Annotated in this window: 58 protein-coding genes and 3 tRNA genes (1 of these 61 running past the window's edge); 32 read left to right on the top strand and 29 right to left on the bottom strand. The window is 58.7% G+C overall.

The genetic code is table 11. The annotated features are described in order from the left end of the window. The 3 genes in view from murJ to CS903_RS07030 are tightly spaced (at most 42 nt apart) and all read left to right on the top strand, a layout consistent with a single transcriptional unit that may run on beyond the window. Positions 1–234: the final stretch of a murein biosynthesis integral membrane protein MurJ gene (gene murJ, locus CS903_RS07040; RefSeq protein ID WP_129587621.1), read on the top strand. The gene continues 2,673 nt to the left of window position 1, outside the view; only the last 234 of its 2,907 coding nucleotides appear in the window; the start codon falls outside the window, past its left edge; its stop codon occupies positions 232–234. Positions 235–251: 17 nt separating this feature from the next. Further along, positions 252–1,184, top strand: coding sequence for a thioredoxin-disulfide reductase (trxB, locus tag CS903_RS07035; RefSeq protein WP_099332843.1), 933 nt, complete (start codon positions 252–254; stop codon positions 1,182–1,184). A 42-nt stretch (positions 1,185–1,226) separates the two neighbouring features. Then, positions 1,227–2,480: an aminotransferase-like domain-containing protein gene (locus tag CS903_RS07030; protein ID WP_099332842.1), complete on the top strand. Its 1,254-nt coding sequence runs from the start codon at positions 1,227–1,229 to the stop codon at positions 2,478–2,480. Between the two features lie 98 nt (positions 2,481–2,578). Here CS903_RS07030 and CS903_RS07025 read toward each other — a convergent pair whose 3' ends face one another. From CS903_RS07025 to rpmH, 8 genes are all read right to left on the bottom strand, one after another. Further along, positions 2,579–3,904 (bottom strand): ParB/RepB/Spo0J family partition protein, encoded by a 1,326-nt coding sequence (locus CS903_RS07025; protein ID WP_099332841.1) that lies wholly within the window; start codon positions 3,902–3,904, stop codon positions 2,579–2,581. Positions 3,905–3,917: 13 nt separating this feature from the next. After that, positions 3,918–4,823: a ParA family protein gene (locus CS903_RS07020; RefSeq protein ID WP_099332902.1), complete on the bottom strand. Its 906-nt coding sequence runs from the start codon at positions 4,821–4,823 to the stop codon at positions 3,918–3,920. A 135-nt stretch (positions 4,824–4,958) separates the two neighbouring features. Continuing rightward, positions 4,959–5,579, bottom strand: a complete 621-nt coding sequence (gene rsmG / locus CS903_RS07015) for a 16S rRNA (guanine(527)-N(7))-methyltransferase RsmG (protein ID WP_099332840.1) — start codon at positions 5,577–5,579, stop codon at positions 4,959–4,961. Then, positions 5,579–6,232 carry a Jag family protein gene (locus tag CS903_RS07010; RefSeq protein WP_099332839.1) on the bottom strand — a complete coding sequence of 218 codons (654 nt, stop codon included), beginning with the start codon at positions 6,230–6,232 and terminating at the stop codon, positions 5,579–5,581. Before CS903_RS07010 ends, rsmG begins: the two co-directional genes overlap by 1 nt. Before the next feature lie 54 nt (positions 6,233–6,286). Continuing rightward, positions 6,287–7,624, bottom strand: a complete 1,338-nt coding sequence (gene yidC, locus CS903_RS07005) for a membrane protein insertase YidC (protein ID WP_099332838.1) — start codon at positions 7,622–7,624, stop codon at positions 6,287–6,289. Between the two features lie 58 nt (positions 7,625–7,682). Beyond that, entirely contained in the window at positions 7,683–7,976 is a 294-nt protein-coding gene (gene yidD, locus CS903_RS07000) for a membrane protein insertion efficiency factor YidD (protein ID WP_099332837.1), read from the bottom strand. After that, the gene (gene rnpA, locus CS903_RS06995) at positions 7,969–8,352 is read right to left on the bottom strand and encodes a ribonuclease P protein component (protein ID WP_099332836.1); all 384 of its coding nucleotides are present in this window, start codon (positions 8,350–8,352) and stop codon (positions 7,969–7,971) included. Before rnpA ends, yidD begins: the two co-directional genes overlap by 8 nt. Positions 8,353–8,381: 29 nt before the next feature. Beyond that, entirely contained in the window at positions 8,382–8,519 is a 138-nt protein-coding gene (gene rpmH / locus CS903_RS06990; RefSeq protein WP_099332901.1) for a 50S ribosomal protein L34, read from the bottom strand. Positions 8,520–8,938: 419 nt separating this feature from the next. On the opposite strand from rpmH, the gene dnaA reads away from it, so the two are divergent. The 10 genes from dnaA (at position 8,939) to CS903_RS06945 (ending at position 20,160) form a co-directional block, all read left to right on the top strand. Continuing rightward, complete coding sequence (gene dnaA / locus CS903_RS06985) at positions 8,939–10,426, top strand: chromosomal replication initiator protein DnaA (protein WP_099332835.1); 1,488 nt, start codon at positions 8,939–8,941, stop codon at positions 10,424–10,426. Between the two features lie 489 nt (positions 10,427–10,915). After that, a complete protein-coding gene (gene dnaN, locus CS903_RS06980) occupies positions 10,916–12,052 on the top strand; it encodes a DNA polymerase III subunit beta (protein ID WP_099332834.1) in 1,137 nt (378 codons plus the stop codon). 20 nt (positions 12,053–12,072) lie between these two features. Beyond that, positions 12,073–13,392 (top strand): DNA replication/repair protein RecF, encoded by a 1,320-nt coding sequence (gene recF, locus CS903_RS06975; RefSeq protein ID WP_099332833.1) that lies wholly within the window; start codon positions 12,073–12,075, stop codon positions 13,390–13,392. Beyond that, a complete protein-coding gene (locus CS903_RS09560; RefSeq protein ID WP_242491787.1) occupies positions 13,385–14,032 on the top strand; it encodes a DciA family protein in 648 nt (215 codons plus the stop codon). Before recF ends, CS903_RS09560 begins: the two co-directional genes overlap by 8 nt. 359 nt (positions 14,033–14,391) lie before the next feature. After that, the gene (gene gyrB / locus CS903_RS06965; protein ID WP_099332899.1) at positions 14,392–16,446 is read left to right on the top strand and encodes a DNA topoisomerase (ATP-hydrolyzing) subunit B; all 2,055 of its coding nucleotides are present in this window, start codon (positions 14,392–14,394) and stop codon (positions 16,444–16,446) included. A 264-nt stretch (positions 16,447–16,710) separates the two neighbouring features. Further along, positions 16,711–19,233, top strand: coding sequence for a DNA gyrase subunit A (gene gyrA / locus CS903_RS06960; RefSeq protein WP_099332898.1), 2,523 nt, complete (start codon positions 16,711–16,713; stop codon positions 19,231–19,233). A gap of 70 nt (positions 19,234–19,303) precedes the next feature. Then, the gene (locus tag CS903_RS06955) at positions 19,304–19,696 is read left to right on the top strand and encodes a DUF3566 domain-containing protein (RefSeq protein ID WP_370737658.1); all 393 of its coding nucleotides are present in this window, start codon (positions 19,304–19,306) and stop codon (positions 19,694–19,696) included. 112 nt (positions 19,697–19,808) lie between these two features. Beyond that, positions 19,809–19,885: transfer RNA gene (locus tag CS903_RS06950), tRNA-Ile, on the top strand. 24 nt (positions 19,886–19,909) lie between these two features. Continuing rightward, entirely contained in the window at positions 19,910–20,041 is a 132-nt protein-coding gene (locus tag CS903_RS09615) for a hypothetical protein (RefSeq protein ID WP_277984878.1), read from the top strand. Positions 20,042–20,087: 46 nt separating this feature from the next. Then, positions 20,088–20,160: transfer RNA gene (locus tag CS903_RS06945), tRNA-Ala, on the top strand. Between the two features lie 45 nt (positions 20,161–20,205). On the opposite strand, the gene CS903_RS06940 is transcribed toward CS903_RS06945, so the two are convergent. From CS903_RS06940 to CS903_RS06925, 4 genes are read right to left on the bottom strand one after another with little or no spacing between them, the layout of a single operon-like run. Continuing rightward, positions 20,206–20,751 carry an SRPBCC family protein gene (locus tag CS903_RS06940; protein ID WP_129587620.1) on the bottom strand — a complete coding sequence of 182 codons (546 nt, stop codon included), beginning with the start codon at positions 20,749–20,751 and terminating at the stop codon, positions 20,206–20,208. 23 nt (positions 20,752–20,774) lie between these two features. Next, a complete protein-coding gene (locus tag CS903_RS06935; protein ID WP_099332830.1) occupies positions 20,775–21,341 on the bottom strand; it encodes an NADPH-dependent FMN reductase in 567 nt (188 codons plus the stop codon). Next, positions 21,338–22,438 (bottom strand): LLM class flavin-dependent oxidoreductase, encoded by a 1,101-nt coding sequence (locus CS903_RS06930; protein WP_207203779.1) that lies wholly within the window; start codon positions 22,436–22,438, stop codon positions 21,338–21,340. Before CS903_RS06930 ends, CS903_RS06935 begins: the two co-directional genes overlap by 4 nt. After that, positions 22,438–22,929, bottom strand: coding sequence for a MarR family winged helix-turn-helix transcriptional regulator (locus CS903_RS06925; RefSeq protein WP_099332829.1), 492 nt, complete (start codon positions 22,927–22,929; stop codon positions 22,438–22,440). Before CS903_RS06925 ends, CS903_RS06930 begins: the two co-directional genes overlap by 1 nt. 237 nt (positions 22,930–23,166) lie before the next feature. Between CS903_RS06925 and CS903_RS06920 the strand changes: the two genes are divergently transcribed. The 5 genes from CS903_RS06920 to CS903_RS06900 all read left to right on the top strand — a co-directional run bounded on the left by CS903_RS06920 (position 23,167) and on the right by CS903_RS06900 (position 29,082). Next, on the top strand, positions 23,167–23,409 hold the full coding sequence (locus tag CS903_RS06920; protein ID WP_099332828.1) for a DUF2871 family protein: 243 nt from the start codon (positions 23,167–23,169) through the stop codon (positions 23,407–23,409). Between the two features lie 29 nt (positions 23,410–23,438). Next, positions 23,439–24,461 (top strand): DUF2804 domain-containing protein, encoded by a 1,023-nt coding sequence (locus CS903_RS06915; protein WP_099332827.1) that lies wholly within the window; start codon positions 23,439–23,441, stop codon positions 24,459–24,461. A 259-nt stretch (positions 24,462–24,720) separates the two neighbouring features. Further along, positions 24,721–26,268 (top strand): glutamine/gamma-aminobutyrate antiporter GadC, encoded by a 1,548-nt coding sequence (gene gadC, locus CS903_RS06910; RefSeq protein WP_099332826.1) that lies wholly within the window; start codon positions 24,721–24,723, stop codon positions 26,266–26,268. Between the two features lie 9 nt (positions 26,269–26,277). After that, positions 26,278–27,579 (top strand): hypothetical protein, encoded by a 1,302-nt coding sequence (locus CS903_RS06905; RefSeq protein ID WP_099332825.1) that lies wholly within the window; start codon positions 26,278–26,280, stop codon positions 27,577–27,579. A gap of 144 nt (positions 27,580–27,723) precedes the next feature. Further along, positions 27,724–29,082, top strand: coding sequence for a hypothetical protein (locus CS903_RS06900; protein ID WP_129587619.1), 1,359 nt, complete (start codon positions 27,724–27,726; stop codon positions 29,080–29,082). On the opposite strand, the gene CS903_RS06895 is transcribed toward CS903_RS06900, so the two are convergent. Next, the gene (locus CS903_RS06895; RefSeq protein WP_099332823.1) at positions 29,079–29,366 is read right to left on the bottom strand and encodes a GNAT family N-acetyltransferase; all 288 of its coding nucleotides are present in this window, start codon (positions 29,364–29,366) and stop codon (positions 29,079–29,081) included. The two genes, CS903_RS06900 and CS903_RS06895, sit on opposite strands and share 4 nt — an antisense overlap. A gap of 22 nt (positions 29,367–29,388) precedes the next feature. Next, positions 29,389–29,919 (bottom strand): YbhB/YbcL family Raf kinase inhibitor-like protein, encoded by a 531-nt coding sequence (locus CS903_RS06890; protein WP_099332822.1) that lies wholly within the window; start codon positions 29,917–29,919, stop codon positions 29,389–29,391. Between the two features lie 171 nt (positions 29,920–30,090). Between CS903_RS06890 and CS903_RS06885 the strand changes: the two genes are divergently transcribed. The 5 genes from CS903_RS06885 (at position 30,091) to CS903_RS06865 (ending at position 35,487) form a co-directional block, all read left to right on the top strand. Beyond that, on the top strand, positions 30,091–30,948 hold the full coding sequence (locus CS903_RS06885) for an SDR family oxidoreductase (protein ID WP_099332821.1): 858 nt from the start codon (positions 30,091–30,093) through the stop codon (positions 30,946–30,948). Positions 30,949–31,080: 132 nt separating this feature from the next. Beyond that, entirely contained in the window at positions 31,081–31,494 is a 414-nt protein-coding gene (locus CS903_RS06880) for a DUF1801 domain-containing protein (protein ID WP_099332820.1), read from the top strand. A gap of 6 nt (positions 31,495–31,500) precedes the next feature. Then, complete coding sequence (locus CS903_RS06875) at positions 31,501–32,265, top strand: NAD(P)H-hydrate epimerase (RefSeq protein ID WP_099332819.1); 765 nt, start codon at positions 31,501–31,503, stop codon at positions 32,263–32,265. A 51-nt stretch (positions 32,266–32,316) separates the two neighbouring features. After that, on the top strand, positions 32,317–33,615 hold the full coding sequence (locus tag CS903_RS06870; protein ID WP_099332818.1) for an MFS transporter: 1,299 nt from the start codon (positions 32,317–32,319) through the stop codon (positions 33,613–33,615). Positions 33,616–33,648: 33 nt separating this feature from the next. Beyond that, positions 33,649–35,487 carry a glycoside hydrolase family 2 TIM barrel-domain containing protein gene (locus tag CS903_RS06865; protein ID WP_099332817.1) on the top strand — a complete coding sequence of 613 codons (1,839 nt, stop codon included), beginning with the start codon at positions 33,649–33,651 and terminating at the stop codon, positions 35,485–35,487. Here the strand turns inward: CS903_RS06865 and CS903_RS06860 are convergent. From CS903_RS06860 to CS903_RS06840, 5 genes are all read right to left on the bottom strand, one after another. Next, complete coding sequence (locus CS903_RS06860) at positions 35,484–36,338, bottom strand: amino acid ABC transporter permease (protein ID WP_099332816.1); 855 nt, start codon at positions 36,336–36,338, stop codon at positions 35,484–35,486. The two genes, CS903_RS06865 and CS903_RS06860, sit on opposite strands and share 4 nt — an antisense overlap. Then, on the bottom strand, positions 36,335–36,976 hold the full coding sequence (locus CS903_RS06855) for an amino acid ABC transporter permease (protein ID WP_099332815.1): 642 nt from the start codon (positions 36,974–36,976) through the stop codon (positions 36,335–36,337). The genes CS903_RS06860 and CS903_RS06855 overlap by 4 nt, the downstream gene beginning before the upstream one ends. Before the next feature lie 24 nt (positions 36,977–37,000). Next, a complete protein-coding gene (locus CS903_RS06850; RefSeq protein ID WP_099332814.1) occupies positions 37,001–37,996 on the bottom strand; it encodes a glutamate ABC transporter substrate-binding protein in 996 nt (331 codons plus the stop codon). 148 nt (positions 37,997–38,144) lie between these two features. After that, entirely contained in the window at positions 38,145–38,876 is a 732-nt protein-coding gene (locus tag CS903_RS06845; protein ID WP_164996707.1) for a gamma-glutamyl-gamma-aminobutyrate hydrolase family protein, read from the bottom strand. 112 nt (positions 38,877–38,988) lie between these two features. Then, on the bottom strand, positions 38,989–39,750 hold the full coding sequence (locus CS903_RS06840) for an amino acid ABC transporter ATP-binding protein (RefSeq protein WP_099332896.1): 762 nt from the start codon (positions 39,748–39,750) through the stop codon (positions 38,989–38,991). A gap of 148 nt (positions 39,751–39,898) precedes the next feature. Here CS903_RS06840 and CS903_RS06835 point away from each other — a divergent pair, with 148 nt between their 5' ends. Further along, a complete protein-coding gene (locus tag CS903_RS06835) occupies positions 39,899–41,326 on the top strand; it encodes an NAD(P)/FAD-dependent oxidoreductase (RefSeq protein ID WP_099332812.1) in 1,428 nt (475 codons plus the stop codon). An 84-nt stretch (positions 41,327–41,410) separates the two neighbouring features. Here the strand turns inward: CS903_RS06835 and CS903_RS06830 are convergent, their stop codons facing one another. Then, a complete protein-coding gene (locus CS903_RS06830; protein ID WP_099332811.1) occupies positions 41,411–41,584 on the bottom strand; it encodes an antitoxin in 174 nt (57 codons plus the stop codon). 102 nt (positions 41,585–41,686) lie between these two features. Beyond that, positions 41,687–42,142 carry a hypothetical protein gene (locus CS903_RS06825; protein ID WP_099332810.1) on the bottom strand — a complete coding sequence of 152 codons (456 nt, stop codon included), beginning with the start codon at positions 42,140–42,142 and terminating at the stop codon, positions 41,687–41,689. A gap of 180 nt (positions 42,143–42,322) precedes the next feature. On the opposite strand from CS903_RS06825, the gene CS903_RS06820 reads away from it, so the two are divergent. The 4 genes from CS903_RS06820 (at position 42,323) to CS903_RS06805 (ending at position 45,500) form a co-directional block, all read left to right on the top strand. After that, positions 42,323–43,399, top strand: coding sequence for an NAD(P)-dependent alcohol dehydrogenase (locus tag CS903_RS06820; protein WP_099332809.1), 1,077 nt, complete (start codon positions 42,323–42,325; stop codon positions 43,397–43,399). A gap of 100 nt (positions 43,400–43,499) precedes the next feature. Next, positions 43,500–43,874, top strand: coding sequence for a rhodanese-like domain-containing protein (locus CS903_RS06815; protein ID WP_207203778.1), 375 nt, complete (start codon positions 43,500–43,502; stop codon positions 43,872–43,874). 95 nt (positions 43,875–43,969) lie between these two features. Continuing rightward, on the top strand, positions 43,970–44,494 hold the full coding sequence (locus CS903_RS06810) for a peptidylprolyl isomerase (RefSeq protein ID WP_099332808.1): 525 nt from the start codon (positions 43,970–43,972) through the stop codon (positions 44,492–44,494). 121 nt (positions 44,495–44,615) lie between these two features. Beyond that, a complete protein-coding gene (locus CS903_RS06805; protein ID WP_099332807.1) occupies positions 44,616–45,500 on the top strand; it encodes a rhomboid family intramembrane serine protease in 885 nt (294 codons plus the stop codon). 124 nt (positions 45,501–45,624) lie between these two features. On the opposite strand, the gene CS903_RS06800 is transcribed toward CS903_RS06805, so the two are convergent. Further along, complete coding sequence (locus CS903_RS06800; protein ID WP_099332806.1) at positions 45,625–45,891, bottom strand: cell division protein CrgA; 267 nt, start codon at positions 45,889–45,891, stop codon at positions 45,625–45,627. A gap of 136 nt (positions 45,892–46,027) precedes the next feature. On the opposite strand from CS903_RS06800, the gene CS903_RS06795 reads away from it, so the two are divergent. From CS903_RS06795 to CS903_RS09390, 3 genes are read left to right on the top strand one after another with little or no spacing between them, the layout of a single operon-like run. After that, positions 46,028–46,759, top strand: coding sequence for a DUF881 domain-containing protein (locus CS903_RS06795; protein WP_099332805.1), 732 nt, complete (start codon positions 46,028–46,030; stop codon positions 46,757–46,759). Position 46,760: 1 nt separating this feature from the next. Further along, positions 46,761–47,588 carry a class E sortase gene (locus CS903_RS06790; RefSeq protein WP_242491786.1) on the top strand — a complete coding sequence of 276 codons (828 nt, stop codon included), beginning with the start codon at positions 46,761–46,763 and terminating at the stop codon, positions 47,586–47,588. Between the two features lie 10 nt (positions 47,589–47,598). Beyond that, positions 47,599–47,751, top strand: a complete 153-nt coding sequence (locus CS903_RS09390; RefSeq protein WP_164996706.1) for a hypothetical protein — start codon at positions 47,599–47,601, stop codon at positions 47,749–47,751. Positions 47,752–47,773: 22 nt separating this feature from the next. On the opposite strand, the gene pknB is transcribed toward CS903_RS09390, so the two are convergent. The 7 genes from pknB to CS903_RS06755 are packed head-to-tail and all read right to left on the bottom strand — an operon-like array spanning position 47,774 to position 56,282. Further along, entirely contained in the window at positions 47,774–49,627 is a 1,854-nt protein-coding gene (pknB, locus tag CS903_RS06785) for a Stk1 family PASTA domain-containing Ser/Thr kinase (protein WP_099332804.1), read from the bottom strand. Beyond that, positions 49,600–50,934: a serine/threonine-protein kinase gene (locus tag CS903_RS06780; protein ID WP_099332803.1), complete on the bottom strand. Its 1,335-nt coding sequence runs from the start codon at positions 50,932–50,934 to the stop codon at positions 49,600–49,602. The genes pknB and CS903_RS06780 overlap by 28 nt, the downstream gene beginning before the upstream one ends. Beyond that, positions 50,931–52,382: a peptidoglycan D,D-transpeptidase FtsI family protein gene (locus CS903_RS06775; protein WP_099332802.1), complete on the bottom strand. Its 1,452-nt coding sequence runs from the start codon at positions 52,380–52,382 to the stop codon at positions 50,931–50,933. The genes CS903_RS06780 and CS903_RS06775 overlap by 4 nt, the downstream gene beginning before the upstream one ends. Continuing rightward, a complete protein-coding gene (locus tag CS903_RS06770; protein WP_099332893.1) occupies positions 52,379–53,794 on the bottom strand; it encodes an FtsW/RodA/SpoVE family cell cycle protein in 1,416 nt (471 codons plus the stop codon). The genes CS903_RS06775 and CS903_RS06770 overlap by 4 nt, the downstream gene beginning before the upstream one ends. Beyond that, the gene (locus CS903_RS06765) at positions 53,794–55,080 is read right to left on the bottom strand and encodes a PP2C family protein-serine/threonine phosphatase (protein WP_099332801.1); all 1,287 of its coding nucleotides are present in this window, start codon (positions 55,078–55,080) and stop codon (positions 53,794–53,796) included. Before CS903_RS06765 ends, CS903_RS06770 begins: the two co-directional genes overlap by 1 nt. Next, positions 55,080–55,565, bottom strand: coding sequence for an FHA domain-containing protein FhaB/FipA (locus tag CS903_RS06760; protein WP_099332800.1), 486 nt, complete (start codon positions 55,563–55,565; stop codon positions 55,080–55,082). The genes CS903_RS06765 and CS903_RS06760 overlap by 1 nt, the downstream gene beginning before the upstream one ends. A gap of 6 nt (positions 55,566–55,571) precedes the next feature. After that, complete coding sequence (locus CS903_RS06755; RefSeq protein WP_099332799.1) at positions 55,572–56,282, bottom strand: FHA domain-containing protein; 711 nt, start codon at positions 56,280–56,282, stop codon at positions 55,572–55,574. A gap of 246 nt (positions 56,283–56,528) precedes the next feature. Between CS903_RS06755 and CS903_RS06750 the strand changes: the two genes are divergently transcribed. After that, a tRNA-Leu gene (locus CS903_RS06750) sits at positions 56,529–56,612 on the top strand. Positions 56,613–56,843: the final 231 nt, after the last annotated feature.

Genomic DNA, 56,843 nt, shown 5'->3' with positions numbered 1-56,843 from the left:
TCTGAGGTGAGCCTTGATGTGAACGGGGCGGGCGGAGAGATTATCGTGCTTAATGCCAGCGCTGGAAACCCACGTGACGGTGAGGTCCTAGCAACGGGAACAGCCAATGGTAACACTGTAATTAAACTTGCCCAGCCAACGGAAGTTTCAGCACTTGGTATCAAGTTCAACTCGCTTCCAGTTGATGATGAAGGTATGAACCGGGCGAAGATCTCGCGTATCGCGGTTGGTTAGAAGATTAGGTAAAAGGTATGTCTAAGACAGTTGAAGATCTCGTCGTTTTGGGTTCGGGGCCAGCCGGGTACACCGCGGCAATCTATGCTGCGCGCGCCGGGTTGAACCCACTTGTTGTTGCCGGGGCAATCGACGCGGGTGGCGCCCTGATGACCACTACGGATGTAGAGAACTTTCCGGGCTTCCCCGAGGGGGTGCAGGGCCCGGATCTGATGGCCAAGATGCAGGCCCAGGCAGAGAAGTTTGGAGCCCGCGTCGAGTTTGATGATGCCAGTGCCGTTGACTTCTCCGGGGAAACCTTCAAGATCACCCTTTACGACCGCGTCGTCGAGGCTAAGTCCGTCATCATCTCCACGGGTTCGGCCTACCGTCACATGAATGTTCCCGGGGAAGACCTGCTTAGTGGGCGCGGGGTTTCCTACTGTGCTACCTGCGATGGCTTTTTCTTTAAAGGTAAGGAACTTGCCGTGGTTGGTGGCGGTGACTCCGCCATGGAAGAGGCGCTGTTCCTCACCCGATTCGCCGCAAAAGTCACGATCGTTCACCGCCGGGATGAGCTTCGTGCCTCCAAGGTAATGGCAGACCGCGCTATGGCCAATGACAAGATTGAGTTCGCCTGGGACTCCGTGGTTACCGAGGTTCTTGGTAAAGACGGCGTTGAAGGGCTCGCTCTGAAGAACACGAAGACTGGTGAGGTCTCTGAACTACCAGTTCAAGGAGTGTTCGTCGCCATCGGACATGATCCACGCTCTGACCTATTCAAGGGCCAGCTCGACCTCACCCCTGGTGGTTACATAGTCGTGGATGAACCCGGAACACTGACGTCACGCCCCGGTATCTTTGCAGCGGGTGACGTTGTTGATGATACATACCGTCAGGCCATCACGGCTGCGGGCACAGGATGCCGCGCGGCACTTGATGCACAGCGTTACCTAGAGGGTTTAGAGTAACGATTGCCTTAAGCGTGAAACGATCCGATTAGCGGGGAACTAATGACCGACTCCAATGACCAATCAAAAGAAGCCCTCACCACCGACTGGTCAGCGTTGCTTTCAAAAGATGGTCAGAACTTGCAGGAGTCTGAGATTAGGGCCCTCTTCTCGGTCGTGTCACAACCAGAGATTGTTTCGCTGGCGGGAGGTATGCCCAACCTGCGTGACCTTCCCCTCACGACAATCGGTGAAATGACCGGAAAACTCATTGAGACCGACGGGATGCGCGCACTTCAGTACGGTAACGGGCACGGTTGGGACCCGTTGCGTGCGCAAATCCTTGAAGTGATGAGTAAAGAAGGGATCCAGGGGGATCCTTCCCTCATCCAGATCACCACTGGTTCGCAGCAAGCTCTACAGCTGGTTGCTGAGATTCTGGTTGACCCGGGCGATGTCATTCTTGCTGAGTCGCCTTCTTACGTCGGCGCATTAGGGGTGTTCCACTCACGTCGTGCCGAAGTCGTGCACATCGAAATGGATAGGGAAGGGCTGCGCCCAGATGCACTTCGTGAAGCAGTTCGAGAGCAGCGAGCAGCCGGTAAGAACATCAAGTTTCTTTACACCATCCCTAACTATCACAACCCCGGGGGTATCTCACTAGCTGACGCCCGTCGTCCTGAAATTATCGATATCTGCAGGTCAGAAGGTATTTTGATCGTTGAAGATAACCCCTACGGTCTTCTTGGATTCGACAGGGAACCGGCTTCGGCCCTGCAGACCTATTGGCCCGAGGGCGTCGTTTACCTCGGCAGCTTCTCAAAAATCTTCGCACCCGGTTACCGTATTGGCTGGGCACTGATGCCCTCTGGACTTTACGAAAAGATGGTTCTGGCCGCTGAGTCTGCCATGTTGAGTCCATCGATGATGGGCCAGATGTCGATAAGTAAGTACCTGGAAGACTTTGACTGGTATGCCCAGGTACGGGAGTTTGCCGGGATGTATCGCGGTCGTTGGGAAGCGATGCGGGATGCTTTGGAAGCTGAGATGCCAGAGGGATGTGAGTGGACCACACCGGATGGTGGTTTCTACACCTGGGTGACCCTTCCTGAAGGAGTTGACTCAAAGGCTATGCTTCCCCGCGCAGTCGAAGGGCAGGTTGCCTACGTGCCTGGAACTGCATTCTTTGCGGATGATCGTGGCCGTGAACAGCTGCGCCTTTCCTTCTGCTACCCGGATGAGGACACCATTCGCGAGGGGGTCCGCCGCCTAGCCAAAGTGATTCGAAGTGAACTAGGTCTTCCCCAGACTCCTTAAGAGTTGCCCCAAAGGCAATCTGAGACAAAGTGCCGACCCTTTCAAGTTTGAAGGGGTCGGCACTTTTGTCACAGGATGTCGCGGAAAGGGCTCTCGAGTCACTGATCCGTGGTCAAGAGTCCAAGTTCGACCGCGATCCGGTCCAGATCTGCCTGATCAGCAAACTCAATAACCAATCGACCCTTCTTGGCCCCTGTTATCACCTTGACAGAAGTTTCTAGACGGAATGCAGCGGCATCGGCAACTCTTTGCGCCTCAATGCTGGGAACCGGAGCAGTTCTCTTTACGCGCGTTGCAGCCTCAGGTCTACCAAACTTCACTAGTTCTTCAGTAGCACGGACAGAGAGTCCCTCGCGGACAATCTTCTCAGCAAGTTGGACCATCTCGGCTTGTGAGGCAAGCCCAAGAATGGCCCGCGCATGACCAGCGCTTAATACTCCGGCGGCAACCATTCGCTGTACCGAACCAGGCAGTCTGAGAAGGCGAAGGGTGTTAGCAACCTGTGGTCTGGACTTGGAGACCTTGGACGCAAGCTGCTCTTGGGTATATCCGAAATCATCCATGAGCTGCGAGTATGCTGCGGCTTCTTCCAAAACATTCAGCTGAACTCGGTGAATGTTTTCTATCAGCGCTTCACGAAGCAGTTCGTCTTCACCCGTCGAACGAACTATCACGGGAACGGAATCCAGCTCAGCTTTCTGAGCAGCACGCCACCGTCTTTCACCCATAATTAGCTCATAACGCGCCTCGGGCTGCTCTTTTAACGCTTGCTCTAGACGCTCAGCTTGGCCTGGTTCCCGGAGGCTCTCTTCTGTAATACGCCGAACCACGATGGGCTGCAGGATACCGACTTCAAGAATCGACTGAGAGAGTTCCAGAATTTCGTTCTCATCAAATACCTGACGTGGCTGTTTGAGGTTGGGAATGATCCATCCTGGATCGATGTGCCCGAAAGTCGTTCCTGGAACCACCACCAAATCGGAATCTTGTGGCAGAGGTGTCGGTTCCACAGTTGTCGATGTTTCACGTGAAACATCGACGCTGTTCCTCGGGTTTAAGTCTTCAACTTCGAACCCAGCCGCTTCGGCGCTAGCGTCTAGTGTTTCACGTGAAACATTTTGACCACCACGCCCCACAACTCTACTGCTCCCACCGGAACCCTTGCGGCCCTTGGCGCTGGGGCTTGACCCCATTTTGCCCCGGGGAGAAAGCAGGTCCCGAGCTGAACCACCACGCTTTACGGCTGCCTTACCCGTCGAACCGGTGAGATCGGGGAAAAGAACGTCTAGCGGTTTGGAGTCAGTTGGTTCAGAAGGTTCTGTATCTGGAATCAGCGCGCCCAGACCCTGACCAAGACCGCTGCGCCCCCTAGCCGGTCGGCGGGTCCTCGCCCGCTGAACCGGATCCCTAAGTTCTTCGGACATTTAGCTAACCCCTCTATTTCAGTGCGTCTGCAAGCTCTATGGCCACTTTACGGTAGGCAACTGCACCGGTACCACGTTCGTCATAGGTGATGACTGTTTCGTTATACGAAGGCGCCTCCGAAATCCGCACGGATCGAGGAATTTCGGTCTCAAATACCCGGTTCGGGAAATGACTACGGACTTCGCTGGTAACTTCCGTACTAAGCCTGGTTCGGCCATCCACCATTGTCATGAGAATGAATGGTGCGTTGAGCTTTGGGTTGAGGTCCGTGCGTATTCTACCAATGGTGTTCAGAAGCAACGAGAGCCCCTCTAGTGCATAGTACTCGGCTTGAACTGGGACAATCATCCCGGTAGCAGCCACAAATGCATTGAGTGTAAGCAAACCAAGCGATGGGGGACAGTCGATGAGGATGAGGTCGGGCTTGATGTCCCGAGCCGTCTCATCTTCAAAAAAGTCCTCTAGTGCATAGCGAAGAAGGAACGGCCGATCGGGTTCGTCAACCAGTTCAACCTCTGCCCCAGCAAGGTCAATGGTGGCGGGACAGACCAGGATGCCGTCAACCTGTTCACAGGGTACGAGTGCATCTTTGATCTCGACCTCTCCTAGAAGCACCTCGTATGTGGACGGGGTCCCCACTGCGTGGGGAATACCCAATGCAGTTGAAGCGTTACCCTGGGGGTCAGAATCAACCAGGAGAACCTTGAGGCCACCCTTTGCTAACGCCGCCGCGAGGTTCACCGCAGTAGTGGTTTTGCCAACCCCACCTTTCTGATTGGCGACAACCAGGATCGGAGTTCCAGAGGGCTTGGGCAGCACGACATTGGTAAGTTTCTCAAAGTCCGAGTAGTTCCGGGCCAGACGATCTGCGATAGGTGAGTCCCCACCAACAAACTGCTTCACAAGTTCACCTTTCATTGCCGCCAGCATAGTTCGCCCTTCCGACACCTCGAAGACAACTCGTCGAGTGACTTTTGGACCCTACCTACAGTCCGGTCGAACCTTGCCTGCTCTCAGAATCAATCGAGGACAAACATGCAGGTCAGAGCATGTTTAAACAGTACGTCGACACTCAACCACGTAGGTGATCTCACCATCCATGACAGAGACGACCTCATGAAGCTCGGCAGTTAGGTGACGCCGCTTCAACTCGTCCTTCGCCTCAATAATTTCTTCCCCGGCACGCCGGCCCTTCAGGGCCAACAGACGACCACCCGGGGCGACCATCTTGGAGGTCAATCGAAGAAGCTTGGGCAAAGCAGCAACGGCCCTTGCGGTAACAACATCCGCGCGCAGCTTACGACCGATGTTTTCGGCACGGTCACGTACGATCTGCACGTTGTCCAAGCCAATGGTTTCAGAGGCTTCAAAAAGCCACTCACAGCGACGCTCCATGGGTTCGACCAAGATGACGTCAAGATCAGGGCGGGCGGCCGCGACAACCAGTCCCGGCAGTCCGGCACCCGACCCAACATCAATCAATGACCCCCTTGAGGGAAGGAAGGGAAGCAGAGCGGCCGAGTTGACGATGTGTCGCGACCAGATCCGTTCGGCTTCCTTGGGGCCGATTAGACCCCGCTTCTCCCCCTCTTCAGCCAGGAGGTTCGCAAAGGCTTCAACCGCAGAAGCTCCTGTACCAAAAAGGCTCAGAGTGAGGTCATTTGGGGACTCCATTAGTCTTCAACAGCCATCTCTGCTGCAGCGAGGTCACCCTCAAGACCCGATCCTCCCACGACGCTCCCGCTTTCAGCCAGGGCTTCCGCGGTCTCGTGGTCAACCTCAGAACCTTCCTCTACAAGTTCGTGCTGAGAGGGAACCTCTTCAGCAGCATCCCGATGATCGGGCATAAAAATCACCACACTTCGTTCAGGTTCGCTGCCGGCGGACTCTGATGCCAATCCTGCAGCTGCTACTACGTCGTGGCAAACTTTACGCTCAAACGGGTTCATTGGCTCCAGCTGAACAGGTTCTCCAGTTTCTTCGACTTCGGCGACAGCTTTCGTTGCGATGCTCTGAAGTTCTGCACGGCGGCGAGCACGATAGCCTGCAACATCCAGCATCAACCGAGAACGCTCACCCATGGAACTCTGCACTGCCAGACGGGTGAGTTCTTGAAGAGCCTCAAGCACCTCACCGTCCTCGCCAACCAGCCGGTTCAGTTTCGAGTTGGGATCCTCGCTGATGATAGACACCGAGGGACGGTCATTCTCGACATCAATCTCGATATCGCCATCAAGGTCCATGATGTCGAGAATTTCTTCGAGGTAGTCTGCCGCTACCTCACCCTCTTCTTCCAGGTGCTTCAGACGCTCAGCACTGTTTGCCATATCGTTCCTCCATTAGAACTGCTTGTTGAAGTAGGTTTGCCTAGCCGTGTGGGGCTAGGACTTCTTGCCTTGGTTGCGGCTTTCCTTGCGACGCTGTTGGCGACGCCGTTCGATTTCTTCGGGGGTCAGACCACCCTTGCTCGACGAGGACGCAGACTTCTTGGCGTTTCGCTGGGCACGCTTCTCCGCAGCCTCTCGCTCCACTCGCTCGCGTTCAGCGATACGCATCCGCTGTTCGCGCGACAGCTTCTTGGGACGGTTCTTACGAGCGGCCTCAACCTGCTCCTTTGAAGCCTTGGCAATAACCAACTGCTTCATCCAGATCTCATCTGGGATGGACTTCCATGGTTCTAGGGCGAGAGTTCGGTAGACCCCGAGCTTCTCAGAGATCGTCCAGTCATCCGGGAACTTACGGTAAATATGCTGGCGCCCAGCGTGCTTTTCGACTGAAGCAAGAGTTTCTGACTGAAGGGACGCAATGGCCTCTTCGTCGCCATCAAGGGCTGCGTACTGCTTCTCATACGATTCGAAAGTCGGGGCAGCCCACTTCTGAAAGTGTGCTTCACGGTGAGACAGAAGGTCTTCGAACGCAGGTGAACCGGGGTTTGGCATGGTGCGGTTAACCCAGACCTGCTGGAAGAAACCAAAGGTTGTTGTCGTCACCATGTAGACAAGCAGACCCATCTGGAAGATGAAACCGGTGAAGACGAACATCAGCGGCATGATGTACATCATCGTCTTCTGGCTGCGAACCATGGGGTTGTTGGGGTCGGGGTTCGGCGCCATGTTCTTCTTCATCGAAAGACGCATGGTGAGGAACTGCATGCCCACAAGGAAGGCAATGAGAACGATGAAGACGGCCTTGTGGCCAATGCCCGGAGTCGTCGAAAGTGTCTGGGAAAGTCCCACACCAAAAACAGTTGAGTCAACGACATCTGAAGCCAGGGCAGCATTCAGTGGGCCGAGGGCGTCATATCCGTAGGTGCCGTCCATGATCTGACTGACCGAGTAGAAAACGCGGTAGAGCGCAAACAGAATCGGCATCTGAACCAGAAGGGGCAGACAGGAGGCGTAGGGAGAAGCGCCGTGCTTCTTGTACAGCGCCATGGTCTCTTCGCTTTGGCGCTGGCGAGAGACCGAGTCCTTCTTACCCTTGTACTTTGCAGTGATTTTCTGCATTTCGGGCTGAAGCACCTGCATCGAGCGCATGGACTTCGTCTGCTTGATGTACAGGGGGAGTATCGCGAACCGAACCAGGACGGTCAGGATAACGATCGAGAGAACCCACCCGATACCAGGTCCTTCGGGAATACCGATGAACGTGAGCGCTCGATAGATGGAAACCCAGATCCAGGCGAACGCCACAATAATCGGGTGAAGGATTGAATCCACTTGGGACTCCTTACATCATGCAGTCGAATGTTCTAGTTATCAGGTGTGAAGAAGCCGGCTAGCCCTCTTCGATGTCGTGGCCTGCCCAGTCATCCGGGGGGATCCACTCTGGTCCTCGCCACGATCCTTTAGGAGGTATGTGGTTGACACCGCCGCGGCTCCAGGGGTTACAGCGCATGATTCTGGCGGTGGCCAAAAGGAAGCCTTTGATGGCACCGTGGGTATGCAGTGCTTCCACTGCATACTGTGAACAGCTGGGGTAGTAACGGCAACGCGGAGCAATGTGCGGAGAGATGAAACGTTGATAGAGCCTGATTGGTGCCAACAACACGGCAACCAGTGGGTTACTCATGGTTCACCGGTGCCTCAACGGCCCTCGGGCGCCGACTCTTCTTAAGTGCCAGAGCGAGAAGCCGGTCGAGATTTCGGCCTAGCTCCTCGCTGGACACATTGTCTGCACCGCCCAGGGCACGCACCACCACAGTTGATCCACGTGGAAGTGGACTTAGTCGTGATTGCACCAGAGGCCGAAGACGCCGCTTGATTCGATTACGTGCGCTCGAGCGGGGAACCTGCCGCTTACCAACGATGATTCCGGCCCTGGTCGGGCGATCATCACTAACTGGCAGAACGGATACAACCAGGACATTATTGCCGGATTTACTTCCCTTTCTAAGGGTGGTGGCAAATCCTTCCTGTCTGGTCAGTCGGTTCTCCGCGCGAAGCACCTCATCACCTACAAGCGGTGACCCAAGGATCAGACAGAGATCTTTGCGCGACCCTTGCGGCGGCGTGCCGACAAAATGGATCGGCCAGCTCGCGTACGCATGCGCAGGCGGAAGCCGTGCACCTTGTGCCGACGACGGTTGTTCGGCTGGAAAGTACGCTTCGTCATCTTCATTACTCCTAGGAAGGACAGCACTGCGCTGCCAGGTCAAGCACCGCTCAGCAAACGCAAAACGGCACATTTATGCCAAAACAGATTACGACGAACCCCTTGCCCTGGTCAATAAACCCCGCCGTGAGCGCCGTTGTACTTACAACAGTCCACAGGTGTGGAAATCCCCGTGGATACATCGGTGTATTTATCCCCAGCCCCGTGTGGAACAGGTCCCTCGAATTACAGAGAATTAGGCTTGAGATGGCCCGAGACCCGCTAAATCACAAGGATGTAAGACCCTCCAAACTTATCCACAATTTTCTCCACAATCGTGTAAAACTAGATCGGTGGCTAGGCTGGGGAGAACATTCCATCGCTCTCCGGTGTGCAATGTCACTGGCATTTTTTGGAGAATTCAAGGAAAGGCGCTGTTTATGGAGGGTTCTTCGCTCACAGCTGCCTGGGAGCGGGTCGTCGCCCAGGTCAACCCAGATGAGCTAGGACCTGCTCACGCTGCGTTCTTACAGATGGTGAAGCCACTTGGCGACATTGAGGGGACGATCCTCCTTGCTGTGCCCAACGACTTCACTAAGTCCTACATCGAGAACCGGATGTCGACACGGCTCACCGATGCTCTTGCTGAGACTCTGGGCAAAACGGTGCGCATCGCCGTCACCGTGGATGAGTCTCTGGAACCGGATCCCGAACCGGATCCCGCAGTCACGCCGGAAAATGCCTCAAATCCTGTTCCAGGACACGATTCCTGGTCGGTTTCAGAGTTTGAGAAGGTCGATCAAGCCGCCTACCAGCCCGGAGATCCCGTCTCGGACAGCTCTCGACGCCACCTGCTCAACATGCCGACCCAGAGAATCGCCCTCAATCCCAAGTATCTGTTCGATACCTTCGTGATCGGCAGTTCCAACAGATTTGCTCATGCAGCTGCCCTGGCGGTTGCCGAAGCTCCCGGGCGCGCTTACAACCCCCTTTTTATCTACGGTGACTCGGGGCTCGGAAAAACCCACCTTCTCCATGCCATCGGCCACTACGCTCTGTCTCTCTATCCCCACCTGAAGGTCACCTATGTGAACTCCGAAGAGTTCCTGAACGACTTCATCAGTGCAATTGGTGAGGGAGGGCGAGATGCATTTAAGAAACGCTACCGACAGAGCGACATTCTTCTGATCGATGACATCCAGTTCATCCAGGGCAAGAAAGAGACTGTTGAAGAGTTTTTCCATACCTTCAACGCCCTCAACGATGCTGGCAAGCAGATCGTCATAACCTCGGACCTCCCTCCGAAAGCCCTCGGAGGCTTTGAAGAACGTCTAAGAAGTCGTTTTGCCTCGGGCCTTACAACCGATGTGCAGCCCCCGGACCTTGAAACACGAATCGCCATCCTGCAGATGAAGGCCGCAGCCGAGAGAATCAGCGTCCACCCTGAGGTACTGGAGTATATTGCCTCGAGGATTTCGGCCAACATACGCGAACTTGAGGGCTCCCTACTGCGGGTAACTGCCTTCGCTAATCTGACCAACCAGGAGATTGACCTTCAGTTGGCGCAGATGGTTCTGAAGGATCTTCTCAATGACCCCGAGGATATTGACATCACGGCAGCCCTGATCATGGGCCAAACCGCTTCCTACTTCGACGTCACGATCGAGCAGCTGTGCAGTTCCGACCGCTCCCGTCCAATGGTCGAAGCTCGACAGATCGCCATGTATCTGTGCCGGGAGCTCACCGATCTCTCACTTCCCAAGATCGGCGAGGCTTTCGGCGGACGCGATCACACAACAGTCATGCACGCCAACAAAAAGATCACCGGACTGATGGCTGAGCGACGAGAAACCTATAACCATGTGAGTGAAATCACCAACCGGGTCAAGAAGCAGGCACGGGGCAGTGATGAGCCTCGAAGGCGCTAGTCAGGGGCTCTCTCTCCCAGTCTTCAATTCACAGCTAACACGCTTGTAGTTCCCAGCAACGGCCAGCCGAATCTCCCGGCTGTGAATTGAATACTCCGGTTTCTCCCCAATTCCTGTAATTCCTCGTGGATAACTACAAGAAAATTGGGCACAGTCATAGCTTGGTCGCTAGGAGAGTCCACATCAGCCCCTCACTGTCCACGAACCTGTGAACAATTGATCCCCAGCTGATTTCGTTGCACAGAGTGCGAAAAGTAGGGATGTCCACAGTTTCAACAGCTGCTACCACTACTACTAAAGCTATAAGTACAAGATCTCTGTGGGCCCGCAGTAGAGATTTTCCTGTCATTTGGGGGGACGCTTCTCCGGGTCTGAAAAAGCGGGTACTTTGGACAAGAACCTGTAGTTACAAGACCGGCGAATGTCGTCTCTCTTACGGGTACAGTTAAGGACCCGCGCCAGACTTTCGTGCAGTTCAATGGAGGAATAGTGAAGTTCAAGCTCTCCCGTGATGCCTTCTCGGATGCAGTTTCGTGGACATCGCGTGCTGTGCAGCAACGTCCAACCATCCCGATTCTCTCTGCCGTGAGGCTGTCAGCAGGTGAGGGCGAGGTTGAGTTCTCATCATTTGACTACGAAGTCTCCGCTCGCTCCCGGGTTGAAGCGCAGGTGATCGAGCCGGGTGAAGCTCTTGTCTCAGGTCGACTCATCTCTGAGATTGCCAAGGCACTGCCCAACCAGGATGTCGTCATCACCCTGAATGGACCACAGGTTGACGTAGAGTGCGGGCGGGCCAAGTTTGGCCTCGGAACCATGGCTCTTGAGGACTACCCGGAACTTCCCGTTCTCCCGGAACTGGCCGGCACTGCCGATGCTCATGCCCTGTCTCAGGCAATCACGCAGGTGGCAATTGCTACTTCACGCGATGACACCCTTCCTCTGCTCACCGGTGTGAGAGTTGAAATTGATGGGGACCGGATTACCCTCCTCGCTACCGACCGCTACCGGCTAGCCCAGCGAGAACTGCGCTGGTCACCCGTCTCGTCTAGCTTCAACTCGCAGATGCTGGTCAAAGCCCGAGTGCTCCAGGACGTGGCACGCAACCTCGGTGGGGGCGGAACCATTGACATCTCGATTTCGCAGGCATCTGCAACAGATCGCGCCTCAATCATTGGATTCTCTACGGGGGACCGTCAGGCCACGTCTTCGCTGATGGATGGTGACTACCCACCCGTTCGCAAACTTTTCCCAGAGGTAACTCCCCTGGAGTATGTCTGCAACCGGGTTGAACTTCTTGAAGCCGTGAAGCGCGTGGGGCTGGTTGTGGAACGTAAAACTCCGGTTCGCCTAGTGTTCGAGGACGGTTTCCTCACCCTGGATGCCGGACAGAAGGAAGCTGCTCAAGCACAGGAATCGGTTGTTCTTTCCACCTCTGCAGAACCACTTCGAACGGCATTTAACCCCGGCTACCTGCAGGACGGCCTGTCTGCTCTGGACACCGAGTTCGTTCGCTTCGGTTTCACCGATGCCAACAAGGCTGCCGTAGTCATGGGGCAGGCTGAAGAAAACGGTGAAGCCGACGCAATGTTCAAGTACTTGCTGATGCCCGTTCGTTTCGGGGCATAGGCTGACCGAAACCAACCGAGGTGTATGTTTCCCACCTGGCGCTCAACGACTACCGTTCCTACCGGGAACAGGTCGTTGAGCTTCCAGCCTCAGTTGTGGTCCTGGTCGGGCAGAACGGCCGTGGTAAAACCAACCTGGTTGAAGCCCTGGCATACCTGTCAACCTTCTCTTCACACAGGGTTTCGTCCTCTTCAGCTCTGGTTCGCGTAGCGAAAGAGGGCGAAGAACAGCCGGGTGGGGCCGTGGTTCGAGCCCGGGTTCAAGAGGCCGGGCGATCCAGCCTTCTTGAACTTGAGATTGCACGGGGAAGGGCCAATCGAGGACGGCTCAATAAGTCGAATGTTGCTCCTCGGGAGCTCCTGGGACGACTGCGAACCGTAGTTTTCGCGCCGGAGGACCTCGAACTTCTCAGGGGGGACCCTTCAACTCGGAGGCGCTTCCTCGACGAGATCGTCACGAAGCTGCGCCCCCATTTTCTTGGAGTCCGCCAGGATTTCGATCGGGTTCTGCGTCAGCGCGGAGCCACCCTTAAGCAGTTGGGACGTTCGGGAAGGGGCCTGTCACCCGAGGATGAGTCCATTCTTGAGGTGTGGGACAGACAGCTTGCAGAGCTGTCTGCAACCATCGTTGTTCACCGCCAAGCGGTAGTTGCCGCACTGCAACCCCTGGTGACCGAGGCCTACAACGAGATCACCACGGGGGACCGGCATGCCAGGATCTCCTACCGCTCGCACCTGGCGGGTCGGGGCAGTGGGGTCGGCAGCACGACGGGGGAAGAGGAGGACCAGAATTCTTCTGGTGGAACAGAAAATCCCCTCTCCGCTGGGATTGAGGTAGTCGGGGGGCGTATCGAGGGCGATGCTGAAGCTCAGATTGCTGCCCTCACCGAGGATTACGTGTTTGCACTTCGGCAGATTCGTGACAAGGAACTGCGCCGGGGAGTGAATCTCGAGGGGGCCCATCGTGATGATCTTTTAGTGATTCTTGATGGTCTTCCGGTCAAGGGCTATGCCAGCCACGGTGAACTCTGGTCGTCCGCACTGATGCTCCGCCTGGCAGAACTGCAGCTCTTGCGACTTGACGATGACTACCCGGTGTTGATTCTGGATGATGTCTTTGCAGAGCTGGATACCAGCCGCCGACGCGGCCTGCTCGAACAGATGGCGAAGGTCGAACAGGTCATTGTCACCGTGGCCGTTGAGGGCGATATTCCGGATAACCTTAGCGCTCACAAGATTCGAGTCTTCCGCGATGAAGAGGGTTTCAGTCAGACTGAGGTCATCACTGAAAGCGCCGGGGACACAGAGGTAGGCGAAGAGGGGGTAGAGGGGCGTGAGTGATCAGGATGACGAGCTACGGCGCGCTGAGACCGCCAAGAGTTTCTATAGAAAGCAACGCGCTCAAGTCTTTGAAAAGGGCAACTTCACGTCGCCCTCGGTCCAAAAGTCAGCGGGTGGAGTCGCCGATTTCGGCAAGACACCGAACCCCAAATCGAATCAGACTCAGGGACCGGGCAATGAGGACGTCACCGAGGAGGAGTTTCCCGGGACCTCAAGTGCCAAGAAAAAATGGACGCCGCCCCCCGGGACGTATCGTTCGAAGACCGGCCCTGGAAGATCACGTTGGGATCCTCAGCTTCTGGGTGACGTCCTAGGCATGGAGTCCAAGAAACGTGGGTGGACTTCCACCCTCTCGGTAGCCTCCGTCACCGCCGACTGGGAGGAGATCGTTGGACCGCAGGTGGCGGCTCACTGTCCCATTGAGAGTTTTGAGGGCGGAACACTGATTGCACGGGCCGATTCCACAGCGTGGGCCCAGCAACTGCAACTGCTGTTGCCTCATATTCACAGGCGCATCGATGAGCGAGTCGGCGCGGGGGTTGTGGATAAGGTCATCGTCCGAGGACCTCAGGCGCCATCATGGACCAGGGGAAAGCGAACCTACCGCGGGGGTCGGGGCCCCCGAGACACCTATGGATAACCTAGGCACCCGCAGGCTCCATTTGAACGGCTAAATTTCACCAGGTAGTGCAAAATGACGCTGTTTTTGCGCTGTAGCGCCGTTTAACCCTGCTCCGCGTGGGGGATACCACGACAAGGGGTTGAACCGGTAGAACCGCGTTCTTGGTAAGATTAGTAAGGATTGTGGGAGCACTGCTACCCACGGACTGAATGATTGGCTTCGGCCGAAATCAAATCAGCAAAAACGGAACACCAGTTCTTCGAAGGCGGGGCCTCCAATGCTCCAACACGAAGATCATACCCGGCTCCGGCCGGAACTAGGCGTCGGTAAAGACGCAGGTAGGGGAGTAGTACGTGAGCGACTCCGCGAAAGATGAAGTGGACCAGAACGAAAACAGTGTTCGTCCTCAACCCAATGGGAATGAGTACGGCGAAGCCAACATCACCGTTCTTGAAGGTCTCGAGGCGGTTCGTAAACGACCCGGCATGTACATCGGCTCGACGGGTGAACGCGGTTTGCACCACCTGGTTTACGAGGTTGTGGATAACTCTGTTGATGAGGCCCTGGCGGGATACTGTGATCACATTGAGATCACCATTCTCGAGGACGGTGGAGTCCGGGTAAGCGATAACGGCCGTGGCATCCCCGTCGGACTGCACCCCACCGAGGGGCTTCCGACCGTTGAGGTCGTCATGACGATCCTGCACGCCGGCGGTAAGTTCGGCGGCGGTGGCTACGCGGTTTCCGGCGGTCTGCACGGTGTGGGTATCTCAGTCGTCAACGCCCTGTCGCGTCGCGTCAACACGGAGGTTCGTCGTGAAGGCAAGCGCTGGGCCATCGGCTTCGCCAACGGCGGCAAGACGGTTCAGCAACTCGAAGAGGTCGGTGACACCGACGAAACCGGTACCACCCAGACCTTCTGGCCCGACCCTGAGATTTTCGAAACTGTTGAGTTTAACTTTGAGACACTTCGTGGTCGCTTCCAGCAGATGGCCTTCCTCAACAAGGGACTGCGAATCACACTGGTGGACCAGAGGGTAGCTGAGGCCGTTCCGGGGGATGAGATTACGGGAGAGACAATCTCCGGCGATATCCCAGAGTCCGTTGACCCCTCCTCTGAGGATAAGTTCCGCAGGGTTTCCTACTGCTACCAGCGCGGATTGCCGGACTACGTTGAGTACCTCGATACCACCAAGAGGTTCACACCTCTGCACACCGACATCATCGATCTTGATGCTGAGAATGATGCGGGCACCATGTCCCTGGAACTTGCGATGCGCTGGACTTCCTCTTACCAGGAGACGCTCTACACCTACGCGAACACCATCAACACCTCTGAGGGGGGTGCTCACGAAGAGGGCTTCCGCGCGGCGCTGACGACCATCGTCAACAAGTACGGCCGGGATAAGGGGATTCTCAAGGATAAGGATGAGAACCTTTCGGGTGACGACGTTCGTGAGGGTTTGACGGCGGTTCTTTCCGTCAAGCTCACGGAACCCCAGTTTGAGGGGCAGACCAAGACCAAGCTTGGAAACACCGAGGCCAGGACATTTGTCCAGCAGCAGACCTACGCCCTGATGGGGGACTGGTTCGACGCGCACCCGGGCGAAGCCAAGATCATCATCTCCAAGGCGCAGTCGGCTCAGCAGGCTCGGATTGCCGCGAGGAAGGCCCGTGAGGCCACCCGTCGCAAGTCCGTCCTCGACGCCGTTTCACTTCCGTCGAAGCTGCATGACTGCTCATCGCGCGATCCCCTGATCTCCGAACTGTTCATCGTGGAGGGCGACTCCGCAGGTGGATCAGCCGTCATGGGGCGGGATCCGAACCGGCAGGCCATCCTTCCGCTGCGAGGCAAGATCCTCAACGTCGAGAAGGCATCCTTTGACCGGGCCCTCAGTTCAGATACCATCCAGGCTCTGATTGGCGCCCTCGGCACCGGCATCGGTGAAGAGTTTGATGCTGAGAAACTGCGCTACTGGAAGATCATCATGATGGCGGATGCCGACGTTGACGGTCAGCACATTGCCACCCTTTTGATGACGTTCTTCTTCCGCTACATGAAGCCACTGGTTGAGGCCGGACACCTCTACTTGGCCACCCCTCCGCTCTACCGCCTCAAGTGGACGAACGCCGCGCACCAGTATGTCTACTCGGATGCCGAACGTGACCGCATGCTTGAAATCGGCCTCGAAAAGGGTTGGCGCCTGCCCAAGCAGGGCGGTCTGCAGCGCTACAAGGGCCTTGGCGAGATGGACTACTCGGAGCTGTGGGAGACCACCATGGATCCGGACGGACGCCTGCTCAAGCGGGTTGAAGTTGGCGAGGCCGCCGCGGCTGACGAGATCTTTACGGTCCTGATGGGTGATGACGTGGAGTCCCGACGTAACTTCATCCAGCGCAACGCCGCCGACGTCCGCTTCATTGACGTTTAACGGGAAAAGAGGAACACAACAGTGACTGAGAAGAATTTTCCCGATGACAACGAGACTCGCGACAACGGTGATGTGAACGTGAATGACGACAACTTCGAACCAGAAGAGATTGCTGAGGCCGTAGCTGACGCCACCGAGGACGCCCTCGAACAGGCAGAAGTTGCAGGTACCGTCATCACCCCTGGCGAGGAAAACCAACAGGGTGATGAAGAGGACGAGAACGGCGATACCGGTCATATTGACGCGGTTGAACTTGAGTCCGAAATGCAGCGTTCCTACCTGGACTACGCCATGTCGGTCATCGTTGGTCGAGCTCTGCCAGACGTGAGGGACGGCCTCAAGCCGGTCCACCGACGCATCATCTACACCATGTACGACGGTGGTTACCGTCCCACCGCAGGCTTCTACAAGTGCATGCGTGTCGTAGGTGACGTCATGGCTCACTTTCACCCGCACGGCGACTCCTCGGTTTACGACGCCCTAGCCCGCATGGTGCAGCCCTGGTCGCTGCGCTACCCGCTGGTAACCGGACAGGGTAACTTCGGTTCCCCCGGAAACCTGGGCCCGGCGGCTCCCCGTTACACCGAGTGCAAGATGGCACCGCTCTCCATGGAGCTGGTCCGCGATATTGACGAAAACACCGTTGATTTCCAAGACAACTACGACGGACGGAACCAGGAGCCCGTGGTCCTTCCGGCCCGTTACCCGAACCTGCTTGTTAACGGTTCCGAGGGTATTGCGGTTGGTATGGCAACCAGGATTCCACCCCATAACCTCCGCGAGGTTGTCTCTGGCATCCAGTGGTACCTGGAGAACCCAGATGCGACCCGCGAAGAGCTGCTTGAGGCACTGCTTGGCTTCATCAAGGGCCCGGACTTCCCCTCAGGAGCAACGATCCTGGGCCGCAAGGGCATCGAGGATGCCTACCGCACCGGCCGTGGCTCCATCGTCCAGCGCGCCATCGTTGACGTTGAAGAGATTCACGGTCGCACCTGCCTGGTCATCAAGGCCCTGCCCTACCAGGTCAATCCCGACACCCTGTCCATCAAGATTGCCGAGCTGACCCGTAACGGAGAGATCCAGGGCATCTCAGATATCCGTGACGAGACCTCGGGGCACAACGGCCAGCGCCTGATCATCGTCCTCAAGCGTGACGCGATCCCCAACGTCGTCCTCAACAACCTCTACAAGCGCACCTCACTTCAAGAATCCTTCCCGGCCAACATGCTGGCTCTGGTTGATGGGGTACCGAGGACGCTGTCAATTGACGGCTTCGTCCACTACTGGGTCAAGCACCAGATCGATGTCATCGTGCGCCGCACCCAGTTCCGCCTGGCGAAGGCTCGTGAACGCCTCCATATCCTTGAGGCCTACCTCAAGGCTCTGGACCTGTTGGATGAGGTCATCGCCCTCATCCGTCGCAGCCCCACGGTTGATGAAGCACGCCAGGGTCTGATGTCGCTACTCGAGGTCGACCAGGTGCAGGCCGACGCGATTCTCTCTTTGCAGCTGCGTCGCCTGGCTGCCATGGAACGCCAGAAGATCATGGACGAGCACGCCGAGATCGCTGCTCGTGTCGAAGAACTGTTGGGCATTCTGGAAAGCCCAGTTCGTCAGCGCGAGATTATCGGTGAAGAACTGGCTGAACTCAACGACAAGTACGGCGATGATCGCGTAACCAAGATCGTTCCCTACGGACCGGAGATCTCGATTGAGGCCCTCGTTCCGCAGGAAGATGTCGTCGTCACAATCACGCGAGAGGGCTTTGCAAAGCGCACCAAGCTCGACCAGTACCGGGCGCAGAAGCGCGGCGGTAAGGGTGTGCGGGGAACTTCCCTGCGCACGGATGACGCGATTGCCCACTTCTTTGTCACCAATACCCACGACTGGCTGCTGTTCTTCACGAACAAGGGCCAGGTCTACCGGGTCAAGGCCTATGAGATACCCGAGGGCGGTAGAGACGCCAAGGGGCAGCACGTTGCCAACCAGCTGGCCTTCCGTCCCGGTGAGTCGATCGCCCAGGTCATGGCCATCACCACCTACGAGGATGCCGATTACCTCGTCCTCGCCACCCGTGACGGTCTGGTGAAGAAGACGAAGCTGTCGGCCTACAACTCTCCGCGTCAGGCCGGTGTCATCGCGATCAACCTTCGTGAGGACGAAGACGGTGATTCAGACGAGCTGGTCTCGGCACAGATCGCCAACGCCACGGATGACCTCATTCTTGCGACCCGCAACGGCATGTCACTGCGTTTTGAGGCTTCCGATGAGGCGCTGCGCCCCATGGGTCGTACCACCTCGGGCGTCCGCGGCATTCGCATGCGAGAGGGCGACGAGCTGCTCAGCATGGAGGTCGTCAAGGAGGGGGCCGACCTCATGGTTGTTACCGAGGGCGGTTACGCGAAGCGTACCCCGCTCTCCGAGTACCGGTCGCAGGGGCGTGGTGGCCTCGGTATCAAGGTGGCTGACCTGCGTAAGGACAGGGGTGACCTGGTGGGCGCCCTCGTCACCACGGCTGATGAGGAACTGCTGGCGATTACTGAGGGCGGCAAGATCATCCGCGTCAATGTTTCGGATGTTCGCCCCACCGGACGTAACACCGTCGGCGTCATCCTTTCTCGTCCCGACGAAGAAGACCGAGTAATTGCTATTACGAGGAACACGGAGTCGCAGGTGGATGAGGAAGAGTCTCAGGTAGGCTCGGAAGAGGCCGAAGAGGCCACTGAGGTAATCACCTCACCTGAGGAAGCCGACGCTGTGAGCAGCGAGGAGAACGCGAATGAGTGATCAGACGCAGGGCAGCTACGAAGCACCCACTCACGCCGGGTATAAAGACGACACGGAGAACCGTGATGAGGTGTACGAGCACCACGACTCCCACTATGTTGATGAGCCCCGCAGCGTTGAACTGACGATTGCCAAGATTGATGCCTGGCCGGTCCTGAAGGTCTCTTTCCTTCTATCGATCGCCCTCGGCATCGCCTCGGTTGTCGCAACGGTTGTGGTCTGGTTCGTCCTCGACGGAATGAACGTCTTTGGATCTGTTGAGGACTTCCTCATCGACCTTGGGGCCGATCGCTTCCTCACCCTGCTTGAGTACGTCCGACTTCCCCGCGTCATTTCGTACGCCACCATCATTGGCGTAGCGAACATCGTCATCTTCACGGCGATTGCCACGCTGGTTTCCTTGCTCTACAACCTGGTTGCAACTTTGGTCGGTGGCATCAGGGTCTCTCTGATGGATGAGTAAGCCAGACTGTTCCTAACCACAGGGCCCCTGAACGGTGATGTAAATCGCGCCATTCGGGGGCCTCATGGTTTGGCTATTTATTGCTCAGCAGGTAATCTTTCTCTTTGTTGAGGGGCCTATAGCTCAGTTGGTTAGAGCGCAGTCCTGATAAGACTGAGGTCGATGGTTCGAGTCCATCTAGGCCCACCATCAACAGGGCCGGAAGGTGTAGGAATGAAGTTCCTTGGACGCGCAGCACTTAGTGTTGTAGTTCTCGGGGTCGCAGTTCTTGCTACTTCGATGGTCATGGATATGATGGACAACGATCGCTTCTGGCACAGCGTCAAGCCCGGTAACGGGAAATGACCGCAAGAGGCAGGATGAACTAGGGAAACCTAAGGATTCCAACGTAGGGGCCGTGGCGCAATTGGTAGCGCATCTGCTTTGCAAGCAGAGGGTTAGGGGTTCGAGTCCCCTCGGCTCCACGACACAGGCCCCGGCATCGTTGAGATGCCGGGGTTCTTTGCTTGCTACCCCTCCACGATCTCGACGAGGACGTCCAAGAAGGTTTGCGTGCCGGCGATGGTGGCCAACTGCTCTTCCTCGGTGAAGCCCGGGGTTTCCTGCGAGACCCGCAGGTGTGTTCCCGTGGCCGTGGTAGTCAGGTCATATGCCAGCTGGCTGGCGTTGTCCTCAGGCGGCTGATCCGTGATCGTCATCAGCAGATGAAACGGAGGATCGACCTCGAGGAACTTCCCAGCCCAGTCAATCGTGTCTCCATCGGGCAGCACCATGGTCGCAACCCACTTCTTGCCCACCTCTGCGTGATAGTCGAGGCGGTCGAATGGAACCTCTACCTCACCGCCACCAAACCAGCGCGCAAACATCTCCGAACGTGTCAGAGCTTCAAACACCAGGGCCGGTGGTGCAGCGATCTCGCGGTCGATCTCAATGCCGTTCTCGGTGATACCTGTCATTGCAGTTCCCCCCACGATCTGCCCGGGATCCAGGGACCGACGATCCTCGGATGAACCCAGGATCTCCTGATCGTAATCCATGGGTTCTGAGGAAGACACACCCACCGGTTTTGAAAGGGACTTTAGAACGCGTACTGCGCCTCTCGTTCCTGCCTCATCAGCGCGTAGGTGTTGGTCAGGGTCACGGTGTCCTCAAGGAGGCGGTCGATACGCATGGTGACGTCGTCGCTGATGATCTGACCGCGGTGAATAGCGGACCCCTCAGCAAAGACGTAACTCTGCACCACCTGGGCCTTCATGTAGGTGAGGATGGGGCGCAGCTGCTGCTCAGCCACCAGGAAGTGCTTGTCGGTTCCGGCGGTGACGATGATTCCGACCACCTTGTCTTCGAGGGCGCTGACGGGCAGCAGGTCGAAGACATTCTTCAGGGCGCCTGGGATGGAAGCCTGGAAGATCGGGGTACCGACGATGATTGCATCGGCCTCCATGAGGGCGGTGGCGATGTCGCGGGTATCGCCCTCGTACTCTAGGTAGTTGCGTCCGTCTGAGAACTGGACGTCCAGTTCGGCGAGGTCGAGGAGTTGCGTTTCGACCTCGGGATAGTTCATCGCGAGGACGTCCATGGCGTGGGTCATGGCGGTCTTGGTGGAGGTCCCCACCCTGGATCCAGATAGTCCTACGATCTTCACGGCTGGGTCACCTCGTTCTGGTTCTTGGCCCGGGTGTACTTTTTGACGACGGGGATGATTTCTTCGCCGATAACTTCGATGTTGCGCATGACGTTCTTGAAGGGGATGCCACCGAAGTCCATCTGCCCCATGAAGCGCTGGTGACCGAACTGTTCGTGCTGGTAGAGGATCTTATCGATAACCTCCTGCACGCTGCCGATGTTCTGCACGTTGTGGGGGTGGGTGCCCTGGGCGAACATCTGCTTCGGCATGCCGCGACCGTTGGTCCGGATCATGCCCTCATTGATGTGAGGGTAGGTTTCCTGCAGCGCCTTCTGGGAGGTCTCAGCCACGTAGAGGAAGCCTGCGGTGGCCACGGGGAAGTCCGCGGGGTCATAACCGCTGCGCGCCAAGGAGTCACGGTAAACATCGATGGTGTACTTGAAGCTAGAGACGGGTCCGCCGAGCTGCGCCAGAACCATCGGAGCCCCAGCCATACCAGCCTTGATTGCGCTGGCAGGGGGTCCACCAACAGCGCGCCAGATCGGCATCTGTCCGTCCACGGGGCGGGGGAGTACCTCAGCATTGTGCAGGGGAGGGCGGAACTGACCCTGCCAGTTCACCACTTCTTCACGGTTGATTTGCCGAAGGAGGTCGAACTTCTCCTCAAACAGCTCCTCGTAGTCTCGCACGTCGTAACCGAGCAGATCGAAGAGGCCGATGCGGGAGGCGCGTCCCGCGATGATCTCGGCGCGGCCATCCGAAAGCAGATCCAGGGTTGCGAAGTTCTCGTAGATACGCACGGGATCGGAAGTCGAGGCGATAGTCGAGGACGAACCAATCTTGATGGTGCTGGTCGCCTCCGCAATTGCCCCGAGGATGACAGCGTGTGCCTGGGAGGCAAAGAACTCCTGGTGGCTTTCACCCACGCTAAAGAAGTCGAACCCGGCCTGCTCTGCAAGCTTGCTGTACTCCACGAACTCACGGATTCGTTCGCGGGCGCTAACCCGTTCACCCGTCGAGGGGTTCGGCAGGTGATCACCCAGGGTATACATGCCGAACTCAAGTCCCGCACCGGGGTCGATGCGGTTTTGCACCATCATGCTCTCTTGATTCATTAGCTCATCTCCGTAGTCAGGCACGGTTCGTTAGTGGTGGAGGCGATTCCCTCAGTAGGGGCGCACCTGTCAAGAATGTTTGTGTGCAGCTTTGCCATCAGGGTTTCCAGCTGCTGTAGTTCGCTCTCGTTGAGGACGTCCTCGAACATCGATACCTGCAGCGCCACCTGCTTCGGATAAACCTCGCGAAGCTTCTGCATTCCGAGGTCCGTGAGGGAGATGTACTTGGTTTTCCACTGCTGGGTACGGGCGATCAGGCCGTCTTCTTCAAGCCGGGTCAGCATTCGCGACACCCCACCACCGCTCAGTGTCAGGCGACCGGCGAGGTCGGTCTGAGTCACGGGCTGGGCGACCTCGATGTGGGTGAGTGCCTCAAACTGGGCCACAGTCAGGTCGAAACGCGTCAGGTAGGCGTTCGAAATACAGTTGCTGCGGTGTACGAAGCGAGACAGGTACAGCCAGGTCTGCAGTGCCACCTGGTCCTTCGGCATACTCACCCCTCAAAATCCATCACTTGACTAAGCAAACGAGCATCACTTTAGGGAGCAAGTGACTCTTTGGTCAATCCCTGCAGAGGTGACGGTGTTCGCACAGCCTCCGCTTTGGGGCTCCTGTCCCATAGGGTCGAAGCATTGTCAGAAGGCCGTTACCCCCAGGGGTAAGAGCTCAGAGACACTTGCTGGATACCGACCTCCGGCGAACCGTCGCACCAATCTTGAAAGTGAAGCTTGAAGAAGAAACTGTTCAACTGGTTCTTCTGGCTCTACAACGTCGGTGTCGTCCTCACCTCGGCAATGCTCAGCGTTCACGGCTCCATGACGGTAGCCGGCGTTGAATCGAACAAGATGATCTCGGGCATCGCAGGTCTTGGTCACATCATCCTCACCGCGGGACTCACCGTCTTCTTCGTTGTGCTTGGAAAGGCCGTCAACCGTCAGGTTGCTGCTAAGTCCGATGTCGAAGCCGCCTAAGTATCCCCGTTTTGGGGAACAATGACCCCATGACTACCAACGCTTTTCCTGTCGAACCAGAGATCACGGCCCCCGTCGCCCTCGTCAAGAACAACCGCCTCAATCCAGAGGCCGTGGGCTGGATGCGTCAACCGCTTCTTGATACCTCCGGGATTGACGGTCGCCGGACCTGGGGACGGAACAAGCGCTGGGAGTACTGGAACGTCATTACACCGACCCACATCTTGGCACTGACTGCATCGTCGATCGACTATGCGGGGGTGCACGAGTTGTGGGTATTTGATAGGCGCACCGAGCAGAGTTGGCACGTCTCCCGCTCAGATATTCTGCGCCCGATTGAGCTGCCGAAGTCGCTGGAGGACGAGGCGCTCAGGGTTGAGAGTGGTCCCCTGGCTGTGGCGATCGAACCGATTCCAGGCGGTACGCGCCTGCGGGCCCGTATCCCCGGGGCGGCCTTTGACGTGGTGGCAGAGCTGCCGCCAGGCCACGAACGCCTCGGGGTGGTGGTCCCCTGGTCGAAGAAGCGTTTCCAGTACACAGTGAAGGACATCGCCCGTCCTGCTTCGGGATGGGTGGAGACGGACGGGCAGCGCTTCCCTGTTCCAGCGGGGGAGTCCTGGGCGACTCTTGACCATGGTCGAGGACGGTGGCCGCACAGGATCCAGTGGAACTGGGGCGCGGCTTCCGGGTACGTCGAGTTCGAGGGGGCGACGCACGTCCTCGGAATCCAGATGGGGGACCGCTGGACCGATGGAACCGGCATGACGGAGAACTCTCTCTACTTCGACGGACGCCTGACGAAAGTCGGTTCCCTGACCTGGGACTACGACATCGAAAACTGGCGGAAGCCCTGGCATATCCACGGCCCGCGGGTTGATGTTACCTTTATGCCCTTCTACAACAAACAGGCGAGGACGGACCTCAAGGTCGTTTCCAATCGCACCGATCAGTGTTTTGGCATCTATGGCGGAACGGTTGATATCGAGGGCGTGGGCCCCGTCGAATTTGATGGCCTGGTTGGTTGGGCTGAAGAAGTGCACAACCGCTGGTAGGGACCGGCCTTTGACCTCCCTGTCCGTTCGGTTAGTCCATGTTGCGGACAAAACCGCGGACGTCTGATAAGTAACAGTGTTCTCACCTCGGGGTTTGTAGATAAATGCTAGATTTTACCGGGTTGGAATTTTCCCCGACCCGGGCTGACACGCTGCTGAAGTGTTTCAGCCTGCCCGAAAATGCATTCGCTGCGGCTACGTCATGGCCGAAGGTGAGAGTTTTGTGGGCACCACGTAAATGAGAGTAGAAAGGCTGCCGATGACATCGACTTCTACGAAGCCATCCACCCCGCCCCCAGCTTCCTCCACCCAGAAGTCAAACGCAACGATTGGGTTGTGGGGTCTTGTATTCCTGAACGTTACGGCGATCATCTCGCTGAACAACCTGCCATCAGAGGCGGAGTACGGCCTGTCCGCCGTCTTCTACTACCTCTTCGCAGCGGTCTTTTTCCTTGTTCCCGTGGCCCTGGTAGCAGCCGAGTTGGCGACTGGTTGGCCGGAACGAGGCGGAGTCTTCCGCTGGGTTGGTGAGGCATTCAAGGGGCGCTTCGGCTTCATGGCGATGTTCCTCGCCTGGGTTGAGGTCTGTGTCTTCCTGCCGACCGCTCTGACATTCGGTGCCGTCGCCCTCGCCAACATCAACCCCAACCACACCGAGGCAATGAGCCTGGCGAACAACAAGTTCTTCATCCTCGCCGTTGTCCTGCTGGTCTACTGGGGTGCTCTCTTTGTTGCACTGCTCGGTTCCCAGGGCATCCAGAAGATGGCCAAGTGGGGCGGTATCATCGGTGTCTTCGTTCCCATGGCCATCCTCATCATCTTCGGCAGTGCCTACATCATCGGTGGCAACAAGGCTGAGATGAAGCTGGGTTGGGATGAACTGATTCCTGACTTCTCAAACTTCTCCAACATTGTCCTGGCGGCCTCGGTCTTCCTGATGTTTGCCGGTATGGAAATGAACGCGGTCCACATCAAGGAAGTTAAGAACTCTGAGAAGACCTACCCCAAGGCCATCTTCCTCTCGGCCATCTTGGTCGTCGCCATCTTCGTTATCGGCACCCTGCTGATCGCCTGGGTCGTTCCCGCCAAGGACATCTCGCTGACGACCGCGATTTTGACCACCTACTTCGACATCTTCGCCTGGGCGCACGTGCCGTGGCTGGGATCGATCATTGCGATCATGCTGGCCGTTGGCGTCCTCGTCAACGTCACCACCTGGGTTGCCGGTCCCTCAACCGGTATGTTCGCGGTCGCCAAGGCCGGCTACCTGCCCAAGTTCTTCCACAAGACCAACAAGCACGGTCAACCCGTGGTTATCCTGCTGGTTCAGTCCGGCCTGGTCTCACTACTGGCGATCCTCTTCGTCACGCTGCCTTCGGTTGAGTCGGCCTACCAGATCCTCAACCAGCTGGCCAACATCCTCTACCTGACGGTGTACATGCTGATGTTCGCCTCTGCTATCCACCTGCGCTACAAGGAACCGGAAGCACCCCGACCGTTCCGCCTGGGTAAGAAGGGCAACGGCCTCATGTGGGTTGTGGCGGGCTTCGGCTTCGCGGCCTCGCTGACTGCCTACGCCTTCTCCTTCATCCCCCCGGACCAGATTTCCGTCGGCAGCCCGGTGCTGTACGTGGGTATCCTCGTCGTCCTCGTTGTGGTCTTCTACGCTCTACCAAACATCATCTACCAGCTGCGTAAGCCGTCCTGGATCACCCCGGATGATGATTTTGCGCCCTTTGACTGGCAGCTCAAAGAGCAGGGTTCCGCGGCTCCTGCTAAGGTTCCCGCCACCACCTCAGACAAGTAGGAGGACGAGTTGACAAAGTACAACAGGGTTCGTTTCGCAGGTTTCGCCATTCCGACCACGCCCTCCAGCATCGTCGGAATCGGGGACGTAGATGGCCCGGGAGCCGTGGCGGGGACCTACCCGGCGCTTGCGGACCCGACAGCCGACATTGCTGCGCGTCTCGACGTCATGGCATCTGCCGTTGATGCGGCTTTTGCCAAGATTTCGGAAAAGAAAGAGGACGATGTCCTCAACATCTTCGTGGCGCCGGAGTTCTACTGGCACAGCGACATTGGCCCGTACGTGTTCGGTGAGGGCGAGGACGACCCGGCCGACACGATTCTCGGCCAGCTCCAGGAGCGCTTCCCCACCGAGAAGTACCCCAACACCATGTTCATCTTCGGGACGGTGATTTCAGCCCAGGTTGATGATCTTGAAGTGATTCTCAACGACCCTTCGGTCGTCGAGCGCAACAAGGTGGTCCGGGCTCTGAGTGAGGGATGGATAAACTCGGTCGGTGCCATTCAGGGCGCCCTGTTCGACATGCTGGTCAACTTCGTCAAGCTGGGGCACTCCTACCCGCAGGTTGAGGTGCGCAACCGCGCCCTCATCATCGGTTCGGAACTGCTGCAGGGTGTCACCGGTTCCCTGTCGACCACGACCGCCACCACCGAGAAGTACTACGCATCAAACGAGGACTTCCTGCTGTGGGACGTCACCGGGAAGCCGGTTATCACCGAGCAGATCGTGGCCTACCCGGCCATCGACCTCTCGGGAGGTGACCTCAAGCAGAAGCCCGAAGATTCGAAGGCCATTTTCCGCGTCGAGGGTGGGCCTGTGGTCGGCGTTGAAATCTGCCTTGATCACTCGGATCATCGCCTGCGTCGCTCCTCGCAGCTTTCGCCGTGGCCGACGGCTGGGGAGGGCGTGCAACTGCACCTCATCCCCTCCTGCGGCATGCAGTTACACCCGGCTTCTGTGGCTGCGGTTGCCGGTGGACTGGCATTCAACACGGATGGCCTGTACGCCCTCAGCAACGAGGACAGCGGAGAGGTCGTCAAGGCTGAGGTTGGCGGTGTCGCTTCGGTCCACGTTGACTACGTTGATGGCACCAACACCACCTACGGTGCCCACACCCAGCTCTCACGGATCGTCTCGGGACCGAAGGGGGCGGACTCAGCGCGGGCCGGGGCCAAGAACGCTACCTTCGAGATCCCCGAGGTCGATGTGACGGTACTTCCCGTTGCTCACACGGCTGAAGTTGAGTCGGTGTTCGCTGGTGGACCGGGTGCGGTGCATATCTACGGACTGGATGAACCGCTGGCGATTTAGGACATCTTTGCGATGAGTCTGAAAGATCCTTATTAGGCTGTGGGGTGGTTGAGTTTTCAACCACCCCACAGGCATCTATCTCGAAGATGCGGTGCTGAACGTACGCCACCCAGCAGTGTGGTGGCGAGGGGGGAAAGGGAGTCCTTGGGTCAAGTAGCAATAGTTATCGGCTTTGTGTTGGTGATCTTCACGCTGATCGATACCTTCTTCACGGTCATGAACTACAACCAGCGCGGGGTGTTGGTGAACCCCGCCATCGCCCTCGAGTGGCGTTTTATCCACTGGCTGGTGCGACCGCTCAACCGGAGGCTGCGGGTGGGGATCTACCGCGCACTGACCGGCGTGATTCTGCTGTCGGGCATCGCCATCTGGGTCACAGGGATTCTGCTGGGCTTCGCCTTGATCTACTTCGGGGCTATGCAAATGGGGCACCTGCACGCCGGACCTGGCTCTCCCGGGGGATTTGTCGGCGCCATGTACTTCAGCATCGCCCAGTTCGCAACGGTCGGGGCGATCGGGATGACACCGGATGCGACTCTGGTCAGCATTCTTTCGGTTTCAGAGACGCTGATCAGCGTCCTGCTGCTGTCACTGGTGATCACCTACCTGGTTAACATCTTCAACGCCATTGAGGCGTTGAGGACGCTGTGCGCCTGCTTCCCCAGCCGCTATGACTACGTCACCGCCCCCCTGGCCACCCTTGCCCCCTACCTGCCGCGTGAGGACAAGGTGAGCCTCGAGACCCACCTGGCTGCCACCCGCGAGGCAATGAACGCCTACTTTGACTGCATCGCCTCAGACCACTCTTCGATCTACTTCTACAGCGGCAAAGACCGCTTCTCGATGCCGTTCGCGGTCTTCAACATCGCGGGGACCCTCGAGGGGTTGAAATCAGGGCTCCCGTTGAACCACCCGGCCTCAAAGCTGCCTGAACTGGAACGCCTCCTTGATTCCTTTGAGAGCTGCCGGGGCCAGGTCTACGAGCTGTTCCGCTGGCCGGAGCCAGAGGGCGCCAAGCCGGTTGATAGCGACACGTTCGTTGCCAGGGCAGAGAAGGCCGCCGCGCTCGACGGTGACCTCGCTGTCGGTCCGATCCCGAACGCTGGTTTCGACCACCAGGCCCCGCTGCCGGCCCGGCTGGAGCAGAACCTCAACCTGAAGCGCCAGTGGGAGGAGGACCATACCGAGATGTTCGAGAGTGCAGACCAGTACATCAGCCGCTTTGTGAAGCTACGCCTGGTAGCTCTGCGCATGAGCGAGATAGAGCCGACCAACGACTGGCAGAACGAGTACCAGGCCTACGTGGACTGGCTTTCTTTCGCCCCTGTAGCCGATGACTTCATCCGCCGGACCTCGCATTTGTTTGACTACAACCCCACCTACAACCTCGGTGAGGACGCCGCTAACTCGCCCATTAGCCTCTATGGCTGGCAGGCCGAGGATCCGGTTCCACCGGCCGTTGCGGCGCAGAAGGCCCAGTCGTCCTCGGCGAAGAAGTCCTAGGCCAGCAGGTCCCGGTAGTCCGGGTGCTTGTTGACCCAGGCCGCGACGAACGGGCACTGCGGGCGGATCTTCGTATCCCCGGATTCACGGGCCATCTCGAAGGCGAACTGAGCTAACGCACTCCCGATGCCCCGTCCCTCGTGTTCGGGGTCGACCCGGGTCTCAACCAGGATCATCGTGTCGCGATCCATCCGGTAGGTGAGTTCGCCAACCACCTCGTTTCCGAGTTGGGCAGCAAACCGGTGTGCGTGAGGTTCAAAAGTAACTCGCACTTGCTCGTTCATTTTCGCTCTGTTTCCCTTCGGTTTAGCGCTGGTAGGTGCCAACGAGAACGCCACGTGCAATCGTGTGACCCAAAATGGTGAAGGCAGCTCGCGTCGGAGTGGCGCTACTGTCGAGGCCGAGGTCGTCGATATCGAGGGCATGGACTGCAAAGTAGTAGCGGTGGGCCCGGTCGCCCCGCGGTGGCATAGGACCGGTATACGAGAGACCCCCGCCGTCGTTGCCGAGGTGGAATGCTCCGGGGGGAAGGAGGTCGTCCCTGCTTCCGGCCCCGGGGAGGAGCTCCGTGACGGTGGGATCGAGGTTGACAACGGTCCAGTGCCAAAACCCGGCCGGAGTTGGGGCGTCTGGGTCAAAGCAGCTGATGAGAAAGCTACGGGTTTCAGGTGGGAAACCTGACCAACTCAGCCCGGGAGAGAGGTGTTCGCCCTCACCACTGTGACGAATGGGGATGGGTCCGTGGTCGGAAAAGTCGATTGAGGTGACTGGAAATGATGGGACCCGGGGAAGCATGTCATACGGGTCGGGGGCGATGGGTCGGGCGGCCAGATCCATGATGTTCCTCCTGAACTCTCAAGGCCCCTATGGGACTTACGTCTCAGTCTAAACAGGTTGCAAAAATACACGTGCGGTTTGCTGTGGGCCGTTACCATCGAACATGTGGGGCGTGGAAACAGTGTTTCCATTCTCGTCCCAGACAATCAAGATAAAGACAAAGGAGTCATCGTGGGAGTCTACGTTGTAACAGGTGCGGCATCCGGTATGGGTCGTGCGGCTGCTGAACAGCTGCGCTGGGAAGGCCACCGGGTCATCGGAATTGACCTGCACAGCACGGATGTCATCGCCGACCTCTCCTCCGAAGAGGGTCGTCGTCACGCGGTCGAAGAAACCCTGCGCCAGGCGGGAACCCGCCTTGACGGAGCCGTCCTCGCCGCAGGACTGGGTCCGCTCCCGGGCCGTGAGGAAATCATCGCCAAGGTCAACTACCTGGGCGTAGTGGAGATTCTGGAAGGCTTGCATGACCTACTGGCTGCGGCTGGCAATGCCAAGGTGGTTATCTTCTCCTCTAACTCAACCACCACCATTCCGGGAATTCCTGAGGATCTGATCAAGGCATTCCAGGCTCGCGATATCGAAAAGGTTCTTGAGATTGGTGCCTCTTACGGTGATGTGGCATTCCCGAACTTCATGTACGCGGGTTCTAAGGTGGCCATCACCCACTGGATGCGAACCATCGGTGTCACTGAGGACTGGGCCGGAAAGGGGATCCGAGTCAACGCACTCGCCCCGGGTGCAGTTCGTACGCCGCTAATTGAGAAGCAGCTGGCAGATCCGGCCTTGGCCCCGGCAATCAAGTCCTTCCCGATCCCGGTTCGCGAGTTTGGTAAGCCGGAAGAGGTTGCCAAGTGGGTCATCTTCATGCTCTCGCCCGCCGCTAACTTCCTCTGTGGCTCAGTCATCTTCCTCGACGGTGGTACCGACGCTTACTTCCGCGCCGATGACTGGCCCAAACCGATGACGATGGAGCAGTACCCGGACTACCAGGCCAAGATGGCAGCCTTCGCGGGCACCGTCAAGGACTAGACGCTCCTCCTGGGTATCAACTGACACTGCAGGGCATAGGTCTGAAAAGGCGTGCCCTGCAGTGTTGTTTTGTCGGAGCTTTGGTTTAGCGTTGGAGGGAGAAGGTAACCGGGAGACTAAAAGGGGGTCTTAATGCCAGCGAAACAGCCAGCCATGTCTCCGTCTGATCTACCGGTCGAACCAGTTCTAGATCGGGCGACAGGGCCGCGTCGACTCGAGGTGGATCAGCTGATGGCACTTCACGAAGCTGTTACGGGGCAGCCCCCAGTGGTGTGGGCGGGCCGAATCATCGGGTTCGGAACACATCATTACCGTTACGACAGTGGCCACAGTGGAACAGCGCCCCTGTTGGCATTCGCGCCGGGACCAACCCGCCATACGATCTACCTAGTGGGTGACTACGCACAGAAGTGGCCTGAACTACTCGGGCAATTGGGTCCCCACCAGGTGGGTAAGGCCTGCCTCTACATCTCCAGGCTCTCCAACGTGGACCAGGGTGTGCTGCGTCAGCTCCTAGAACTTTCACTCGCAGAGGTAGAGGAATAGGACGTGATGGCAACAGAACTGGTTCCGGTTTACACAGCTGCCCAGGTGATAGCAGCGGAAAAACCGCTGCTTGCGGCATGGGAGCCGCTGATGGCTCGTGCCGCCCACGGTCTTGCGCGGTTCGTCCTCGACAATCTTCCGGGACATCCGGCTGAGGTGCGGGTTCTTGTGCTGGTTGGCAGTGGTAACAACGGGGGCGATGCACTCTATGCTGCCGCCCACCTCGCAGAAGCGGGGGTGAAGGTCGACGTCCTTCCAGTGTCATCTTCCTATCACCTTGCGGGGATGGACTCTGCGCTTGCGGCCACAGCCCGCAGGGTGAACCGAGCTGATTTGGCCGACCTTTTGCGTGGGGAGGTCGTCGAGGGGGACCCGGAGGAACCGGCGGGCTACGACCTCATCATCGACGGCATCGTGGGAACGGGAACCAGCGCAGACCCGACGCTTCGTGGACCTGCCGCAGAGGTGGTCGAAGAAATTTGGGAGTACCTGGATCAGGTCCCCGTCTGGCCCGAGGTGATTGCGGTGGATCTGCCCAGCGGGCTAGACCCGGACACCGGGCAGGCCTCGGGAACCGTCCTCGCTGCCGATGTCACCGTTACTTTCGGTGGGGTAAAGTCGGGTCTGGTCGCACCGGAAGCCCTGTGGTTAGTGGGAGAGATTGTCCTGGTCGACATTGGACTTCAGGAAGAGCTGGATAAGGTCGGCGAGGTAGCGATCGATGAGGTGGCCATGATTATCGACGAAACGGACTGGCCGCCGGCTTCCTAGGCGGTGCGCCTAGGCTGAAGTGACCCATCCTCAATCTCAACTCGGAGAACCATGAGCACCCTTGAGCGACTTCAACCCCGATTCATGACAGCTGTCGTCATCCTGGGGCTGACGGGACAGCTGGCCTGGACGGTAGAGAACATGTACTTGAACGTGTTCGTGTACCAGACCATTACGGACTCACCGCATGTCATCGCAACAATGGTGGCGGCCTCGGCACTGGTGGCGGCAATTACAACACTGTTCATCGGGGCGTTCTCTGACCGGACGGGAACCAGGCGCCCCTTCATCGCCATTGGCTACGTCCTCTGGGGGATCCTCACCGCATCGTTTGGCTTTGTGCAGGGCGGTGAGGGGGTTGCCAAGGCAATGACCGGGGCCGTGGTGGCAATCGTGATCCTGGACTGCGTCATGTCCTTCTTTGGGGCGGCAGCTAACGACGCAGCATTCTCCGCCTGGGTGACGGACAAGACCGATCCGGGGAACCGCGGTCGTGTGGATGCTGTTCTGCAGATCATGCCGCTGGTAGCGATGCTGATCGTTTTTGGGGCACTCGATGGCCTGACCCAGGATGGGAACTGGAAGCTGTTCTTTGGCCTCGTTGGCGCAGTCACGGTGGCAGTAGGGGTGCTGTCGTGGTTCCTCACCCCCGATGCGCCGACCATCAAAAAGAGCGAAGAACCCTACTTCGCTTCGGTTGTCTACGGCTTGCGTCCCTCGACTGTCCGCAGAAACCCCCGCCTCTATGTTTTGCTGCTGGCCTGGGCGATTATCGGAACCTCCACGCAGGTGTTTCTGCCCTACATCATCATTTACATGCAGTTTCGCCTGCGCCTAGAGACCTATCCGATCATCCTGGCAGTGGTGATTATCGTGGCTTCCACCCTGTCGATCCTTGGGGGTCGCCTAATTGATCGCTTTGGCAAGATCGCCTCTATCCTTCCGGCTACCACCGTCATGATCACCGGCTACCTGGTGATGTTTTGGGCGAGGACGATGGGACCGGTGATTGTCGGCGGCATCCTGGTCTTTAGTGGCATGATGCTGGCGACCGCGGCCATTGCGGCATCTGTTCGCGATGCCACCCCTCCCCGCCATGTCGGGATGGTGCAGGGTTTACGCATGATCGCCATGGTGCTGATCCCCATGTGGATCGGCCCGTTTGTGGGGGCCTCGGTGATCAGCGGGGCGAACGAAACCTATGTGGACCTGGGTGTCACCAAGCAGGTGCCGACCCCGTGGATCTTTGCGGCGGCAGCGGTGATCGCTGTTCTGGTGGTCATACCCGTGTGGTGGCTGGGACGCCTTGGAGTTGATCACCCCTCCGAAGTCAGCGCTCCGGTACAGTAGTCAGTCCCGATGAACCCTTCAAGGAGAACACCGATGCTGACCCCCTGGGGTGAGGTCCTCGACGCCAGCAACCCGCTTCCCGACTATCCGCGTCCCCAGTTGGTTCGGAAGGGGTGGAGTAGCCTCAACGGCCCCTGGGACTATGCTATTCAGCCCCTCAGGGAAGAGCGGGACAATCCCCTGGCTGTGGATGACCCAGCTGATCCACCCGGCGTGTGGGATGGAAAGATTACCGTTCCCTTCTCACCGGAGATGCCCCTGTCGGGTGTCAACCGTACCCTGCAGCCTTCTGAGACTCTGTGGTACTCCCGCTCCTTCTCCGTCGAACCCTCGTCCGGTGAGCGCGTCCTCCTCCACTTCGGTGCGATTGATCAAAGCTGCAGGGTGGCGGTCGACGGGGTCGAGGTAGGGGGAAACGTCGGGGGCTACCTACCGTTTACCCTGGACATTACCGATGCCCTGGTTCCCGGTTCTTTCCACAGCCTGGTGGTTGCGGTTCGCGATGTCACCAACTCCTCCTACCTGAGTGTTGGGAAGCAGTCTTTGAACCGGGGAGGCATTTGGTACTCACCGCAGTCGGGCATCTGGCAGACGGTGTGGCTTGAGGTGGTCCCTGAGCAGCACATTTGGAAGCTCCGCTACACACCTTCGCTCGACTCGGTTGAGGTGACGGTTACAGCCACGCCCTCTTCCTCCTTCGATGAAACAGTTGAGTGTGCGACGGTCGAGATCGGCTCGCCCGGCCTTTTCGAAGAGCGGGATCCTTCCGACTGGGCAGCGGTTCAATCCGTCATCATCAGCCAGGAGCTTCCCGTAAACGAACCGGTGAGGGTTCAGGTGCCCGAACCGAAACAGTGGTCGCCTGAAACTCCGTACCTCTACCCGGTGCGAATCACCCTGGGCAGCGACGTGGTGACATCTTACTTCGCGCTGCGAACCGTCGGGGTTGGTGAGAGGGCGGACGGCCAACCCGCCCTTCTGCTCAACGGGAAGCCACACTTCGCCCGCGGCCTGCTCGACCAGGGTTACTGGCCCGACGGCGGCTACACGCCGGCCAGTGATGAAGCGCTGATTTACGACATTCAGTTAGCCAAGTCTGCCGGTTACAACATGCTGCGCAAACACATCAAGATCGAACCGCTGCGCTGGTATCACCACTGTGACAGGCTGGGAATGCTGGTGTGGCAGGACGCCGTTAACGGGGGGCGCCCTCCTCGCAAGATCCTGCTGAACAGCCGGGTAGTTATCCCCTTCTGGATACGGGATCGCCCCGGAGCCGTCCTCGGACGTCAAGACCCGGAGGGGCTGTCAATGTTCGCCAGCGAACTGGCTGACATGATCGACACCCTCCACTCGGTTCCCTCCGTGGTGATGTGGGTGCCATTCAATGAGGGGTGGGGACAGTTTGATGCGGCACTGGTGGCGCAGATGGTCCGGGAACTCGATCCCACCCGAACGATAGACCACGCCTCCGGCTGGTTTGACCAGGGGGCGGGTGACCTGAACAGCACCCACGTCTACCTGCGTCCGCCCACCAGGGTGGGCCTAACCAAACCGCGGGGGGACAGGCGCGTCCTCGCCCTGACCGAGTACGGGGGCCTGGGCCTACCCATCCCGAATCACCAGTGGAACGAATCCACCTTCGGCTACCTTAACTACAAGAGTCCGGAGGCGCTTGCGGAGGCGTTTAGGAAGCTTCACGCCGAGCAGCTTCCTAAAGTGGTGGCACGTGGGCTCGGAGCCACGGTCTACACGCAACTTTCGGATGTTGAGGATGAGGTCAACGGCCTGGTCACCTACGACAGGAAGGTCGTGAAGATTCCGCTGGAACTTGTTCGGGACCTGAACCGGGGCCTGGGGGCAGCAGACTAAGCCTCCGGGGTCTGTCCGACTCGGTTGAACGAAGAGGTAGGGCGATAACCTGAGAGGTAGCGGCGTTGTTGCTGTCGGCTCCAGACATCAGCCGTCCTCGTGATGGCCAGGTTGACGAGGACGAAAACGACGGTCACCACCAGGTAGGTCTGAATCAGATCCCCGGTGTTTGAGACAATCACTTTCGCGCTGTACTGGAGTTCGCTGTAAGACACGGCGTACCCGAGGGTGGTGTCCTTGATGAGGATGGCAACCTGAGCCAGTAGCGATGGCATAACCAGGCGGATAGCCTGCGGGAAAATGACATAGCGCATGGTTTGCAAGCGAGTCAGGCCGATAGCTTCTGCGGCTTCGGTTTGGCCCTTGGGTAGGGCCAGAATGCCGGCCCGGAAGACCTCGGCGATGGTGGCTCCCGAGCACAGGCCAATTGGGATCACCAGTTTCCAGTACAGATCGGGGTTGATCTGGTACTTCGGCAGCGCGATGAAGAAGATGTAGATCAGAAGCAGCAGGGGAATGGAGCGGAAGAACTCGATGATTCCCGTTCCAACCCAACGGATCCACCGGGTTTTTGACAGTCGCATGAGGGCGAGGAGCACGCCGAGTGGCAGTGCAATCAGAGCTGATCCTGCGGCGGCAAGCAGGGTGTTGCCGAGGCCCTTGAGGAGGTAGCGGATGATAGGCCACTGCGTAAAGGTGTCCCACTTGTGGGCGGCCAGCTGTCCGTTGCTGCCAAACAGGTAGATGGCGTAGGCAAAGAAGGCCACAATCGCAGCCGAAGAGATGATGGTGGCTATGCGAATCCGGGCTGCCGCCTTGGGGCCGGGGGCATCGAAGAGGGTGGTGCTCACCGTAGGACCCTCAACTTTCGCTCAAGGCGGTCGCCAACCGCGCCGGCTCCCAGCGAGACCACCAGGTAGATGATGGCCGCAACCATGAAGGTGGTTAGTCCCAGGGCTTCACGAGTGTTGATGTAGGTGACCGTTGCTGTCAGGTCCATAACGCCGACAGTTCCCGCCAGGGATGAGGAAAGGAAAATACCGATGAACGTGGTGACCAGCGGCTGAACCATGGAGCGGAATGCCTGGGGAAGTACGACGAACCGAATGGTCTTGCCGAAGGTGAGGCCGAGGGAGCGCGCTGCCTCAATCTGTCCCGCGGGAACCGAGTTGATGCCCGCCCTCAGGGACTCGCAAATGAAAGCCCCGCCGACCAGGGCCATGGCGATGATGACGGAGTTGGTGTAACTCCAGAGCAACCCGATTTCAGGGAGGGCATAGACAACGATGATGATCAGGCTGAGCAGGGGGACATTACGGAAGACATCGACGTAGACCAGCCCGATCGCACGCAGGGGAGCGACCGGGCTGATCCGGAAGATGGCCATGATGGTCCCGACAAGGAGCGCGAAGAGGAAACCCAGTGCTGTTAGCTGCAGGGTGACCAGAAACCCTTCGAGGAAGAGGTCGCGATACTGCCAGAGAACCATGTTGAACCCGTTCGTTGCTTGGGTTTAGTTCCCAGCAGAACCGATGGCCGGTGCCACTGGTTCGGTGGTCACGCCGGTCATCTCACCAATCGTTGCGTGCCACAGGGCGAGCCAGGTTCCGTCGGAGAAGATCTTCTCGAGGAACTCATCGATGAATGCCTGACCGTCGGTATCGGTCTGGATGCCGATGCCATAGAGGTCCTCATCACCAAACGGTTCTCCTACAATCGTCAGCTCGGGGTTCTGGAGCACGGCGTTCAGCAGAAGGGTCTGGTCAATGACGTAGGCGTCCGCGCGGCCCTGCTTCAGAGCCTCCACAGCTTGGGCGTGGTCGGGAAGTGCCAGGATCTCGGCGTCTGGGATGAACTCTTCGATGGTGGGAACACCGGTTGAACCGGCCTGGGTGACCACGGTTTTACCTGCCAGCGACTCTAGTCCGCTGATATCCGCATTGTCCTTCTTGATGAGGATGGCTGAGGCCGAAGAGTAGTAGGGACCCGCGAAGTCGATGCGCTCCAGGCGCTCTGGGGTTACGGAGTAGGTGGCGATGACGACGTCAACCGAGCCGTTCACCAGAAGTTCTTCACGGGTGTCAACGGAGACCTGCGTCAAGGTGGTCTTCGTGGCGTCACCAAAAATGTAGTTGGCCAGAAGCTGGGACATGCCGGCATCGAAGCCTATGACCTTGCCGGTGGCGGGATCAAGCTTTGAGAACAGTTCCGATGTTTCGGTTCCGCCGACCTTAAGGACCCCGGACTCTTTCACCCTGGTGGCCCACTCAGAGGCTGCAATGGTGGCTTCGTCAGCAACGGGACCGAGGTTGACGATTTCGTCGTAGACGGTGTTTCCGCTTTCAAATGACCCGGAAGGCTCTGCCACCGAGCCGCTCTGACCCCCGGATGCACCGGATTCGGCAGAGTTCGTTCCGCTGGAGCAGGCCGACAGTGCCAGTGCAGCGGTGGCAGCCACTGCGGCCATGGCAGCGTAGCGTCCCTTGCGTCTTGTAGTGGTGGTGCTCATTTTTTATCTCCTTCGATTCCTTCGGCTAGGAAACCTTAGAACGGGTGAGGTCGCAAGTTTTAATGGGACAGCGAAACTAATAGGGGTCCCAGGATGGTGAGCGAACGGTTTTATAGGACCCTACGGCCTGCAGGGCGAGTAGGACCAGTCAGGCCGCGACGGACTGGGTGCGAAGGGAACACATTCGCGCTAGGAAACAGTCCAGCATAGCTGGATCGGCATCGGGGTCTTCCGGGTGCCACTGCACGCCGACAATAGGTGCATACAGGTGCTCGATGGCCTCTACAGTCCCGTCGTCAGCGCGTGCCACAACAACCAGTTCGTGGCCGAGAATATCGACGGCCTGGTGGTGGGCGCTGTGGATCATGGTCCTTATGCCATCAGTTGGGAAGGGTCCGGAACGGCAGCAGCCAAGGACCTGGGCCAGCTGAGAGCCAGCGGCGATGTTGACGGTGTGACGGGCAAACTCAAAGTCATCCATCAGGCTGTCTGAACTGTGGCCAGGCTGCCCGCTAATGTCCTGCGTCAGTGTGCCCTTTTGGGCGACGTTTAGAGCCTGCATACCCCGACAGATACCCAGGGTTGGCGTGTGGGTCGCAACTGCCTCACGAATAAGGGCCAACTGAGCCGCATCGCTCCGTGGAAAATGAGGGGTTGCGTTCGGGTAGTCAACCTCGCCCTCGTAAAAATCAGGGGAAATATCCGGTCCACCCATGATGACCAGCGCATCGGCCTCGGATAGTTTCAAAAGCGCCTGGTCGACGGTGTCTTCCTCACCCCAGGTAACCTCGATGTTCCAGTACCCCTTCGCCCTCGACACGATTGATCCGAGGAGGCGCTCAGTCAGCTCACTTTCGCGCTTATCATCCGACCGGCGCAAGGCTACGCCGGATATGAGAAGCGTTGGCCGCTGGTCTGAGGTATCCATGAAACAGCAAGCTACCACCAACCCATTTTGAAAGGGAAGAGGTCCAAATGACGATCCCGGTCGGCTAGTGGGGGAGAATCCTCGAGAGGAACTCTCGGGCTCTTTCTGACTGGGGGTTGTCGAAGAACTCGTTAGGGGGAGCCTCCTCGACGATCTTTCCGTCGGACATGAAGACAATGGAGTCCCCGGCTTTTCGCGCAAAACCCATCTCATGGGTGACGACAACCATCGTCATTCCGTGGGCCGCCAATCCCTCCATAACGTCGATAACCTCGGTGATCATCTCGGGGTCGAGGGCGGACGTGGGCTCGTCAAACAGCATCACTTTGGGGTTCATGGCCAGGGCGCGCGCAATGGCTGCCCGCTGCTGCTGGCCGCCGGAAAGCTGGGCGGGAAGCTTGGTGGCCTGATCGGCCAGGCCAACCCGGGAGAGGAGGTCCATCGCCTCGGCTTCAGCCTTGTCCTTCTTCATTCCCTTCACCTTGATGGGTCCCAGGGTGACATTGTCGAGGACAGTCATGTGAGAGAACAGATTGAAGGATTGGAACACCATTCCTACCTCGGAACGGAGGTTAGCGAGTTCTTTGCCTTCTTCCGGGAGGACCTCGCCGTCAATGAGGATCTCTCCGGAAGTGATGGGCTCAAGCCTGTTGATGGTCCGGCACAGGGTTGACTTTCCGGAGCCTGACGGGCCGATAACGACAACGACTTCACCGGGATTGACCGTGAGTGAAACATCGTCGAGGGCCATAAAGTCGCCGTAGTGCTTGGTGACGTTCCTGACTTCCACGACAGGGTTTACCGTCGGTGAGTTCTCTGTGCTCATTGAGACCATGCGCCTCTCGGGGGTTTTACGGAGGGGTCCTCCAGCGGAAGTGAGTCTTCTGCCGGAAGGTGACCCATAGGAATCACGTCGTTGAATCAGTAGCCTAGCTTTTGAGTTCGCAGGTAGCGACACAAGTTTAGGAGGGGTTGTGGCCAAGCACCGTGTTGTGATCATAGGTTCGGGATTCGGAGGGTTGTTCTCCGCGCGATATCTGGCTAAGTCAGACGTTCAGGTGACGCTGATTTCCAAGGTCAGCCACCACCTTTTCCAACCCCTGTTGTACCAGGTTGCAACCGGTATCCTCTCCCAGGGTGAGATTGCGCCAGCAACGAGAGAGATCCTGAAACGGCAGCGAAATGCCCAGGTCAACCTGGGTACCGTCGAGGATATCGATCCTGACAAGAAGGTCGTGTACTGGCGAAACTACGGGCGGCAGAAAGTGACCCCCTACGACACCTTGATTATCGCCGCTGGCGTGGGTCAGTCGTATTTTGGGAACGATCATTTCTCAACCTTTGCCCCGGGAATGAAAACGATCGATGATGCCCTTGAGCTTCGTGCTCGGATTTTTGCTGCCTTTGAGCAGGCCGAGGTTGAGGAGGATCCCGAGAAGGTCAAGCAACTGTTGACTTTCGTTGTAGTTGGGGCGGGCCCGACCGGCGTGGAAATGGCAGGTCAGATCCGGGAGCTGGCGGTTCACACCCTGAAGCGCGAGTTCCGCAACATCAACCCCAGTGACACCCGTGTCCTCCTGGTTGAGGGCGGTCCGCAGCCCCTTCCGACGTTCGGTAAGGAACTGGGGCAGAAGACCGTTGAAGCCCTGGACCAGCTGGGGGTGGAGTTCCGGGGCAACACCCTTGTGGTCGACATCGATGCAGACTCTGTGACGATGAAGAACAAGGTGGGCAACACCGAGGTTCTACCCAGTACCTGCAAGGTGTGGGCAGCAGGCGTGCAGGGGCCAGCCCTGGCAAAGGTCCTGGCTGAACGTACGGGGGTGGAACTGGATCGGGTCGGCCGCGTTAGGGTCAAGCCGGACCTGACTGTTGAGGGATACCGGGACATTTTCGTTATCGGCGACATGATGAGCATTGAAGGTGTTCCCGGTGTAGCCCAGGGGGCAATCCAGGCTGCCAGGTTCACCACCGACGTGGTCAAGGCGCGGCTTGCTGGCATCTCCCCACGCCGCACAACGTTCGGCTACCGGGACCGAGGTTCGATGGCGACGATTGCCCGGTCGGAAGCGGTTGCCAGTGTCGGGGACGTCCAGATGGACGGTTTCCCGGCCTGGGTGGCTTGGCTGGGGCTGCACATCTTCTACATCACGGGGTTCAAGTCGCGGGTGTCGACTCTGTTCCACTGGGGTGTCTCTTTTGCCTCCCAGGCCCGGGCCGAACGTACGACCACCAACCAGCAGCTCGTCGGACGACTTGCTATCGCCGAACTGGGGCGTGGTGGTTCGACGCGACTGATCGAGGGCGATACCCCGCAGGAGGTCTTCGCAGATGCGCAGACTGACCTTGAACGTCAGATCGAAGACGGTATCGCAGAGGGGATTAGGCGTGAGGGCGCCTAGCCGGAGACGATAGAAGTGCCCCACCCTGGTTCATTCCAATGGTGGGGCACTTCCTGTTAAGACCTGTGGTTGTGAAGCCGGCTCTTACTCTGTGCCGATCTTCTTATCCGCTGCTTCACGAGCTGCGTCAACCTTCTCGTCAAACTTTCCGCCGGTGACCTTCTTAGCTACATCGGCGGCCTTATCGAGGAGGTCATCGGACTTCTTCTCGTCCTTCAAGAAGCCTTCGACCTTGTTCTTGATTTCATCGAGCCCCATATGCTCCCCTTCCTTTCGGTTGTGTGACGTCAATCACTGTAGCGAACCGAGAGGCTGAGGAACAGGGTTTTAGTGAAATCAGCTTCTCTTCAGGGAAGTTGCTTACTTATCTTCCGCGGGGCCCTCAGAAAGGGCTTCTTCGATGGCCTCGACAATGGCTTCATCCAACTCAGCGTCAACGTCTTCGACCACGATGCCCTCGGGACCCTCTTCATCCTTGAGGTCAACCCAGTACTCTTCGGCCCAGGGGTCTTCTACCGGACGTGAGCGACGCCAGAGAAGGTAGGCGACACCACCTGCACCGGCCGCTGCCAGGGTCCAGCCAAAGGCACGGCGCGGGCAGTGCTTCTTCTTGCCCTTCGCATGCTCCTCAAGTGAGGTCAGGGCGGCTTCACCGTGTGCCTCGAGGTCGCTGAGCTTGCTCTTGGTGACCTCTATGGTCTTCTGTGCTGCGGGGACACCCACCTCAATCGCCTTTTCAGTGAGGGTCCCTGCGACCTCAGACGCAGCAGAAATGACCTCGGAAGCCCTGTCCTTGAGCTCTTCAATATCGCGCATAGTTGCCTCGCTTCTATAGACCTTGTTTACCAACCTCTAAATTAGTCTGCCCTACCACCCAGCGCTACCGGAATGGGCCTATCCCGGGGAAATAGACCCTATTGGGAGCGTTCACACCGCGGTAACATGGCGTTGCAAGACCTGATTCAGCGCTGCGCTAAAAACAACAAAGGAGTTGCAATGCCCCAGGTACGCGCATTCGCCTGCGATGACACATCTTCCCAGTTCCACCCCCATACCGTAGAGATTCGAGAGCCCGGGCCCACAGAGGTTTTCTTTGACGTGAAGTACGCCGGCATTTGCCATTCGGATATCCACACCGCCCGGGGTGAGTGGGGTCCGGCCAAGTACCCGCTTGTTCCAGGCCATGAGTTGGCGGGCGTCGTTGCCGCAGTCGGTGACCAGGTAACGAAGTTCAAAATTGGTGACCACATCGGTGTCGGCTGCATGACCGGCTCATGCATTTCAGATCCCAGTGTTGCCGAGGACGAAGTGTGTGAGCAGTGCCGCGAGGGTCATGAAAACTTCTGCACGGGCACTGGAACCACCTGGACCTACGGTGATGACCGTGAGGGAAACCCGACTTCGGGTGGTTACGCCCAGGGTTTCACGGTGGATGAGAAGTTTGGACTCCACATCCCCGAAAGCATCCCTCTGGTAGATGCCGCTCCACTTCTCTGTGCAGGCATCACCACCTACTCGCCACTGAAGAGGTGGGGAGCGGGTCCGGGTAAGAAGGTAGCCGTGGTCGGCATGGGCGGCCTCGGACACATGGGTGTGCAGTTGGCGGCTGCCATGGGTGCGGATGTCTCGGTGATTTCTCAGACCCGCTCAAAGGAAGAGGACGCCAGGAAGCTTGGCGCTCACCACTTCTACGCTTCCGGTGAGGAGGGAACGCTGAAGTCGTTGCGTGACACCTTCGACATCATTCTCTGCACGGTCTCGGCCTCGGACTTTGATTACAACAGCTACTTCCGAGCCCTGAAGGCGTTTGGTGTCTTTATCAACGTGGGCCTGCCTGAGCACAACGCGAAGATCGACCTCAACGCCCTGATAACCGGGGATAAAGTTCTTGCCGGTTCCAACATCGGAGGGATCCTGATTACCCAGGAAATGCTCGACTTCTGTGCGGAGCACGGCATCGCCTCGGTCGTCGAGGTGATCAGTGGTGACGACATCACCCAGGCCTATGACGATGTGGTGGACTCTAAGGTTCGTTACCGTTACGTCATCGACACGGCAACCTTCAACGAGTAGGGCAGTTTGATCCGGTAGATCGCGAAGTGTGAGGCAGTCGAGAGTGATCTCGACTCCCTCACACTTGGGTTCGCCTGGATACCCCCGCTAGTATTGAGAAATGAAAAAATTGATTGCACGTTTCATGGTTACCGCCGCCCTCGTTGGCGGGGCGGTCGGAATGGCAGGCTGCACGGGTGGGTCGCAGCCCGTTGAGGTCTCTGAGGATGCCGTGATTATCGATGTCCGCACCCCTGAGGAGTACGCGGAGGGACACCTGGAGGGCGCCGTCCTCATGGATCTGAACAGTGGTGACTTTGCTCAGACGATGCCCACGCTTGATCCAGAGGGTGAATACCTGGTCTACTGCCGTTCTGGAAATCGTTCTGGTCAGGCAGTATCCCTTATGAAAGACGCTGGCTTCACGAACGTAACCGACCTCGGTTCCTTCAAATCAGCCTCCAAGACCACCGGTATTCCACTCGTTACTGACTAGCGGGTGAGCGCACGACGCCTTCGGGTGCGTAGACTTACGCCTTCGGGTGCGTAGACTTATAGGAACCTTCATCCACCGAGGAGACAGAGGAACACATGCAGACTGCAGTTATCCACACCAGCATGGGCAATATTCGACTTGAGCTCTACCCGGCCCAGGCCCCCAACACGGTCAAGAACTTTGTGGGTCTTGCAACCGGTGAGAAGGAGTGGACCGATGGCGCCACGGGTAAGAAGACTTCCCGCCCCCTCTACGATGGCACTATCTTCCACCGTGTTATCCCCAACTTCATGATCCAAGGCGGCGACCCAGAGGGCACCGGAATGGGTGGCCCTGGCTACCAGTTCAACGATGAGATCTCACCGGAACTGACCTTCTCGGAGCCCTACCTGCTTGCCATGGCAAATGCCGGCAAGCGCTTCGGTAAGGGCACCAACGGTTCGCAGTTCTTCATCACCGTGGCGGCCACCCCGTGGCTTAACGGCAAGCACACCATCTTCGGCAAGGTTGTGGATGAGGACTCGAAGGCTCTCGTAGACGCAATTTCTAATGTCGCAACTGGTGCCCAGGACCGTCCGGTGACCCCGGTCGTCATTGAGCACATTGAGATTGACGGCTGATCAGGCGGTTCGCTTAGAGCGGCAATTAGCTAGCAGCATTGAGTAGCGGGTCGAAGAGCAAATCTTCGACCCGCTACGCTATTGCCAACCGTTCAGGTAGACAAGAAACCATAGGTAGGTCATGACTGAGATCCCTCGATTCGGCCAGAGGTCGACGACACCGAGCCCGGAGATATGCCCCCGACATCCCGGTCGTCCCGCGGTGGCCTACTGTAAGCGCTGTAATCGACCCGCCTGCGGTGACTGCGCCATTCAGACCGAGGTCGGCTCCATCTGCGTCGACTGTGCGACTAAGCAGAAGCGGCCCCCCTTGACCTCAAGAATCATGGGTGGTCAGCTGTCCGGAGCGCCGGTTACCCTTGCTCTGATCATCATCAACGTGGTTATGTTTGTTGCCCAGAAGATCTTCCCGGCAGTCTTCCAGCAGCTGGCTATGTCTCCGGCGGCCGGCTACTTCGAACCGTGGCGCCTGCTCTCCACAGCCTTCCTCCACGCGGGAATCTGGCACATCCTCTTCAATATGCTGATGCTGTTCCTGCTTGGGTCTGCGGTTGAGAGGGCAGTGGGGCACTGGAAGTTCACGGCGATCTATATCTTCAGCGCCCTGGTTGGTTCGCTGGCGGTTATCGGCTGGGTCTTCGTCACCCCTGCAACCCTGACGCAGGCGACTATCGGGGCGTCCGGAGCAATCTACGGTCTGTTCGGAGCAGTCTTTATCGCCCAGAGAAGGTCAGGAATGCCCACCAGCGGCATCGTCACACTGCTGGTCATCAACCTGGTCTACGGCTTCATCATGCCGAATGTCTCCTGGCAGGCTCACGTGGGTGGCTTCCTTGGGGGTCTTCTGTCCACAGCCGTCTACCTGTGGGTGATGGACAGGACGCGCAGGGACTCAAAGAGTCGGCGAACGGTTCTAGAGGTGGTAGCAACAGTCGGCCTTGCGCTGCTGATTGCTGGGGCAACCTGGGGAACCTACGCGATTTTGATCCCACGGTTCATCGGCTAGGTCCACGCCACTCCCGTACGGGGAGCCTATTTACACGGATGTAGTTATCCCCACCTGTGTACACAGGTGGGGATAACTTTTGCTCAGCTTGTGGATAACCGCAGAATGCTCTGGGCTTCGATTCCTAACGCCACTTCAGCGTCATGAAGAACCCGGAGAGCATAATGACAATCCCGATGACCAGGTTCCCCCAGCCAATGCCGGGGATCGGGTACAGGGTTCCCGAGAAGTAGTAGACCACCAGCCAGACCAGGCCAATGATCAGCAGGGTGATGAAGGTGGGTGCCCACCAGGATGGGCTGAGGGGAATACCCTTGGTCCAGCTGTCGGGGACGTCCTCTTCTTCAATCTTGATCCGACGGTTATCGTCGCGTTTCTTTGCTTCTGCCACGTTTCCTCCGTAAGTGCGGCTATCACGGCCCACTTTCGGACCCTTCCCATAGAATAGTGGCCACATTAGATTTGGACCAAGCGGCAAGCCCATCCACAGCTCAATCCCACTGAAGACGTCGGGGAAAGGTAGCGATATGGAGGACACAGAGGTGTCTGTGGTTTCCCCCGCCCAACGACGCGCCCTCTCCGCCCTCGCCATCTTCTGTGTCACGGCGGCAATCGGAGTCCTCTTCGGAATCTCGGCCTCAAATGCGAGGGCGAGGGGCTGGACTGATGAGATGAACCTGGCCGGCCTCGTCAAAGACCAGCAGAGAATGGTTACGGAAATACAGGACGAGGTCGAGGCGCTGCAGGTCGACCAGGATGTGCTGCTGAATGCTCTTCTTCCCGACAGTGAAGAAACCACCTACCAGAGCTGGCTTCGCAGCGAGATCGTCGGCCCCGGTTTGACCGTGAGCCTTGATGACGCCCCGGTTGACTTCCAACTGGACGACAACACCAATGTCAACGTTGCGGTCGTCCACCAGCAGGACGTCGATGCGGTGATGAACGCGCTCTGGAGGGGTGGGGCAGAAGCACTTTCGGTTCAGGGCATCCGCATTACCGCCACGACACCGGTACGCTGTGTTGGCAACGTGATCCTGGTAGGATCCAAGTCATTCGCACCGCCCTACAGGATCACGGCCATTGGGGATACCGAGGGGATGACTGCGGCTTTGGACAACGATCCATCGGTTAGTCTCTACCGAGAGGACGCAGCCCGCTACCAGCTGGGTTGGAGTGTCCAGACCAGCGACAACCTGACGATACCCGCGACAGTTGAGTTCACCCCGCTTAAGTTCGTCACACCAACGGAAGGTACCTAGAGTGCCAGAGGCCATCAACCAGGACCTAGCCGCCAGCCCGTACCCCTCGCGCGCGTCGCGACCCCCGGCCCCCGTTAAGGCAAAGCGCAAGGTTTCCATCATCCGGGAGACGGTCGGGGTCATCGGCGAACTGCTAATAACCATCGGTATTTTCCTTGCCCTCTTCATTGTCTGGCAGCTGTGGTGGACATCGTTCAAGCTCGAGGGCGCAGTCCACTCCGAGATCGCCACGTTCCAAGAGATGTTCCCCTCGTCCCCGACCACCACCGAGGACAGTGAGTACACAGACATTCAGCGGACGGATGACCCCCCACCCGTCGGGGATGTCCCCCTCGATGAGATCTATGCTCTGCTGCATGTACCCCGCTGGGACTACAAGGTGATGCCGGTGGCTGAGGGAACAACCACCTACGTCCTCGACAATGGTTGGGCCGGGCACTACCCGGAAACCCAGCAGGCGGGCGAGATCGGGAACTTCGCGCTTGCGGCACACCGGCGCACCTACATGAACAACTTCCGCCGCATTGACACGCTTGAGGACGGGGACCCGATCGTGGTTGAGACCGAGGAGGCCTACCTGGTCTACGAGGTCTACGGCCGGGAGATTGTCGATCCCTCAGCCACACGCGTGGTTCTTCCGGTTCCAAACGAACCTGGGGTAGTCCCCACCAAACGGATCATGACCATGACGACCTGCCACCCTGAGTTCGGCAACTCAGAGCGCTTTATTGTCTGGAGCGAGATGAAGTACTGGGTACCCAAGTCAGAGGGTAAGCCGATGGTTCTTGACCCGAGGAACCCGGCCAACGCCGGTCAGACTGGAGAATGAGGTAAGCAGAATGTACCGATCGATCTTCCGTCTTTTGCCGGGTCCGGTGTGGCTCAAGTGGATCTGGTCCCTGCTGCTTATTGCCGGGGCGGTCTACCTGCTGTTTGAGTACGTCTACCCGTGGGTCAACACCACATACTTCGACACCACGGTCGATGTGTGACCGTGGTGCCGAGTTCGGGTAACTAGCCGTTGTTCCCGGAGTTTCCGGGATTCCCTCCCGTGGCCGGATCAGCCCCTGACTGAGGGGGCTCCGGGGTCGGGGGTGGTCCGCTGGAGACGACCAGGAAGATAGTCTGGCCCTGCGGCACAACCCCTGTCGGGGTCATGCTGATGACAGCACCCTCTGGGATTGAGTCACTTTGCTCATAGGTGATGCTGGGAATGCCCTTCAGGGCCTCAATACGGCTGACAGCATCGGCCAGCGCCATGCCGACGGTGCTCGGCATCTCCACGTTTCCAGAGGAGACCGTCAGGTTGATCTGCGCCCCCTTCGGCTCGGTCGTCCCGGCTGCCGGGCTGGAGCGAATCACCGTGTCCTTGGGGAACTCGGGATCATTGGCGCTGGAAACATTGGCGACCTTGAACCCTTCGGCCTCAAGTGCGGCGGTCGCCTGCTCAAGGGTCATGCCGCGGGTCTCAGGAACCGGAGCTGTCGAGGCGCCCCCGGACAGTCGGACGAGGACGGTTGTACCGACCTCAACCTCACGGCCCGACTCGGGGTTGGTGGCTGCAACATTGCCCTCGGGAACATCGGTGTCCATCACCGGGTTATCACTGTCCAGGCTGAAGATCAGTCCCCGTTCCTCAAGGGCCAGTTTCGCCTCGGCCTGGGTGCTCCCGACCACGTTCGGAACCTCCACCACCTCAACCTCGGGGGTGCTGTTCGAGTTCAGCATGACGTAGATGACCGTTCCGACCATTGCTGCCGCCAGGGCAACCAGGAGCCAGACGAAAATCGCCATGCCGCGCTTCTTCTTGGGGGGCTGGCCCTGGGTGGGAATGGTACCCGTTGAGGTCGAGGGGGGTATGGTCCCAGTCCTAGTCGGCCCCATGTACTGCATTGTCTGGGTGGCTGCGCTGGGTCTGGCTGTGGCGGCTCCCATCTGCTGGGTGACTGCCGTCTGACTCATCGTCGCCCCGGCTGCAAAGGCGCCTAGCGGTGGGGCCTGAATCGGCAGTCCCTTTGAGGCGCGAACCAGGTCCGCTTCCATCGCAGATGCGCTGGCGTAGCGGTCCCCGGGCTCCTTAGCGAGGGCCTTCATGACCACACGGTCGATCTCGGTGGGGATATCGCTCGCGATAGATGAGGGAAGCGGTGGGGGCTCAGAGACGTGCTGGTAGGCAAGCGACACGGCCGAGTCACCGTTGAACGGGGCCTGCCCCGTCAGGAGCTCAAAAAGGAGACAACCGGCGGAGTAGATGTCCGAGCGCTCATCAACGGTCTCTCCGCGAGCCTGTTCGGGAGAAAGGTACTGGGCGGTTCCAATCACGGCGTTCGTCTGGGTCATCGTTGCCTGTGAGTCCGCCATTGCCCGAGCAATGCCAAAGTCCATGACCTTGACCTTGCCGCTGTTCGTCAGCATGACGTTGCCGGGCTTGATGTCGCGGTGGACAAGTCCGGCGTTGTGGGCGTACTGCAGGGCGTTGAGGACGCCACTGGTAATCTCCACCGCCTCCGGGATCGGTACGGGAGTTGCATCGCCAAGCAACTCCTTGACGGTGTGTCCCTCGACGTACTCCATGACGATGTAGGGAACCGAAATGGTCTTCCCATCGGCGCCTCGAACAGGTTCATCCCCGGTGTCGTACACGGCAACGATGTTCGGGTGGTTCAGAGAGGCCGAAGCCTGCGCCTCCCGTCGGAACCTCGTCTGGAACACGGCGTCACGCGCGAGGTCGACACGAAGCATTTTGATGGCCACCAACCTCGAGAGGCGGGTATCGCGTCCCAGGTGGACCTGAGCCATTCCACCGCGCCCGATTAGGGAGCGGATCTCATATCTGCCCCCTAAAAGGTGGGAATCGGTGTCAGCCATGGTTCGACCTCCAGGTTGATGGATATGGGCGTCACGGTCCAGGGAGAACCGTGTGCAGTGGATTGGGGACTGTCACGCAGCATCGCGATGATGATGAGAACGATCGTAAGTACGACCAGTCCGATTATGACCAGTAGACCCGGGTCTAGTGCTGGCTTTGAGGCTTTTTGTGCACTAGACCGCTTGGCAAAGGTAGGGGGTTTTGATGTCACTGGGGTCGATGGCACCACCGGTTTCCAGTGGCTGACCTTGGCCGTGCCCGCGCGTGCATTGGCAATGGAGGGGCGGACCGGATTCAGGTTGGGTCGCGGTGCCCGGGTGGCGCGTTGTTCGGCTGGCCGTCCGGTGGGGTGGACCGGAACATGACTGCGTTCGCTGCGCTTGGGTAGGGGAGTGACCTTTTCGGGCTGGACCCTCAGGGGAACCGGGGCTGTGGACATGCCTAGCTGATCTGCGACCTGGCTCAGCATGCGCACCAGGGCGGTCCCAGAGGAGGGGCGGTCCTCAGGCTCCTTCTCAAGAAGGGTGTAGACGACCTCGGCGAGGGGGCGTGGCACATCATCCGGCAGGGCGGGCACGTCCTCGTTCACGTGCGCCATCGCAATCTCCACCACCGACTTGCCCGTGAAGGGGCGGTAGCCAGCCAGAGCCTCGTAGGCAATGACCCCGAGGGAGTAGAGGTCACCGGAGTGTGTTGCCACCGATCCCATCGCCTGTTCGGGTGCCAGGTACTGCGCGGTTCCCATCACCATTCCGATGGCGGTCAGATTGGCCTGTCCGTCGGTGTAGGAGATTCCAAAGTCGGTCAGCTTTACCATTCCGTCGGAGCGGATCATGATATTGGCCGGCTTGATATCCCGGTGAATGATTCCCGCCTGGGCGGCTCCGTCGAGGGCGAAGGCGGTCTGGCTGAGGATGGGGATTAGTTCCGCCGCCGTGAGGCGTTTGCCGTCACCGACGAAATCCGTCAGGGGGTCGCCCTGAACTAACTCCATGACGATCCAGCCCTGGCCGTTGCTTTCACCCGAATCCAGCACCGCTGCAATATTGGGGTGGTGGGCGGTCATGGCGTTCTTGGCTTCAATCCGCAGGCGTGACAGTGAGATTTCTTCACCGGTCAGTTCCGGGCGCAGCACCTTGGCGGCCACCAGGGTACCGGTGAGGGTGTCACGGGCCCGCCACACCTCACCCATGCCACCGGTGGCAATCCGGTTGATCAGGTTGTAGCGACCCTGCAGCTGCTGGCCGGCCCGAAGGGGGGCCGAGTCATGCCGGGAAGAACCCGGTGTTACGGGAGTGTTCGTCATCGCAGACCCACCTCAAGAAGGACGCGTGACATCGGGGCGGCAACCGCTCCGCCGTGCGCGATGGGACGTTCCTCGGTCCCCTCTACGATCACCGCAACCACCAGCTGCGGGTCATCCGCGGGGGCGTAGGCAACAGTCCAGGCGTTCGCCCGGGTCCCATCGCCGACCTCGGCTGTGCCGGTCTTGGCGGCCACCTGGATGCCGGGAAGTGCCGCGGACTGGGCCGTACCGTAGGGCTCGTTGACGGTAGCGACCATCATCTGACCAATCTCCGAGGCAATCTCTTTGCTGATCGGGTTGGCAAAGGTCCGGGCTGAGGTCGTGGAGCGAACCTTATTGTCGGCATCCACAATGGACTCCACCAGGTAGGGGTACATCATTTCACCGCCGTTGGCGATAGCCTGGGCTACCATCGCCATCTGCATCGGTGTGGTCTGAACTTCGAACTGCCCGATGGAGCTCATGGCTGTCTGAGCCGCATCCATATCGGTGGGGAAGGTTGAGGGAGTCACCGTGAGAGGAATGTTCAGGGTCTGACCAAAGCCAAATCGCTCGGCCATCTTGGCGAGGGCGTCCGGCGCCAGCTTCTGGGATTCGATGATGAACGCGGTATTACAGGAGCGGGCAAACGCCTCGGTGAAGGTCGGGTGACCATTCCCGCACTCCGACTGGTCGATGTTGGAAACGGTGGTGTCCGTGTTGGGTAGGACAGTGGAGACCGGGGCCTCAACCTCTGTGTTGGGGGAGATTCCAGCTTCGAGCATGGCCGCCGCAGTGATGATCTTGAAAGTTGATCCCGGGGCGTAACGGTTTCCCGCAATCGCACGGTTGTCGAGGGGACGGGCCGGATCCGCCTCTAGCTCTTTGGCGGCCTCCGCGGCGACGGAGGTGTCCAGTGAGGCCAGCGGGTTGGGATCGTAGGTGGGGGATGAGTAGAGGGCACGAACCGCGGATGTCTTGGCGTCGAGGACGACCACGGCGCCCGGGTTATCACCCAGCAGTTCGGCTGCGGCAGCCTGGATGTTGGGGTCGATCGTAGTGACAACACCCCCACCCTGGCGGGGCTGGCCGGCAATCAATGCGCGAATCCGCTGCCAGAATAGAACATTGCCCGCCCCCTCAAGCACGGAGTTCTCAGCTGCCTCAAGGCCCGTGGCAGAGAGGTTGACAGCCGAGAAGTAGCCGGTGATGGGGGTGTAAAGCTTCCCATCGGGGTAGACACGCTGGTAGTTGGATGAGTTCTCAACCTGCTCGGAAAGTGCCACCGGGGACCCGCCGACGATAATCGGGCCGCGGTCCTTGGAGGCGGCTTCGAGATAGCGGCGCGCGTTACGAGAGTCGGCGACCAGGTCCGGAGCCTGCACGAACTGCACCCAGGTCACGGAGATACCGAGGAGGGCGAAGAGGCCGAGGACAACCAGAAAAATGCGACGGATCTGTGGGTTCACGGCTTCACCTGCGGAATGGGTGCGGTGATAGGTCCTGGTTCATCACGCTTGGCGTCTCCGACGAACCATGGGGTCGGTTTCGGACCGGGTCGGCGGGCACTGTCAGAGATGCGTAGCAAGAGGCCAACCATGATCCACGAGGACAGCAGAGAAGAGCCACCCTGGGCCAGGAATGGAGCAGTGAGACCCGTCAGTGGGATCAGACGGGTGATTCCACCGAGGACGACGAAGACCTGGATGGCAAACGAGAAGGAGAGTCCGACAGCGAGGAGCTTGCCGAAGCCGTCCCGTGCGCCGAGAGCCGCGCGAATGCCGCGCTCAACGAGAAGCAGGTAGAGGAGGAGGATTGCGGCCAAGCCCACCAAACCCAACTCTTCAGCCAGTGAGGAAAGAATAAAGTCCGACTGTGCCAGCGGCACCAACTGGGGGTAGCCGCGACCCCAACCCGTGCCGAGCAGCCCACCGGTAGCCATTCCAAACAGGCCCTGAACCACCTGGTATGAACCGCCGGTGGCCTCATAGACGGCGGGGTCGAGGGCGTTGAGCCAGACCGTGAACCGGTTCTGTACGTGAGGGAAGGCCTTGATCGCCAGGAGGGCCGCCGGAATGAACAGCAGGGCCCCAATTACCAGCCAGGAGACCCGGTTGGTTGCGACGTAGAGCATGGCGACGAAGAGGCCGAAGAAGAGCAGTGAGGTGCCGAGGTCCTTCTGCAGCACCAGGATGGCAACGCCGAGCAGCCACACCACCAGGATTGGTCCGAGGTCTCGTAGGCGTGGCATTCGCATGCCGAGAAACTTGGGGCCCCCGACGGATAGCTTGTCGCGGTTGGTAACCAGGTAGCCGGCAAAGAAGATAGCCAGGGTGACTTTGACAAACTCTGCGGGTTGGAAGGTGAAGCCAAAGAGGTTGGCCCACACCTTGGAACCAAAGTTCTCTACCCCGATACCAGGAATGACCGGTAGCAGAAGCAGGACGAAAGAGATCACCATGAATGTGTAGGTGTACTTGGCCAGGGACCTGTGGTTGCGCACCACGATCAGCACCGCGGCCATGAGTATCACGCCCAGCATGGCAAAGATACCCTGACGTGGACCGGTGGTGGCTAACTCCATCCGTTCGAATGAGAGGTCAAGGCGGTAGATCATTGCGATCCCCAGCCCGGTCAGGGTCACCGCAATCGGCAGGATAACGGGGTCCGCGTAGGGCGCGGTCAGTCGAACTACGACCTCGGCAAAGACCGCGCTGCCCACAAACAGCGCCATGATCAGGGTCAGGTGAGCGGGAGCCGCGCCCGTCTTGTTGACGGCCGCGAGGACAAGGCCCAGCAGACCGATCCCCACCGCCAGGATGAGGAGGCCGATACGACTAATGCCGAGGGGACGCCCCCCGGAAACCTGCACGGTCGCCATCATTCACCCCCGGACATCGCGGGGGTTTTCTGGGCCCCGCTCTGGGGTTCTAGCAGAGCCAGGTTCGGCACCTTCACGGTTCTTGCGCTCAGGGACATACGTTCGCGAACTTCGCTCAGATAGGCATCAATCTCTTCGAGGGAGCCGCGAACCACCGGGTCCTCGAGGCGAATCCGGTCCGCCTCGGAAAGGCCGTCGATGGGCAGGTCGGTAACCTCGATGGGCCTGGAGAACTCCCATGACAGCACCCGCTGGGGAATCCCCTGGAAGATGACGACGCTACCGCTTTCTTGCATTACGTAGTACTGCTGTTGGGACCAGCGCCAGAGCAGGCCGGTTCCTAGCGCAACTGCCGCCAGGACGAGAACAAGAAGGCTTAGACCCAGCCAGCGACGGCGGTGGTGCAGAGTGGGTTCCTCATCTTCCTCGGAGGTGACCCTCTCAGAGGGTGAGTTGAGGGCGGCGGCCCTGCCTGCAGCTCCGGCTGTCCCCATGGAAGGGGCGTGGCGGTCGATGGCAGCGGCTCCGACAATGATGGGTGGTTCGGCCGGCGTCGTGGCCGAGTCCTCAACATCCGCGACAATGCAGGTGACGTTATCGGGTCCACCACCAAGAAGTGCCAGTTCAACCAGTTTTTCACAGCACGTATCAGGTTCGTCGTACTCGACGAGGACGTCACGGATCGTCTCTTCGGAGACCACCCCCGACAGGCCGTCGGAACACAGGAGCCAGCGGTCCCCGAGGACGGCCTCGCGAATCGTTTCGTCAACATCGACCTCACCGGGGGCGTCCCCCAGGACACGCATGATGTAGTTGCGTTTCGGGTGGGTCTCGGCCTCTTCCTTGGTGATCTGTCCCGTGTCGATGAGGTACTGGACGAAGGAGTGGTCGGTGGTGATCTGGGTGAGAATGCCGTCGCGCAACAGGTAGGCGCGGGAGTCGCCGATGTGAGCCATGGCGAGCTTGTTCCCGGAACGGAGGATCGCCGTGCAGGTTGTTCCTAGGCCCCGGAGTTTGCTGTCGTTTTGGGACCGCTCAACGAGTTCGTTATGGGCGGCCTGGATGGCCTGGTCCAGGTTCTCCAGAAGGGTGTTGGCTGTTCCGGAAGCCTCGTCGAGGACGGCCAGGTGCGCCACCACGACGGATGAGGCAATGTCACCGCCGGCTGCCCCACCCATTCCGTCGGCCAGAACCAGGAGGCGCGGCCCAGCGTAGGCCGAATCCTGGTTGTTGGTCCTGAGGAGACCAACGTCACTGCGTGCGGCAAAAACGAACTCAGTTGCCATTAGCTCACCAGTTCAAATGAGGTTTGCCCGATGCGGGCAGAAACCCCCGTGGTGAGGATGATGGGCTGGAAGACACGCTCGTCCTCAACAAATGTCCCATTGGTGGAACCGAGGTCGATGAGGGTCCACTCTCCGTCCAGCTGGCGAAGTTCGGCGTGCCGGGTCGAGACGTAGGGGTCGTCCAGAACCAGGGTTGATGAGGGCGAACGACCGATGGTGATGGGTGCTGTGCCGAGGGGGATCAGGGTTCCGGTCAGGGGACCGTCGGTGATCATAAGCTTGCTGGGCTGGCGGGAAAGGGCTGCTTTGCGCTCTTTCTTCGCACTTTTCTTCTTATCTTCGGACGCGGCGCGACCGCTTCCGCGACGTGTTACGACGGTGCCGTATATGTCGCTGCGTAGCGTGGCAACCACCCCAAAGACCATTATCCACAGGAGGACGAGGAACCCGATGCGGAAAACGGTGAAGGCTAGGTCAGTGGTCACTTGGGTTTACTCTTCCGGGTGGGTCCAGAACAGGATGCGCGTTCGTCCGATAGTGATCTGGTTGCCGTCGAGTAGGGTTGCGGCCTCAACCCGGTGGCCCTCAACAAAGGTGCCGTTGGTGGAACCGAGGTCAGTGAGGATGACACCCTGCGGGGTAATGCGGAACTCAACGTGGCGGCGCGACACACCGGAGTCATCAACCTGGATGTCAGCGGTGGAGGAACGTCCGATCACGGTCACCTCCTCGGTCAGCAGCCACTTCTCACCATCCACATCGATGATGGGGTGCGAGGGCGAGGGGGCTGCGCCGGTAGCCGGAGCCACGCTGCCACGGCGAACCTCTGCGACGATCTCAAGCATTCCCGTCGACTCTTCGTCGGCGCCCTCAAAATCAACCGAAACGGGTCCGGCGAGGACGTAGTGCTGGTCATCGGCGTACTGGGTGGCGTCCCGCTCCAGCTCTTCAGCTATCGCTTCGAGGCCGTCCTGCTGCAGGGCTTCAAGGTCGGTGTTCGCCACACGGACCAGGAAGATGTTCGGAGCAACCGGGTTTGCAGCGGCGGTCACCGCCCCCTCCGGCACCTCAGTCTGATCGTCCATGACTCGGTGAAGAGCCGAGGAGATGTCGACTGGCTTCAATCCGGAGCGGAACACCTTCGAAAAGACGCTGTTCACGCCCTTTTCGACGGCGTTCTCAAAACGGTCAAAGATACCCACACCATTTCCTCTGCGTTTGCACATGGGTTCGATTCACCCACAGTGGATATTACATTCTATGTCCACGGTCATTGCCGTAACTAGCAACAGCCAGCGATTACGGGGATCTTTCGGGGCATTTCCTGGCCCTGAGTGTGGCTGACGCGACGTTTCCGGGGCTCGATTCAGTTTGACTACCTCCCCCGCCAACTCTGTATAGTTACCTAGTCGTCAAATAGTTCAACTTGCTTGGCTCTTGGTGACAGCGCGCGAGTGGCGGAATAGGCAGACGCGCACGGTTCAGGTCCGTGTGCCCGAAAGGGCGTGGGGGTTCAACTCCCCCTTCGCGCACAGCAAACCCAGGTCTCAGGACCTGGGTTTTCGTGTTTCTGGGCGGCAGTCGCGCGTGCGGGTGCTCAGGACCCCAGATGTCCTATAAGCCAGATGTCTTCCGTGGGTTAATGGCCAGAACGTGGTGTTTTAGCCGGGCGTGTCGTTAGGGTTGCCATCTTCCTGCCCAGCCTTTTCGTGTCCAGAGTCCGTCTTCGGGGCTGGTTTGGGTGTCCCATTGTTGGGGTCCGG

Source organism: Actinomyces minihominis, assembly GCF_900187855.1.
Taxonomy (GTDB): domain Bacteria; phylum Actinomycetota; class Actinomycetes; order Actinomycetales; family Actinomycetaceae; genus Scrofimicrobium; species Scrofimicrobium minihominis.
The sequence above is the reverse complement of the archived record's forward strand: the minus strand, read 5'-3'. Positions and strand labels throughout refer to the sequence as shown.

What these genes read in the sequence shown, in the direction of transcription:
- CS903_RS06870 (WP_099332818.1), top strand. Translation starts at nt 32,317, where the DNA reads ATGAGCACCCTTGAGCGACTTCAACCCCGATTCATGACAGCTGTCGTC.
- gyrA (WP_099332898.1), top strand. Translation starts at nt 16,711, where the DNA reads ATGCAGCGTTCCTACCTGGACTACGCCATGTCGGTCATCGTTGGTCGA.
- rpmH (WP_099332901.1), bottom strand. Translation starts at nt 8,519, where the DNA reads ATGACGAAGCGTACTTTCCAGCCGAACAACCGTCGTCGGCACAAGGTG.
- CS903_RS06805 (WP_099332807.1), top strand. Translation starts at nt 44,616, where the DNA reads ATGACTGAGATCCCTCGATTCGGCCAGAGGTCGACGACACCGAGCCCG.
- CS903_RS06895 (WP_099332823.1), bottom strand. Translation starts at nt 29,366, where the DNA reads ATGAACGAGCAAGTGCGAGTTACTTTTGAACCTCACGCACACCGGTTT.
- CS903_RS06765 (WP_099332801.1), bottom strand. Translation starts at nt 55,080, where the DNA reads ATGGCAACTGAGTTCGTTTTTGCCGCACGCAGTGACGTTGGTCTCCTC.
- CS903_RS06890 (WP_099332822.1), bottom strand. Translation starts at nt 29,919, where the DNA reads ATGGATCTGGCCGCCCGACCCATCGCCCCCGACCCGTATGACATGCTT.
- gadC (WP_099332826.1), top strand. Translation starts at nt 24,721, where the DNA reads ATGACATCGACTTCTACGAAGCCATCCACCCCGCCCCCAGCTTCCTCC.
- CS903_RS09615 (WP_277984878.1), top strand. Translation starts at nt 19,910, where the DNA reads ATGAAGTTCCTTGGACGCGCAGCACTTAGTGTTGTAGTTCTCGGGGTC.
- CS903_RS06880 (WP_099332820.1), top strand. Translation starts at nt 31,081, where the DNA reads ATGCCAGCGAAACAGCCAGCCATGTCTCCGTCTGATCTACCGGTCGAA.
- pknB (WP_099332804.1), bottom strand. Translation starts at nt 49,627, where the DNA reads ATGGCTGACACCGATTCCCACCTTTTAGGGGGCAGATATGAGATCCGC.
- CS903_RS06915 (WP_099332827.1), top strand. Translation starts at nt 23,439, where the DNA reads ATGACTACCAACGCTTTTCCTGTCGAACCAGAGATCACGGCCCCCGTC.
- yidD (WP_099332837.1), bottom strand. Translation starts at nt 7,976, where the DNA reads ATGAGTAACCCACTGGTTGCCGTGTTGTTGGCACCAATCAGGCTCTAT.
- CS903_RS06850 (WP_099332814.1), bottom strand. Translation starts at nt 37,996, where the DNA reads ATGAGCACCACCACTACAAGACGCAAGGGACGCTACGCTGCCATGGCC.
- dnaA (WP_099332835.1), top strand. Translation starts at nt 8,939, where the DNA reads ATGGAGGGTTCTTCGCTCACAGCTGCCTGGGAGCGGGTCGTCGCCCAG.
- CS903_RS06825 (WP_099332810.1), bottom strand. Translation starts at nt 42,142, where the DNA reads ATGCGCGATATTGAAGAGCTCAAGGACAGGGCTTCCGAGGTCATTTCT.
- CS903_RS06815 (WP_207203778.1), top strand. Translation starts at nt 43,500, where the DNA reads ATGAAAAAATTGATTGCACGTTTCATGGTTACCGCCGCCCTCGTTGGC.
- CS903_RS07010 (WP_099332839.1), bottom strand. Translation starts at nt 6,232, where the DNA reads ATGGCAAACAGTGCTGAGCGTCTGAAGCACCTGGAAGAAGAGGGTGAG.
- CS903_RS06930 (WP_207203779.1), bottom strand. Translation starts at nt 22,438, where the DNA reads ATGAATCAAGAGAGCATGATGGTGCAAAACCGCATCGACCCCGGTGCG.
- CS903_RS06865 (WP_099332817.1), top strand. Translation starts at nt 33,649, where the DNA reads ATGCTGACCCCCTGGGGTGAGGTCCTCGACGCCAGCAACCCGCTTCCC.
- trxB (WP_099332843.1), top strand. Translation starts at nt 252, where the DNA reads ATGTCTAAGACAGTTGAAGATCTCGTCGTTTTGGGTTCGGGGCCAGCC.
- CS903_RS06820 (WP_099332809.1), top strand. Translation starts at nt 42,323, where the DNA reads ATGCCCCAGGTACGCGCATTCGCCTGCGATGACACATCTTCCCAGTTC.
- rsmG (WP_099332840.1), bottom strand. Translation starts at nt 5,579, where the DNA reads ATGGAGTCCCCAAATGACCTCACTCTGAGCCTTTTTGGTACAGGAGCT.
- CS903_RS07025 (WP_099332841.1), bottom strand. Translation starts at nt 3,904, where the DNA reads ATGTCCGAAGAACTTAGGGATCCGGTTCAGCGGGCGAGGACCCGCCGA.
- CS903_RS09390 (WP_164996706.1), top strand. Translation starts at nt 47,599, where the DNA reads ATGTACCGATCGATCTTCCGTCTTTTGCCGGGTCCGGTGTGGCTCAAG.
- CS903_RS06875 (WP_099332819.1), top strand. Translation starts at nt 31,501, where the DNA reads ATGGCAACAGAACTGGTTCCGGTTTACACAGCTGCCCAGGTGATAGCA.
- CS903_RS06795 (WP_099332805.1), top strand. Translation starts at nt 46,028, where the DNA reads ATGGAGGACACAGAGGTGTCTGTGGTTTCCCCCGCCCAACGACGCGCC.
- CS903_RS07020 (WP_099332902.1), bottom strand. Translation starts at nt 4,823, where the DNA reads ATGAAAGGTGAACTTGTGAAGCAGTTTGTTGGTGGGGACTCACCTATC.
- CS903_RS06810 (WP_099332808.1), top strand. Translation starts at nt 43,970, where the DNA reads ATGCAGACTGCAGTTATCCACACCAGCATGGGCAATATTCGACTTGAG.
- CS903_RS06780 (WP_099332803.1), bottom strand. Translation starts at nt 50,934, where the DNA reads ATGACGAACACTCCCGTAACACCGGGTTCTTCCCGGCATGACTCGGCC.
- CS903_RS06925 (WP_099332829.1), bottom strand. Translation starts at nt 22,929, where the DNA reads ATGCCGAAGGACCAGGTGGCACTGCAGACCTGGCTGTACCTGTCTCGC.
- CS903_RS06855 (WP_099332815.1), bottom strand. Translation starts at nt 36,976, where the DNA reads ATGGTTCTCTGGCAGTATCGCGACCTCTTCCTCGAAGGGTTTCTGGTC.
- CS903_RS06840 (WP_099332896.1), bottom strand. Translation starts at nt 39,750, where the DNA reads ATGAGCACAGAGAACTCACCGACGGTAAACCCTGTCGTGGAAGTCAGG.
- CS903_RS06770 (WP_099332893.1), bottom strand. Translation starts at nt 53,794, where the DNA reads ATGGCGACCGTGCAGGTTTCCGGGGGGCGTCCCCTCGGCATTAGTCGT.
- CS903_RS07030 (WP_099332842.1), top strand. Translation starts at nt 1,227, where the DNA reads ATGACCGACTCCAATGACCAATCAAAAGAAGCCCTCACCACCGACTGG.
- CS903_RS06830 (WP_099332811.1), bottom strand. Translation starts at nt 41,584, where the DNA reads ATGGGGCTCGATGAAATCAAGAACAAGGTCGAAGGCTTCTTGAAGGAC.